This window comes from Pseudopontixanthobacter vadosimaris, assembly GCF_012979275.1.
In the GTDB taxonomy this organism is placed as follows: domain Bacteria; phylum Pseudomonadota; class Alphaproteobacteria; order Sphingomonadales; family Sphingomonadaceae; genus Pseudopontixanthobacter; species Pseudopontixanthobacter vadosimaris.
The window spans coordinates 1-56,534 of the sequence record NZ_JABASZ010000039.1; the positions used below are offsets into that span (position 1 = coordinate 1).

At 62.3% G+C, this 56,534-nt stretch carries 55 protein-coding genes and 1 pseudogene (1 of these 56 running past the window's edge); 23 read left to right on the plus strand and 33 right to left on the minus strand.

What is annotated here, in order from left to right; translation table 11 throughout:
• Window positions 1-124: 124 nt before the first annotated feature.
• The 4 genes from HG250_RS10055 to HG250_RS10070 form a co-directional block, all read right to left on the minus strand.
• On the minus strand, window positions 125-310 hold the full coding sequence (locus HG250_RS10055) for a hypothetical protein (RefSeq protein WP_170005198.1): 186 nt from the start codon (window positions 308-310) through the stop codon (window positions 125-127).
• A gap of 77 nt (window positions 311-387) precedes the next feature.
• Window positions 388-1,800, minus strand: coding sequence for a dihydrolipoyl dehydrogenase (lpdA, locus tag HG250_RS10060; RefSeq protein WP_170005199.1), 1,413 nt, complete (start codon window positions 1,798-1,800; stop codon window positions 388-390).
• A gap of 2 nt (window positions 1,801-1,802) precedes the next feature.
• Entirely contained in the window at window positions 1,803-2,162 is a 360-nt protein-coding gene (locus tag HG250_RS10065) for an acyl-CoA thioesterase (RefSeq protein ID WP_170005325.1), read from the minus strand.
• 41 nt (window positions 2,163-2,203) lie between these two features.
• The gene (locus tag HG250_RS10070; RefSeq protein WP_170005200.1) at window positions 2,204-3,568 is read right to left on the minus strand and encodes a pyruvate dehydrogenase complex dihydrolipoamide acetyltransferase; all 1,365 of its coding nucleotides are present in this window, start codon (window positions 3,566-3,568) and stop codon (window positions 2,204-2,206) included.
• A gap of 131 nt (window positions 3,569-3,699) precedes the next feature.
• On the opposite strand from HG250_RS10070, the gene HG250_RS10075 reads away from it, so the two are divergent.
• Window positions 3,700-4,152, plus strand: coding sequence for a universal stress protein (locus HG250_RS10075; RefSeq protein ID WP_170005201.1), 453 nt, complete (start codon window positions 3,700-3,702; stop codon window positions 4,150-4,152).
• Window positions 4,153-4,156: 4 nt separating this feature from the next.
• Here the strand turns inward: HG250_RS10075 and HG250_RS10080 are convergent, their stop codons facing one another.
• The 10 genes from HG250_RS10080 to radA form a co-directional block, all read right to left on the minus strand.
• A complete protein-coding gene (locus tag HG250_RS10080) occupies window positions 4,157-4,672 on the minus strand; it encodes a peroxiredoxin-like family protein (protein ID WP_170005202.1) in 516 nt (171 codons plus the stop codon).
• A gap of 56 nt (window positions 4,673-4,728) precedes the next feature.
• Window positions 4,729-7,050 carry a ribonuclease R gene (gene rnr, locus HG250_RS10085; protein WP_170005203.1) on the minus strand — a complete coding sequence of 774 codons (2,322 nt, stop codon included), beginning with the start codon at window positions 7,048-7,050 and terminating at the stop codon, window positions 4,729-4,731.
• A 68-nt stretch (window positions 7,051-7,118) separates the two neighbouring features.
• Entirely contained in the window at window positions 7,119-8,462 is a 1,344-nt protein-coding gene (locus HG250_RS10090; RefSeq protein ID WP_170005204.1) for a M28 family peptidase, read from the minus strand.
• 54 nt (window positions 8,463-8,516) lie between these two features.
• Window positions 8,517-10,058, minus strand: coding sequence for a proline--tRNA ligase (proS, locus tag HG250_RS10095; RefSeq protein ID WP_170005205.1), 1,542 nt, complete (start codon window positions 10,056-10,058; stop codon window positions 8,517-8,519).
• A 71-nt stretch (window positions 10,059-10,129) separates the two neighbouring features.
• A complete protein-coding gene (gene phaR, locus HG250_RS10100; RefSeq protein ID WP_170005206.1) occupies window positions 10,130-10,714 on the minus strand; it encodes a polyhydroxyalkanoate synthesis repressor PhaR in 585 nt (194 codons plus the stop codon).
• A gap of 73 nt (window positions 10,715-10,787) precedes the next feature.
• The gene (locus HG250_RS10105; protein WP_170005207.1) at window positions 10,788-11,828 is read right to left on the minus strand and encodes an alanine racemase; all 1,041 of its coding nucleotides are present in this window, start codon (window positions 11,826-11,828) and stop codon (window positions 10,788-10,790) included.
• Complete coding sequence (locus HG250_RS10110) at window positions 11,821-13,413, minus strand: MFS transporter (RefSeq protein ID WP_240957063.1); 1,593 nt, start codon at window positions 13,411-13,413, stop codon at window positions 11,821-11,823. The genes HG250_RS10105 and HG250_RS10110 overlap by 8 nt, the downstream gene beginning before the upstream one ends.
• A gap of 64 nt (window positions 13,414-13,477) precedes the next feature.
• Window positions 13,478-13,918 (minus strand): iron-sulfur cluster assembly scaffold protein, encoded by a 441-nt coding sequence (locus tag HG250_RS10115; RefSeq protein ID WP_338103904.1) that lies wholly within the window; start codon window positions 13,916-13,918, stop codon window positions 13,478-13,480.
• Window positions 13,915-14,448 carry a CvpA family protein gene (locus HG250_RS10120; protein ID WP_170005209.1) on the minus strand — a complete coding sequence of 178 codons (534 nt, stop codon included), beginning with the start codon at window positions 14,446-14,448 and terminating at the stop codon, window positions 13,915-13,917. Before HG250_RS10120 ends, HG250_RS10115 begins: the two co-directional genes overlap by 4 nt.
• Before the next feature lie 14 nt (window positions 14,449-14,462).
• Window positions 14,463-15,830, minus strand: coding sequence for a DNA repair protein RadA (radA, locus tag HG250_RS10125; protein WP_170005210.1), 1,368 nt, complete (start codon window positions 15,828-15,830; stop codon window positions 14,463-14,465).
• A gap of 71 nt (window positions 15,831-15,901) precedes the next feature.
• Between radA and HG250_RS10130 the strand changes: the two genes are divergently transcribed.
• On the plus strand, window positions 15,902-18,241 hold the full coding sequence (locus HG250_RS10130) for a patatin-like protein (protein WP_170005211.1): 2,340 nt from the start codon (window positions 15,902-15,904) through the stop codon (window positions 18,239-18,241).
• A gap of 4 nt (window positions 18,242-18,245) precedes the next feature.
• Here HG250_RS10130 and dnaJ read toward each other — a convergent pair whose 3' ends face one another.
• Window positions 18,246-19,361 (minus strand): molecular chaperone DnaJ, encoded by a 1,116-nt coding sequence (dnaJ, locus tag HG250_RS10135; protein ID WP_170005212.1) that lies wholly within the window; start codon window positions 19,359-19,361, stop codon window positions 18,246-18,248.
• Window positions 19,362-19,440: 79 nt separating this feature from the next.
• Entirely contained in the window at window positions 19,441-21,390 is a 1,950-nt protein-coding gene (gene dnaK / locus HG250_RS10140) for a molecular chaperone DnaK (protein ID WP_170005213.1), read from the minus strand.
• 192 nt (window positions 21,391-21,582) lie between these two features.
• Here dnaK and HG250_RS10145 point away from each other — a divergent pair, with 192 nt between their 5' ends.
• Together HG250_RS10145 and HG250_RS10150 are read left to right on the plus strand one after the other, a co-directional pair.
• The gene (locus HG250_RS10145; RefSeq protein ID WP_170005214.1) at window positions 21,583-22,065 is read left to right on the plus strand and encodes a copper chaperone PCu(A)C; all 483 of its coding nucleotides are present in this window, start codon (window positions 21,583-21,585) and stop codon (window positions 22,063-22,065) included.
• Window positions 22,066-22,235: 170 nt separating this feature from the next.
• Window positions 22,236-22,577, plus strand: coding sequence for a hypothetical protein (locus HG250_RS10150; protein WP_420821326.1), 342 nt, complete (start codon window positions 22,236-22,238; stop codon window positions 22,575-22,577).
• A 70-nt stretch (window positions 22,578-22,647) separates the two neighbouring features.
• Here HG250_RS10150 and HG250_RS10155 read toward each other — a convergent pair whose 3' ends face one another.
• From HG250_RS10155 to hrcA, 3 genes are all read right to left on the minus strand, one after another.
• Window positions 22,648-22,941 (minus strand): glycine zipper domain-containing protein, encoded by a 294-nt coding sequence (locus tag HG250_RS10155; protein WP_170005215.1) that lies wholly within the window; start codon window positions 22,939-22,941, stop codon window positions 22,648-22,650.
• Between the two features lie 77 nt (window positions 22,942-23,018).
• A complete protein-coding gene (locus HG250_RS10160; RefSeq protein ID WP_170005216.1) occupies window positions 23,019-23,621 on the minus strand; it encodes a nucleotide exchange factor GrpE in 603 nt (200 codons plus the stop codon).
• A gap of 10 nt (window positions 23,622-23,631) precedes the next feature.
• Window positions 23,632-24,690, minus strand: a complete 1,059-nt coding sequence (hrcA, locus tag HG250_RS10165; protein ID WP_170005217.1) for a heat-inducible transcriptional repressor HrcA — start codon at window positions 24,688-24,690, stop codon at window positions 23,632-23,634.
• 111 nt (window positions 24,691-24,801) lie between these two features.
• On the opposite strand from hrcA, the gene rph reads away from it, so the two are divergent.
• The 4 genes from rph (at window position 24,802) to HG250_RS10185 (ending at window position 28,272) form a co-directional block, all read left to right on the plus strand.
• Complete coding sequence (rph, locus tag HG250_RS10170; RefSeq protein WP_170005218.1) at window positions 24,802-25,527, plus strand: ribonuclease PH; 726 nt, start codon at window positions 24,802-24,804, stop codon at window positions 25,525-25,527.
• Entirely contained in the window at window positions 25,527-26,156 is a 630-nt protein-coding gene (rdgB, locus tag HG250_RS10175) for an RdgB/HAM1 family non-canonical purine NTP pyrophosphatase (RefSeq protein ID WP_170005219.1), read from the plus strand. Before rph ends, rdgB begins: the two co-directional genes overlap by 1 nt.
• A gap of 62 nt (window positions 26,157-26,218) precedes the next feature.
• The gene (hemW, locus tag HG250_RS10180; RefSeq protein ID WP_170005220.1) at window positions 26,219-27,370 is read left to right on the plus strand and encodes a radical SAM family heme chaperone HemW; all 1,152 of its coding nucleotides are present in this window, start codon (window positions 26,219-26,221) and stop codon (window positions 27,368-27,370) included.
• On the plus strand, window positions 27,367-28,272 hold the full coding sequence (locus tag HG250_RS10185; protein ID WP_170005221.1) for a tyrosine-type recombinase/integrase: 906 nt from the start codon (window positions 27,367-27,369) through the stop codon (window positions 28,270-28,272). Before hemW ends, HG250_RS10185 begins: the two co-directional genes overlap by 4 nt.
• On the opposite strand, the gene HG250_RS10190 is transcribed toward HG250_RS10185, so the two are convergent.
• Genes HG250_RS10190 through rsmI form a run of 4 tightly spaced genes read right to left on the minus strand, consistent with a single transcriptional unit; the run spans window position 28,269 to window position 31,049 of the window.
• Window positions 28,269-28,877, minus strand: a complete 609-nt coding sequence (locus HG250_RS10190) for a DedA family protein (RefSeq protein ID WP_170005222.1) — start codon at window positions 28,875-28,877, stop codon at window positions 28,269-28,271. The two genes, HG250_RS10185 and HG250_RS10190, sit on opposite strands and share 4 nt — an antisense overlap.
• A gap of 44 nt (window positions 28,878-28,921) precedes the next feature.
• Window positions 28,922-29,875, minus strand: coding sequence for a glutathione synthase (gene gshB / locus HG250_RS10195; RefSeq protein WP_170005223.1), 954 nt, complete (start codon window positions 29,873-29,875; stop codon window positions 28,922-28,924).
• Window positions 29,876-29,883: 8 nt separating this feature from the next.
• Complete coding sequence (locus HG250_RS10200; protein WP_240957064.1) at window positions 29,884-30,249, minus strand: YraN family protein; 366 nt, start codon at window positions 30,247-30,249, stop codon at window positions 29,884-29,886.
• The gene (gene rsmI, locus HG250_RS10205) at window positions 30,246-31,049 is read right to left on the minus strand and encodes a 16S rRNA (cytidine(1402)-2'-O)-methyltransferase (protein ID WP_420821330.1); all 804 of its coding nucleotides are present in this window, start codon (window positions 31,047-31,049) and stop codon (window positions 30,246-30,248) included. The genes HG250_RS10200 and rsmI overlap by 4 nt, the downstream gene beginning before the upstream one ends.
• Window positions 31,050-31,169: 120 nt before the next feature.
• Here rsmI and HG250_RS10210 point away from each other — a divergent pair, with 120 nt between their 5' ends.
• The 5 genes from HG250_RS10210 to cysK all read left to right on the plus strand — a co-directional run bounded on the left by HG250_RS10210 (window position 31,170) and on the right by cysK (window position 37,817).
• The gene (locus HG250_RS10210; RefSeq protein WP_170005225.1) at window positions 31,170-32,339 is read left to right on the plus strand and encodes a penicillin-binding protein activator; all 1,170 of its coding nucleotides are present in this window, start codon (window positions 31,170-31,172) and stop codon (window positions 32,337-32,339) included.
• A 77-nt stretch (window positions 32,340-32,416) separates the two neighbouring features.
• The gene (gene parE, locus HG250_RS10215; protein WP_170005226.1) at window positions 32,417-34,408 is read left to right on the plus strand and encodes a DNA topoisomerase IV subunit B; all 1,992 of its coding nucleotides are present in this window, start codon (window positions 32,417-32,419) and stop codon (window positions 34,406-34,408) included.
• Window positions 34,409-34,671: 263 nt separating this feature from the next.
• Window positions 34,672-35,520 (plus strand): AAA family ATPase, encoded by an 849-nt coding sequence (locus HG250_RS10220; protein ID WP_170005227.1) that lies wholly within the window; start codon window positions 34,672-34,674, stop codon window positions 35,518-35,520.
• A gap of 90 nt (window positions 35,521-35,610) precedes the next feature.
• Complete coding sequence (locus HG250_RS10225; RefSeq protein WP_170005228.1) at window positions 35,611-36,900, plus strand: MFS transporter; 1,290 nt, start codon at window positions 35,611-35,613, stop codon at window positions 36,898-36,900.
• Window positions 36,897-37,817: a cysteine synthase A gene (cysK, locus tag HG250_RS10230; protein ID WP_170005229.1), complete on the plus strand. Its 921-nt coding sequence runs from the start codon at window positions 36,897-36,899 to the stop codon at window positions 37,815-37,817. The genes HG250_RS10225 and cysK overlap by 4 nt, the downstream gene beginning before the upstream one ends.
• Window positions 37,818-37,893: 76 nt before the next feature.
• On the opposite strand, the gene HG250_RS10235 is transcribed toward cysK, so the two are convergent.
• The 5 genes and pseudogenes from HG250_RS10235 to HG250_RS12985 all read right to left on the minus strand — a co-directional run.
• Complete coding sequence (locus HG250_RS10235; RefSeq protein ID WP_170005230.1) at window positions 37,894-39,699, minus strand: acyl-CoA dehydrogenase C-terminal domain-containing protein; 1,806 nt, start codon at window positions 39,697-39,699, stop codon at window positions 37,894-37,896.
• Between the two features lie 57 nt (window positions 39,700-39,756).
• Complete coding sequence (locus HG250_RS10240; protein ID WP_170005231.1) at window positions 39,757-40,224, minus strand: MerR family transcriptional regulator; 468 nt, start codon at window positions 40,222-40,224, stop codon at window positions 39,757-39,759.
• A 32-nt stretch (window positions 40,225-40,256) separates the two neighbouring features.
• On the minus strand, window positions 40,257-40,625 hold the full coding sequence (hisI, locus tag HG250_RS10245) for a phosphoribosyl-AMP cyclohydrolase (RefSeq protein ID WP_170005329.1): 369 nt from the start codon (window positions 40,623-40,625) through the stop codon (window positions 40,257-40,259).
• Window positions 40,626-40,926: 301 nt separating this feature from the next.
• On the minus strand, window positions 40,927-41,400 hold the full coding sequence (locus HG250_RS12980) for a ComF family protein (RefSeq protein WP_240957077.1): 474 nt from the start codon (window positions 41,398-41,400) through the stop codon (window positions 40,927-40,929).
• Window positions 41,401-41,523: 123 nt separating this feature from the next.
• Window positions 41,524-41,757 (minus strand): annotated as a pseudogene (locus HG250_RS12985) (double zinc ribbon domain-containing protein); the annotation flags it as partial.
• 26 nt (window positions 41,758-41,783) lie between these two features.
• On the opposite strand from HG250_RS12985, the gene HG250_RS10255 reads away from it, so the two are divergent.
• A complete protein-coding gene (locus tag HG250_RS10255) occupies window positions 41,784-42,530 on the plus strand; it encodes a methyltransferase domain-containing protein (RefSeq protein ID WP_170005233.1) in 747 nt (248 codons plus the stop codon).
• On the opposite strand, the gene ppdK is transcribed toward HG250_RS10255, so the two are convergent.
• Genes ppdK through HG250_RS10270 form a run of 3 tightly spaced genes read right to left on the minus strand, consistent with a single transcriptional unit; the run spans window position 42,527 to window position 48,268 of the window.
• Entirely contained in the window at window positions 42,527-45,193 is a 2,667-nt protein-coding gene (gene ppdK / locus HG250_RS10260) for a pyruvate, phosphate dikinase (protein ID WP_170005234.1), read from the minus strand. The two genes, HG250_RS10255 and ppdK, sit on opposite strands and share 4 nt — an antisense overlap.
• A gap of 55 nt (window positions 45,194-45,248) precedes the next feature.
• Window positions 45,249-47,357 carry a glycine--tRNA ligase subunit beta gene (gene glyS, locus HG250_RS10265; RefSeq protein ID WP_170005235.1) on the minus strand — a complete coding sequence of 703 codons (2,109 nt, stop codon included), beginning with the start codon at window positions 47,355-47,357 and terminating at the stop codon, window positions 45,249-45,251.
• Window positions 47,354-48,268, minus strand: a complete 915-nt coding sequence (locus HG250_RS10270) for a glycine--tRNA ligase subunit alpha (RefSeq protein WP_170005236.1) — start codon at window positions 48,266-48,268, stop codon at window positions 47,354-47,356. Before HG250_RS10270 ends, glyS begins: the two co-directional genes overlap by 4 nt.
• 146 nt (window positions 48,269-48,414) lie before the next feature.
• Between HG250_RS10270 and HG250_RS10275 the strand changes: the two genes are divergently transcribed.
• From HG250_RS10275 to HG250_RS10305, 7 genes are all read left to right on the plus strand, one after another.
• On the plus strand, window positions 48,415-49,365 hold the full coding sequence (locus HG250_RS10275) for a TraB/GumN family protein (RefSeq protein WP_170005237.1): 951 nt from the start codon (window positions 48,415-48,417) through the stop codon (window positions 49,363-49,365).
• Between the two features lie 272 nt (window positions 49,366-49,637).
• Window positions 49,638-50,342 carry a 50S ribosomal protein L25/general stress protein Ctc gene (locus HG250_RS10280; RefSeq protein ID WP_170005238.1) on the plus strand — a complete coding sequence of 235 codons (705 nt, stop codon included), beginning with the start codon at window positions 49,638-49,640 and terminating at the stop codon, window positions 50,340-50,342.
• Between the two features lie 125 nt (window positions 50,343-50,467).
• A complete protein-coding gene (gene pth, locus HG250_RS10285) occupies window positions 50,468-51,043 on the plus strand; it encodes an aminoacyl-tRNA hydrolase (protein WP_170005239.1) in 576 nt (191 codons plus the stop codon).
• A 201-nt stretch (window positions 51,044-51,244) separates the two neighbouring features.
• Window positions 51,245-51,412: a PEP-CTERM sorting domain-containing protein gene (locus HG250_RS12990; protein ID WP_240957065.1), complete on the plus strand. Its 168-nt coding sequence runs from the start codon at window positions 51,245-51,247 to the stop codon at window positions 51,410-51,412.
• 152 nt (window positions 51,413-51,564) lie between these two features.
• Entirely contained in the window at window positions 51,565-52,665 is a 1,101-nt protein-coding gene (ychF, locus tag HG250_RS10295) for a redox-regulated ATPase YchF (protein ID WP_170005240.1), read from the plus strand.
• An 82-nt stretch (window positions 52,666-52,747) separates the two neighbouring features.
• Complete coding sequence (locus HG250_RS10300) at window positions 52,748-53,554, plus strand: DUF1206 domain-containing protein (protein WP_170005241.1); 807 nt, start codon at window positions 52,748-52,750, stop codon at window positions 53,552-53,554.
• 62 nt (window positions 53,555-53,616) lie between these two features.
• Complete coding sequence (locus HG250_RS10305) at window positions 53,617-54,075, plus strand: MaoC family dehydratase (protein WP_170005330.1); 459 nt, start codon at window positions 53,617-53,619, stop codon at window positions 54,073-54,075.
• A gap of 16 nt (window positions 54,076-54,091) precedes the next feature.
• On the opposite strand, the gene HG250_RS10310 is transcribed toward HG250_RS10305, so the two are convergent.
• Window positions 54,092-54,595 (minus strand): hypothetical protein, encoded by a 504-nt coding sequence (locus HG250_RS10310; protein WP_170005242.1) that lies wholly within the window; start codon window positions 54,593-54,595, stop codon window positions 54,092-54,094.
• Between the two features lie 186 nt (window positions 54,596-54,781).
• Between HG250_RS10310 and HG250_RS12840 the strand changes: the two genes are divergently transcribed.
• Together HG250_RS12840 and HG250_RS10320 are read left to right on the plus strand one after the other, a co-directional pair.
• Window positions 54,782-55,096, plus strand: coding sequence for a hypothetical protein (locus tag HG250_RS12840; RefSeq protein WP_205763605.1), 315 nt, complete (start codon window positions 54,782-54,784; stop codon window positions 55,094-55,096).
• A gap of 139 nt (window positions 55,097-55,235) precedes the next feature.
• Window positions 55,236-56,015 (plus strand): hypothetical protein, encoded by a 780-nt coding sequence (locus HG250_RS10320; RefSeq protein WP_170005243.1) that lies wholly within the window; start codon window positions 55,236-55,238, stop codon window positions 56,013-56,015.
• A gap of 169 nt (window positions 56,016-56,184) precedes the next feature.
• Here HG250_RS10320 and HG250_RS10325 read toward each other — a convergent pair whose 3' ends face one another.
• Window positions 56,185-56,534, minus strand: the 3' portion of a protein-coding gene (locus tag HG250_RS10325; protein ID WP_170005244.1) for a hypothetical protein. Its footprint extends 103 nt past the window's final position; only the last 350 of its 453 coding nucleotides appear in the window; the start codon falls outside the window, past its right edge; its stop codon occupies window positions 56,185-56,187.

Genomic DNA, 56,534 nt, shown 5'->3' on the forward strand with positions numbered 1-56,534 from the left:
GGTAGCAGTGGGCCGATCAAAGCCCACTCGTCACCCGACACACCAACCCGCTCACCCAATGCTGCCTCCAAAAGGTAGCCTTGAATCAGCGGTCGAGTCTCAGGTCAAGCTTTGTCCACGAAGCCTAACCCTTTTTCTTTGCCGCATTCACGAGCGATTGGTTGGCTCTTTCGGCAGCAGGATATTGCTCCGGTCGAATGGAAGACTGGTTTTTCAGAGCGCGATGATCTTTCGTAACTTCGCTATCGTCATCATAATCCGGGGTGTCTGGTTCACCGCCCTGCGGATCGTCGGAAATTTCGTATTCCATGGCATTCTCCTCTTCAGCGGATAAACCGCCGGAGGGAAGCACCTGTTCCGCAGCTTTGCGACAAGTTGCCCGCCGCTTCAGATATGGAGCGCGCGCCCGTGAGCGGACAAGACGCTTTCATGCATCATTTCGCTCAACGTCGGGTGCGGGAAGATTGTGTTCATCAGTTCCGCTTCGGTCGTTTCAAGCTCTTTCCCGATAGTGTAACCTTGGATGAGCTCAGTGACCTCCGCGCCGATCATGTGCGCGCCGAGCAGCTCTCCGGTGCTTGCGTCGAAAACGGTCTTGATGAAACCTTCCGCCTCACCAAGCGCAATCGCCTTGCCGTTGCCGATGAATGGAAAATTGCCGACATTCACATCGTGACCTGCATCTTTCGCCTTCGCCTCTGTCAGACCCACGCTGGCGATCTGCGGATGGCAATAGGTACAGGCAGGTATGGTATTGCGGTTCAGCGGATGAGGATGCACTTCTTCGTTGCCCAACTCGCGCGCTATCGATTCAGCGGCGGCAATGCCTTCATGGCTTGCCTTGTGCGCCAGCCACGGACCCGGAACGCAGTCGCCTATGGCCCAGAGGCCCTCCGCTCCCGTCCTGCCGAACTCGTCGATCTGGATGAAGCCGCGCTCCATCGTGATACCTTGCTCCTCAAGTCCGATCCCCTCGGTGTTCGGCTGAATACCGATGGCGACGATGGCATGGCTGAATTCATGCTCCGCAGCCTCGCCATCGGCAGGCTTGATGCTGGCGCGAAGCGTGTCTTCAGCCGTTTCGATGCTCTCGACACCTGCCCCGGTCAGGATCTCGATGCCCTGCTTTTCCAGTGACTTTTTCAGAAATGAGGATATTTCTGCATCTTCGACTGGTACGATACGGTCGAGCATTTCGACAACTGTCACATCGACACCCATGTCATTGTAAAAGCTGGCGAACTCGATGCCGATAGCACCCGAACCGATCACCAGCAGCTTCGACGGCATCTCGCGCGGCGTCATGGCATCACGATACGTCCAGATCCGTTCACCATCGGCAGGCGCAAACGGAAGGTCGCGCGCCCGTGCACCGGTGGCGATGATGATGTGTTTGCCCGTAATCTCCTGCGAGCCGTCCTGCCCGGATATCTGCAGCCTGCCGGAGCCCTGCAATTCGCCTTTACCCATGAAGACTGTGATGCCGTTCTTCTTCATCAGATGAGCGACCCCCTGATTCAGTTGCCTGGCGACGCCGCGGCTGCGCTTAACCACTGCATCGAGATCGGCCTCGATCCCCGATGCTTTCAACCCGTAATCGCCGGCGTTCTGCATATAGTGGAATATTTCGGCCGAGCGAAGCAGGGCCTTGGTCGGGATGCAGCCCCAGTTGAGGCAGATACCGCCCAGCAACTCGCGCTCGACGATGGCCGTTCTCAAGCCCAGCTGTGTAGCGCGAATGGCAGCGACATAGCCCCCCGGGCCGGAACCGAGGACGATGAGATCGAATTTATCAGCCATTTCTACTCCGAATCATTCGCGGACAGGGCCGCTTCGCCTACCGCTCGCGGGCGGTCGTCATCGCCAAGCAGCACGAATTTGAACGATCCGCTAGCCACGCGCGTCGACGCCTCGCTGTTCCGGTCTCTCGCGATCGCCTCCGCCTCTATAGTCAGCGACGTGTTGCCCGTCGCGGTCACGCTGCAATAGACCGACAATTCGTCACCCACGCGCATCGCTCCGGGAAATGCGAAGTCGGTGGCGGACACTACCACGGCCTTGCCCTGCCCGGTCCGCGAGGCGAGCGCTCCTGCGCCGAGCGCCATCTGGCTCATCAACCAGCCCCCGAACACACCGCCATAGGGGTTGGTATTGGCCGGCATCGCCGTGATGCGGATCATCGGTAGCCGGTCGACCGCGCCGGTCACGCGACCAGCCCCAGTGGGTTTTCGACCAGCGCCTTGAAGGCCCTCATCAGTTCGGCACCATCCGCACCGTCGATCGCGCGGTGATCAAAGCTGCCGGTGGCCGACATCACGGTCGCAATCTGGACGGCTTCATCGACAATATGCGGGCGCTTCTCCCCCGCACCGACGGCCATGATCATGGCTTGTGGGGGATTGATGACGGCGTCGAACTGCTTGATCCCGAACATGCCGAGGTTCGAAAGGCTGGCGGTTCCGCCCTGATATTCTTCCGGTTTCAGCTTCTGTTCGCGTGCCCTTGCGGCCAGATCCTTCATTTCCGTCGCGATCGTCGAAACCGGCTTGCTTCCGGCGTCGGTGATAATCGGCGTAATCAGTCCGGAAGGTGCCGCGACCGCTACCGAGATGTCAGCGCGGGAATAGCGGCGCAGCGCATCTCCGGCGAAGCTGACATTGCAGGCGGGCACCCGCAGCAGCGCCCTGGCGAGCGCCTTGATCAGCAGGTCGTTGACGGAAAGCTTGATTCCGTCCGCTTCCAGCGCCGCATTCAACTGGCCGCGAAGCTTCAGCAAGGCATCGAGCCGCACGTCCACGGTAAGGTAGATGTGCGGTATGGTCTGCTTGGCTTCGGTCAGGCGCCGCGCGATGATCTTGCGCACATTGTTGAGTTTCTCATCCTCATGCGGGATCCCGAAATCCGGGATGTTGGTGTCATTGTCGGGTGCAGGGGCATGTTCCGGCACGCGGGGATCTTTCGCCGCCTTGCCTTCCGCTTTCCGGTCGTCCGCCTCCCGGGTTGCCTGTTCAAGATCGGCCTTGACGATGCGTCCTCGCGGCCCGCTGCCTTCGATTACAGCGAGGTCGATGCCCCGCTGCCGGGCAAGGCGGCGAGCCAGCGGAGAAGCGATGATCCTCTCGCCTTCCGAGCGTGTTGCAGACAGATCGACGGCAGTTGCACCGTTCGTGCCGCTGGTAACATCCTTTTCATCGGCATCGTTGCGCTTGCTCTCGCCAGAAACCTTTTCTTCCCGAATCTGCGTCTCCTTCGCCTTGGCATTGCCGCCATCGCCTGCCGCGCCCGAGGAAGCGTTCGCGCCATCGGCAGCATCTTCCAGGCTTTCGCCATCGAGAGCCAGCGTGGCGATAACCGTGCCGACCGCCACCCCTTCGGTCCCGCCCTCGACAGCGATATGTGCGATGCGGCCTTCGTCCACGGCCTCGAATTCCATCGTCGCCTTGTCCGTCTCGATCTCGGCCATGATGTCGCCGGAGCGTACCTCGTCACCCTCTTTCACCAGCCACCTGGCGAGGGTTCCCTCCTCCATCGTGGGCGACAGGGCGGGCATTCTAATGGGGGTCGGCATAATTTATCGAAAGTCCTTACGGATTGCGGCGTTTCGGGCGAATGTATCCTTGGCCAATTTGACTGCGCCGGGCAAGGTTCTTGCGAAAATAGCCCGTGGCGGAGATAGGGGGGCTGACAGGGGAACGAATTATGCGCACCTTTCTGGTGGTGATGGACGAAACGGCGGAGGCGCGGCAGGCGCTTCGCTTTGCCGCGAAAAGAGCTGCAAAGACCGGGGCTTCGGTCCATATAATCGCCATCGTGCAGCCGCAGAATTTTAACGCGTTCGGCGCTGTTCAGGCCACGATCGAGCAGGAAGCGCGCGACCGTGCCGAGGTTATTGCCAACAGTGCCGCCGGTTCGCTGATAGGCGAAACCGGCAAACTGCCGACGATTACCGTCAAGGTCGGTGAAGGCCAGGCGATCATCCGCGAATATCTCGGTGCGAATGGCAATGTCGCCGCGCTAGTGCTCGGTGCCGCGACGGAGGGCGGACCTGGTCCGCTGGTATCGCACTTTGCGGCGAATGCGGGTAATCTCCCCTGCCCCCTTTATATCGTGCCCGGCAGCTTTACCGACGACGATATCGACAATCTGGCCTGATCCGTCAGGTCAGGTCGCCGCGTGCGGGATAGTTCTTGTCCTTTACGAAATCGATCCCGTCGAGCAGCTGGCCAAGCGGAGGCCGGGTAAAGGGCGCACTCTGCTTCTGGGCGAAGAACAGTTCCATATCCGGGCGGATCAGAAACAACCCGGGTTCGGAAAACCGTTCCGGTTCGTCGCTGCCTTCGCGGGCCGAGGATATATACAGGCCCCAGCTTCGCGCCGTTTCCTCATCCATCCCGTATGCCAGCGGGAGATTATGGGTGTCCCATTCCTCGTCGACGAGCATGGCCCGGTCCTGATCGTCCATGCAGACTGCGAACACGTTGACGCCGCGCTCCACGAAATCCTGCAGGCGTCCGCCGAGTTCTTCCAGATAGTTCTTGCAGATCGGGCAGTGGCTACCCCGATAGAATACGAGCATGGTAAAGGCATCAGGAGCCTGTTTTTCAAGTTCGAACCGCGTTCCGTTGGTTAGCGGCAGATCGAGATTGGGCACTTTGCGAGCGGGTGTCAGCATGCGATTCTCCTTCTACATAGGTGAATGCTCGACAGGTGCCGCTCGTTCCGCTCGCCTTATTTCCTGCGTCCCTGATGCCTGATATTCCCTGGCCGCCCGCGTTTGCCCTGCATAAATCCTGCGCCGCCCGACTTTTCCTTACCACCGGGCTTGCCCTTACCGCCGCCGGGCTTGCCCTTGCCGGATTTACGCCGCTCGCGTCTTTCGGGACGGCCACCACGCGGTTCGACCGGCTTGCCCGCGTCATCCAGAGTTTCGAATTTAAGCGCGCCCGTCAGCGCGTTGGCTTCGGCCAGCTTCAGCTTCAGCCGGTCGCCGACCGCATAGGTCGTGCCGCTGTCTTCACCGACCAGCGCTCTTGCCGCCTCGTCGAAACGGAAATATTCGCGGCCAAGAGTGCTGACCGGGACCAGGCCGTCACCACCGAGCTTTTCGATCGTAGCGAAGAAGCCGAAGCCCTGCACGCCCGTGATCCTCGTGTCGAATGTCTCGCCCACCCTGCCGGAAAGCCAGGCCGCGACATAGCGGTCGATGGTGTCGCGTTCGGCTTCCATCGCGCGACGCTCGGTCTTGCTGATGGCATCGCTGATGGCGCCGAGATCGGCACGATCCTTGTCCGAAAGCCCGGATTTCCGGGGCAGCCTGGCCGCTGGTGCAGGCTGCTCCAGCTTGAATGCATCTACCAGCGAACGATGCACCAGCAGGTCGGAATACCGCCGGATAGGCGATGTGAAATGCGCGTAGGATCCTAGCGCCAGTCCAAAATGTCCCGCATTGGCCGGACCATAATAGGCCTGCGTCTGGCTGCGCAGAACCGCTTCCATCACCTGCGCCTTTTCAGACTCGTCGGTAACATCCTTCATCATGCGGTTGAAAAGGCCGGGCGTTATCACCTGGCCCAAAGCCAGGCTGCGCCCGAATGTGTCGAGGTAATCCTTCAAGGCGACCAGCTTTTCGCGGCTGGGCTGTTCGTGCACGCGGTAGACGACAGGTGCCGGCTTACTCTCCAGTGCCTTTGCCGCTGCGACATTGGCGGAAATCATGAAGTCTTCGACAACCCGATGAGCATCGAGCCGTTCACGTATGGCGACCTCGGCGATCTTGCCCTGTTCGTCCAGCACTACGCGCCGTTCCGGCAGATCGAGGTCCAGCGGATCGCGGGCGGCCCGCGCTTTGGCCAGGCATTCCCATGCGGCCCAGAGATTGCGGAGATTCTCGTCCGCTGCGCCCTCGTCGATGCGGGTCTGCGCATCCTCATAAGCGATCACTTCCGCGATGCGGACGATAGCGCGCGTGAAGCGCCAGGCGGAGATCTTCCCTTCGCCGGTGATCGTCAGATGACAGACCATGGCGGCGCGGTCCTGCCCTTCGACCAGAGAACAGACTTCGGCGGAAAGGATTTCGGGAAGCATCGGCACGACCCGGTCGGGAAAATAGACCGAATTGCCTCGCGTGCGGGCTTCACGGTCCAGCGCACCGCCGGGACGGACATAATAGGATACATCGGCAATCGCGACGACGGCGTCGAAACCGCCATTGCCGTTCGGCTTCGCCCAGATAGCATCGTCGTGGTCTCGCGCATCGGCAGGGTCGATCGCGATGATCGGCAGATGCCGCAAATCCTCCCGGTCTTCTTGCGATACCGGCAAATCAGCCGCCAGTTGCGCTTCGTCCAGCGCCTCCTGCGGGAACACATTGGGAATGCCGTGCTTCGCAATCGCGATAAGGCTGAAACTGCGGGGCGCCAGCGGATCGCCCAGCACCTCCACCACGTTGACGCCGCTGCGTGCGCCCTTGCCTGCCGCTTCGACCATGACGAGCTGGCCTTCTTCGGCACCGCCCAGATCCTTTATCGGGCTCGAACTGCGGATTTTCTTGTCGACCGGGGCGAGCCACGGCTTCCCGCTGCCGTCGATCTCGACCACACCCATCATGCCGTCGACGCGCGGGGGCAGCTTCTTCATGACGTGGGCACGGTATCCCCTGCCCGCTTCTTCGGTGCGGGCGAGGATGCGGTCATCCACTTTCAGGGCGCCGCCCTTACGCTTGTCCTCGATAACACGTATGCGGGGCGGCGGCGAACCATCGTCGGGCGACCAGCCTTCCGGAATGGCGAAGGCTTCGCCATCCTCAACGGCCTTGATGGCGAGAGTCGTGACCTTCGGCACACCGCCCATGCGATTGAAGGCGGATTTGCTGCCATCGATCAGGCCTTCATCGCCCATATCTTTCAGTAACTTCTTGAGGGCGATCTTCTCCTGCCCCTTGATACCGAAAGCCTTGGCAATTTCCCGCTTGCCGGCGGGACGATCCGAGGTCTGGATGAAGTCGAGAATCTGCTCGCGGCTGGGCAAGCCGTTCATGGTACGTTTGGACATGCCGGACGTCTAACCCATCGCGCGCAGCGCGTCACTAGCGCCGGCGATGCGCCTTCACCCTCAAGCCTTCACTCCGCCGCGTCGGAACCGATCGGCGCGAATGCACCGCCGGGAACCGCGCTGGCCGCCGGCGATAATACACCGTCGGGCGAGCGACTGCTGATGCCGAAGATCCAGTCGTCACCGCGCACACCTTCCAGCCGGGCACTTGTGGCCGAGACATTGGCGATGACCGGCTGCTCTTCCCAATAGGGCTGATCGGGGCGCCGCTGCCAGATCGTGTAGCCGGTGGCACCTTCGACGGGAGTCCATTTCAGATCGGTGTAGGTCTGCACCGCAGCTTCCGCCGTCGCCGCGGGAGGCATTGCCGTACGCGCCAGCCGGTCCAGAGCGCGCACGTTCAACTGCGTCACTTTTGCAAGATAGGGGAAGTCCATCTCATCCACGGTGTCACCATAGGTTACGCCGTTCTCCACCCGCAGATCCTGATGCTGGTGATCGTAATCCTCGACCGCAACGGAAAAGCGGATCGCCGGATAGCCTTTTTCCAGGAAGGGTATCTGATCGCCGCCACGACCCATGCGATCGGTACGCCAGATCTGCCGTACATCCAGCCCGCCTTCGGCCTCATCGGCAAGATCGTCCAGCCAGCGGGAAAGGTTACGGCTGGGGCTGTCGTTCTCGCCGCCGTCGCGGCGCTGCGCCGCGCCGACAGCGTCGGTCAGATCGGCGCGCGGCCCTTCGGAAAAGACTCGGACATGCTCTGCATCGCAGAAACCGTCCGAGCCGCAGCTGTTGCCGACCACGTCATTATTCAGCACCGCCTTAACGGTCCATCCCTGCTCCTCGGCATGATCGGCCAGCAACTGCCCACCGTAGAGGCCCTGCTCCTCCCCCGACAGAAGCGCATAGACGATCGTGCCGGGATAGCTGTTCCCGCTCAATGCGCGGGCTGCCTCGATCACCAGCGCCGTGCCGCTGGCATCGTCATTGGCACCCGGTGCATCGCTGGTGAAATCGGCCACATCGGTCGCCCGGCTATCGATGTGCCCCTGCACGATCACCACCTCGTCCGGCCGTGCGGTGCCGCGCTGGATGGCGACGACATTGACGAGGCGGGTGGGCTGCGGGATGCGGCGGCCCTCCACGATCCGTTCCGGCGTCACGATCTCGAGGCAATCGCCGCAGCGAGCGGAAATCTGGCGGAACTGGGCTTCGCCCCATCGCCGCGCCGCACCGATTCCGCGCGTGTCGCTGTCCTGTTCCGACAGGGTGTGGCGAGTGCCGAAGGATACGAGTTTCTCGACATCGGAACGCAGACGTTCCGCCGACACATTCGTAGCGGGGTCGCTCTCCTGTGCGGCAACGGGTAAGGAAACGAGGGCGACGGTGGCGAGGAGAAGCTTTTTCATGTCACGCTTTTCACGCCATAATCCTGTAAATGCAAGGCCCTGCTACCGATGCGCTCAATAAGCGCGGGCGAGCAGGATCCGCTCCGTCGCTGGCGCGCCAGTGAAGATGCAGGCAGCATCCGCGGCGGCAGACTGGCTCGGAACATTGCGGATGGTCAGCTTCAGCGACTTCAATCGTTCGACAATCTTGTCCAGCTCCGCGCCCGTCGGTTTCGACCATTGCACCTCCACCCAGCCGGGATATTTTCCGTTGCTGGTAAAGAATTCTGCCACCGCGTCGAAGCTGTCCAGGCCGCGCGTGATATTGGCCTCGCGCCGTTCTTCTGCCTGCCGGAACAGTTCGGCCTGGATTTCTTCCAGCAGATGCGGAACGTCTTCTGCCGCTGCTTCGATAGCGGGAGCGGAAAAGTCCGGTTTGCCATTATCGGCCCAGAGGCGATCGCGCCGCAGAAAGCTGACGGTCCCGGCATCCATGTCCCGGCTGCCGACTTCGATGATGATCGGTGCGCCTTTCCGCACCCAGTCCCAACGTTTGGCCGCCGCCTTGCCGGGTTTCCGGTCCAGCAGCACGCGAACGGGTTCGCCCAGCGCCGATCTGCCGGCAAGTTTCGCGCGCAGGCCTTCGCAATATTCGAGCAGCGCGGCATCTTCCGGCTTGTCGCGCAGCATCGGCAGGATAATCACCTGCCAGGGGGCGATGCGCGGCGGCACGCGCAGGCCGTCATCGTCGCCATGCACCATGATGATGCCGCCGATCATCCGCGTCGACACGCCCCAGCTGGTGGTATGGCACAGCGCCTGCTGCCCTTCGCGGTCCTGATAATTGATGTTCGCCGCTTCGGAGAAATTGGTGCCGAGATAATGGCTGGTGCCGGCCTGCAGCGCCTTGCCGTCCTGCATCATCGCCTCGATTGACCAGGTCTCGACCGCGCCGGGAAAGCGCTCATTCTCCGGCTTCTCGCCGGCAATCACCGGCAGCGCGAGATCGTCCTCGGCGCAGGCGCGATAGACTTCGAGCATCCGCAGCGTATGTTCGCGCGCTTCCGCCTCATCGGCATGGGCGGTGTGCCCTTCCTGCCACAGGAATTCGGTCGTCCGCAGGAACATGCGGGTCCGCATTTCCCACCGCACCACATTCGCCCACTGGTTGGTCAGCAACGGCAGGTCGCGCCAGCTTTGCACCCAACGCGCCATCGCATCGCCGATGATGGTTTCGGACGTGGGGCGGACGACCAGCGGTTCTTCCAGCTTCGCTTCGGGATCGGGTATCAGCCCCCCTTCCCCGTCCGCGATCAGCCGGTGGTGGGTGACGACCGCCATTTCCTTGGCGAAACCTTCGACATGCTGCGCCTCCCGCTCGAAATTCGACAGCGGGATGAAGATCGGAAAATAGCAATTTTCATGGCCGGTCGCCTTGATCCGGTCGTCCAGCAGCCGCTGGATACGCTCCCAGATTCCGTAACCCCATGGCTTGATGACCATGCAGCCGCGCACGCCCGATTCCTCTGCAAGATCGGCAGCGGAGATTACCTCCTGATACCATTGCGCGAAATCGTCGGCACGGCGGGCGGTCAGGGCGTGGCGTATGTTTGACAAAGGGGTATTACTCGTTCTGGTCAATTGGCGGAAACTCGGCCCGGCACTGGTGAGCCGGGAGCGATGGAAGCTTAGCTGTCCATATCGTCCAGGCGCTTCTGCATGGCAGCCATCTGTTCGCGCAGGGCCTTCAGATCATCTTGCGCCGATGCATTCTTGCCCGACTGGTCGCCATCCCCACCGCCAACCGCCCCGTCGTCGTGTCCGCCGCGGGGCATGAAGGCTTCGGTCGCTGCCCGCATCATCGCCATGTTTGTTTCCGCCATGCGCGACAGCGGATTGCCGGTGCCGACGCCCGTCTGGAACGCCGACTGGAACTTCGCCTGGTTACGGCGAAAATTGGCCATGCTGGCTTCCAGGTAATGCGGCATCATGGCCTGCATCGAATTGCCATACATCGAGATCAGCTGCCGCAGAAAGCTGACGGGAAGCATATGTTCGCCGTTGGCTTCTTCCTCCATGATAATCTGGGTCAGGATGGAGTGGGTGATATCGTCGCCTGACTTGGCATCGACGACCTGAAAATCGACGCCTTCCCGCGTCATGCGCGCAAGATCGTCCAGCGTGATGTAGCTGGAGCAACTGGTGTTGTAGAGCCGCCGGTTGGCGTATTTCTTGATGATTACCGGGCCGTCGCCGGATTTAACCTTGGCCATCTTGCGCGTCCCTCTTGCATTGCATCACGAGGCATTTAGCACTTGCAGCATACACTAGGCAACTGCACTTGGATCATCGTAGGCGATGGCCGATGACGGTGAGCAGTTCATATTGCGACAGGCCGCAGCGCTGCGCGGCACCGGGCATATCGAAAGGGATGTCCAGCCAGTCGCCTTCGCGCAAATCCGGGGCATTCGTCAGATCCAGCACGATCATATCCATCGAAACCTTGCCGATCAGCGGCAGCACCCGGCCCTCATGCGTCAGGGCCTCCCCGCCCCTGCTGCGAAGAAATCCGTCGGCATAGCCGATGGAGACGATCCCCGATGGTAGGGCTCGATCCGCGATATAGGTTCCGTTGTAGCCGACCCTGTCGCCCGGTTCGAGATCGCGCCGCAGTAACAGGGCGGCCTGCGGATAGGCAACCTGCCGGATATCGTCCGTCAGTTCCGGCCGGGGAATACCGCCATACAGTGCCAGACCGGGCCGCGTGAGATCGAAGGTGTAGTCCGGCCCGAGCACGATCCCCGCGCTATTGGCCAGACTGTACCGCTTCGCCTTCACCATCGCCCGCGCTTCGCGAAACAGCTTCAGCTGGCGCCGATTGGACGGGCTTGCCTCGTCGGCCGACGCCAGATGCGACAAGAGAGTGACGACATCGAGCGTGGCGATCAGCGGATCGGAAAGATCCCGCATGGCAAGCCCCAGCCGGTTGATGCCGGTATCCACCATCACGTCACACGCACCGCCGCCGGCCTCCGCCCATAATTTCGCCTGATCCAGCGAATTGATGACCGGGCGGGCACCGACGGCTCGGGCATAATCCGTTTCGGTCCGGCTGATCAGGCCGTGCAGAACGGATATGTCTGATGCAGGAACATAGCGAACAACGTCCGCGACTTCGCTCCAGTGGGCGACGAAGAAATCGCGGGCACCCGCTCCGCGCAGCACCGGAACGCACCTGTCGACACCCAGGCCATAGCAATCCGCCTTCACCGCAGCGCCGGCCCGGCCGGGCGCCGACATCCTGTCGAGCTGGTGCCAATTTGCAGCAAGTGCGTCGCTGTCCAGATTGACCCGCAGAGTGGCCGGCGGAGGCGCGATGTCATTCATCGGCGGCAAAGTCGCGCGGCGGACCGCCGGGCAACCCCCAGATGGCAACCAGAAGCCCAAATGCCACGACCACCCAGGTGTACCACAGTCCGGAATAGGCATCGCCTGTCGTGGCGATGATATATCCGGCGATGAGCGGCAGAAACCCGCCGAGATAGCCTGCGCCGATGTGATAGGGGATCGACATCGAGCTGTAGCGGATCTTCGGCGGGAACATTTCCGCCAGCAAGGCGGCCACCGATCCATAGGTAAGCGCCGACAGGCCGCCGAGGCACAGGAGCAGCGCGATTATGCCGATGATGTTTGCAGGCGGTGGTACCTGCGTCGAAAAATCATAGCCTGCCTCTTCCAGCCAGTCGCGCAAATTCGCGCTGCGCTCCGTCTCGGCGAGCGCGCTATAGTCATGACTTTCCGCGCCGATGCTCAAGACCGGCGCCGGGCCTGGTGCGATGTCATAGGGTACGCCCAGAGCGGTAAGGTCGGACAGCAGGCGCCCGCAGGATGTCGCCTGTTCATCGGCGAAGGCATCGAACTCGCAACCGGCGCCCGCGATGGTGACGGGCGCATCGCGGGCATCGTCGCGCAGGCCCGGGTTCGCCAGCGCCCCGATCCCCCAGAAGATGGGGAACAGCAGCAGCAGGGTCAAAGCCGCCCCGATCACGATGGGTTTCTTGCGCCCCACGAAATCGGACCAGCGCCCGACAAGCAGGTAGAAGCCCATGGAGAGGAGGCCGGCAACGAGCATGATGATCTCGACCACCTGCTCCTCCACCCGCATCGGCCCGCGCAGGAAGCTCAGCCCGGAGAAGAAAGCCGTGTACCAGATGGTCGTGAGCACGCCCGTCACCCCGAACAGCACGACGAAAACGCGCTTCTTGTTTCCCGGATAGGTGAAACTTTCCACGAAGGGATTGGCCGCCGTTCCGCCTGCTGCCTTCATCGCCTGGAAGACCGGACTTTCACTCAGCTTCAGGCGCATCCACAAGGATATGCCGAGCAATATTATCGACAGGAGGAAAGGAATGCGCCACCCCCATTCCACGAAATCGTCGGCAGGGACGAGGAAACGGCAGGCTATGACGACGAGGATCGACAGGACGAAACCGCCAACCACGCTCGCCTGGATGAAAGCGGTGTAGTAGCCGCGCTTTTCCTTCGGCGCATGTTCCGCGACATAGATCGCCGCACCACCATATTCGCCGCCCAGCGCCAGGCCCTGGAGAATGCGCAGGAGGATAACGATAGCGGGCGCGGCAAGGCCGATGGTGGCGGCGCTCGGCACCAGTCCGACCCCTGCCGTTGCCACGCCCATCAGCGTCACGGTGACGAGGAAGGTGTATTTGCGGCCCAGTCGGTCGCCCAGGAACCCGAACAGGATCGCCCCGAGCGGCCGAAATCCGAAGCCGACGGCGAAGCCCGCCCAGACGAGCAGCAATTGCAGCGTCGAATTGTCGGATGGAAAGAATGCCGCACCGATCAGCGATGCCAGCGTTCCATAGATGAAGAAGTCGTACCATTCGAAAATGGTGCCGGCGGAACTTGCCGCGATCACGAGGCGGATTTCCTTTGCGCTGGGTTCGCGCATGGCTGGTGCCTTGTCCCCCGTCATCCCGATCATCCCCCGCCGGCTTTATTCTGGCTGAGAAGCCTTAGCTTTGCGGCTCGATGTTGCAAAGCGCCGCCGATGCGGCTTTCCACGGCAATGCGATGACCCCGTGACGGGCAGGATATTCGCGCGCTGCTTCCAGCACCGCAATGCCGGCCCATTCGGGCTGCGTTCCTGTTCCTGCAAGCCACTGTTCGATGTTGCTGGCAGCAGCATCGATATCAGCAGCATCGGAACCGATCGCGCCAGCAGCAAAGATCGCCGCTGCCGCCTGGCCGACCGCGCAGGCGCTCACCATCATCCCGAGCTTCCGTATACGGCCTGCGTCGTCGCAGTCGATCCCCATCGAGATCGTACTGCCGCAAGTGCGCGAGCGCGCTTCGGCATGGCGGTTCATGCCGCCGATCAGCGGGTAATCGCCGAGCGATACGGCAAGGCCGAGCAGTTCCGGTGTATAGAGGCGCGCTGCAGGCAAAGCGCTCACCGTTCCTCCCCGTCCACACCCGCTTCTTCACCTCGCAGTTCTTCGCGGCGTTGCTGGATCATCTGCACCAGGGCGTCGGCCCCGGCATTGACCGCGGAATAGCTTCGCGCCGAAGTGATCCACGTCGGCCGTCCGGCCACGCCCCACAGCGTGTCGTAGCCCAGCACCAGCAGGGAAAATGCCGCGACGACGATGATCGCCCCCTTTATCGCGCCGAAGCCGAAACCGAGAACCCTGTCGATCGGCCCAAGTATCGAGGCCCGGGAAGTGCTGCCCGCCCAGCTGGCAATCAGCTTCATCGCCGCATAAGGGATCAGCAGCAGCAACGCAAAGGCGAGGACAGCCGCGCCGGACGGCGTCCCGATGTTGGGCGAAAGCCAGTCGTACAGCGGCGTGTGCAGATAATGGATGGCAAACAGCGCCAGGATCCACGCCGCCAGCGAGAGAACCTCCTGCACGAACCCGCGCAGGAAACCACCGACGGCAGCCACGCCGACGATTATCAGAACGATGATATCGAAACCCGTCATTTCGCCTTTGCGGATTAGTCCTGCTTGACCACCCGGTCAACGAGGTTGGCGAGTTGCTTGACCTCCTGATAGTTAAGGTCCGGTGAATTTGCCTTTGCATCTGCGGGGCCGAAGCCCTTGGCAAACCCCAATTTCGCCGCCTCGCGCAGCCGCAAGGATGAATGCGCCACGGGCCGGACCTCTCCCGCCAGCGAAACTTCTCCGAACCAGACACTGTTTCTTGGCAGCGCCCTGTCGGACAGGGCGGACACGAGAGCCGCCGCAACTGCCAGATCGGCTGCGGGATCGGTCAGGCGGTATCCGCCCGCCACGTTCAGGTAGACTTCGGCCGAGCTGAAGTTCAGGCCGCATCGCGATTCGAGTACCGCCAGCAGCATCGCCAGCCGTCCGCCGTCCCACCCCACGACGGCGCGCCTCGGCGTGGCTCCGGACTGCAGGCGGACGATGAGAGCCTGCACTTCAATCAGAACCGGCCGTGTGCCCTCCAGTGCCGGAAATACGGCGCTGCCTGCCAGCGGTTCGTCTCGCCCGGACAGGAACAGCATGGACGGGTTGGCGACCTCTTCCAGCCCTGCCCCCGCCATCGCGAAGACGCCGATCTCGTCCACGGCACCGAAGCGATTCTTCAGGGCACGAAGGATGCGATATTGATGGCTGCGTTCACCCTCGAAGCTCATTACCACGTCGACCATGTGTTCGAGCACACGCGGCCCGGCAATGCTGCCATCCTTGGTGACATGGCCGACGAGGACCATGGCGACGCCGTTTTCCTTTGCGTAACGGATCAGTTCGAAAGCGCAGCCGCGAACCTGACTGACCGTTCCCGGCGCCCCTTCTATCGTGTCGGAATGCATTGTCTGGATTGAGTCGATGACCAGCAGGGCCGGCGGTTCCATGGTGCCAAGCGTCGTCAGAATGTCGCGCACCGATGTCGCGGCCGCCAGTTTCAGCGGCGCGTCGGCCAGGCCCAGCCGCGCCGCGCGCAAACGGACCTGCCCCGCAGCTTCCTCTCCGCTGACATAGACGGTTTCGCCGCCTGCCTTGGCGATCTTGGCTGCCGCCTGCAGCAGCAGGGTGGATTTGCCGATACCCGGATCGCCGCCCATCAATATGGCCGATCCCGGCACCAGCCCCCCGCCAAGCGCCCGATCGAATTCGGCAAGCCCGGTCGGGCGCCGCTTCAGTTCCTCTCCGGGCGCATCCAGCTTGACGAATTCTACCGGCCGCCCCCCGCTCGACAGATCGTGCTTCTGCGAGAAAACGGTGGCTGGTGCATCCTCCACCAGCGTGTTCCATTCGGCGCAATCGCCGCACTGGCCCTGCCAGCGATGGGCAACGCTGCCGCAGGCCTGACAGATATATCGACGCTTCGTTTTAGCCATGCCAGGGGAATTAGCAGAACATAGGTGGAACGCAATTGCCCTCGGCAGAAATCCCCGGCAAAAGAACCGGCATGCGGCAGAAGGAACTCAGGATCGCGCTGGTCTGCTATGGCGGCGTCAGTCTGGCGGTCTACATGCATGGTGTCACGAAGGAGGTCTGGAAACTGGCGCGCGCCAGTCGGTCGTTCCATGCCGGTGCTATCCGCCAGGACGGCTCGCAGGGCATCTACCGTGACCTGTTGCAGCACATGCAGGACCATCACGGCCTGCGCCTGCGCGTCATGCCCGATATTCTGACCGGTGCCAGCGCCGGCGGCATAAATGCCGTGTTCCTGGCGCAGGCGATCCATTCCGGCCAGTCGCTCGAACCGTTGACCGACATGTGGCTGGAAAATGCCGATGTCGGCAGGCTGACCGATCCCGGTGCACGGCCGGTATGGCGTTTCGCCAAGACATGGGCGCAGCCCATCGCATGGTGGCTGCTGAGGCGGCCCGGCAATGCCGTTTCGGACTCCGTCGCGCCGGAAACGCGGGAGGAGGTCCGCAACAAGGTTTCGCGCCTCATCAGGGGCCGCTGGTTCGCGCCGCCTTTTTCAGGTTCGGGCTTTACGCGCCTGTTGCACGATGCCTTGACGATGATGGCTTCGGGCGAGGCGGAGCATCCCTTGCTTCCGCCCGGCCATCCGGTCGACCTGTTCGTCACCGCGACCGATTTTCACGGCTATCGCGAAGTGCTGCGGCTCAACAGTCCCGGCCGGGTCGAGGAAAGCGAGCACCGGCTACCCATCGGTTTCCGGTCGAAGGTTCCCTCCCGCCCTGGCGAGGATCTGGCCGACCCCATGGAGCTGATATTCGCAGCAAGGGCCACCGCCAGCTTCCCCGGCGCGTTCCCCCCGCTGCGCCTGTCGGAGATTGACGAACTCTCCGCTGCCATCGGAAACGAATGGGCGGGGCGCGATGAATTTCTTGAACGGATCATGCCCGCCCATGTCCGTCAGGGATCTGTGGACAATGTCTCGCTGATCGATGGATCGGTGCTGGTGAACGCTCCTTTCTCAGGCGCCATGGCGGCATTGCAGGGGCGGCCCGCTCAACGCGAGGTGGATCGCCGCTTCGTCTATATCGACCCGCGGCCGGACCGTCTGGGCTCCTCGACACCCGAAGCGCGCGAACCGGTCGGCTTCTTTGCCGCTATCTTCGGTTCGCTTTCCACGATCCCGCGCGAACAGCCAATCAGGGACAATCTCGAGGTTCTGGCCGATCAGTCGCAGGAAGCGCGGCGGCTCCGGCAGATCATCACGGTGCTTCGCCCCGAGGTGGAGCAGGTGGTCGAAAAATTGTTCGGCCGCACCCTGTTCCTGGATCGCCCGACGCCGAAACGGCTGAAAATCTGGCGGGCAAAGGCGCAGCAGGCCGCCGCCGAGACCGCCGGTTATGCCTATCATTCCTACGCACAGGCGAAATTCGCCGGCATCCTCGATGGCCTGGCTCGCTCTGTGCTGCAGGCCGCGCCGGGCCTTGCCCCGCTCGATCCGGTTGCTCTGGCGGCGGTATTCCGGCAGACCTTGCAGAACGACGGCCTGCCAACCCTGTCCGCCAGCGGCGGAGGCGCGAACCCGGCTGCCATCGCCTTCTTCCGGGCGCATGACACGGCATTTCGCGTGAGGCGGCTTCGCTTCATGTTGCGGCGGCTGGCCCGCGACTGGGAGGCGGATCCGGACATCCCGGACCCCGCACTCGAAGATGCCCGTGCCAAGGTATTCACGATCCTGGCCTTGTATTTTTCGAAGGACAGCGCCGGCGATACAGGTGACGAGTTCGCGGCGCGGGCGAAAGATGCGATGTCGAACCCTGCAGCCGTTCTGGAGTATGTGGCCGGGCGGCAGCTTTTGCCCGAAATCGATGCAAACGCGGAGCAGATGCTGGCAGATGCGCTCGAAAAGATGCCCCGTGCGCTGCGGCGGCGCATGCTTCTCGCTTATCTCGGATTTCCCTTCTACGATGTCGCTACCCTTCCCTTGTTGAGGAACGAGGGCCTGACCGAATTCGATCCGGTGAAAGTAGACCGGATTTCGCCCGACGATGCCTTGTCGATCCGCAATGGCGGCACGGCAGCGACCCTGCGCGGGACGGAATTCTATAATTTCGGCGCGTTCTTCAGCCGCGCCTACCGCGAAAACGACTATCTCTGGGGCCGCTTGCACGGCGCCGAACGCATGATCGATCTGGTCTATTCCACCGCCGGAAATCCGGCACCGGGCGAGGCGCTGCCGGGCACATGGACCGAAGAGGTCAAACGGTTCAAGCGATCCGCCTTCCTGGCCATTCTTGACGAGGAAGACGGCATCGGTCGGCTGAACGCCAACTTGATATCAGGCCTGCGTGCCGAAGTGCACGCCAGGATGGGATGACGGTTCAGGTTCCGAAAGCCTTTTTCAACTTGTCGAAAAATCCGCGGCTGTTCGGGCATTCGTCACCCGTTTCCGTCTCCTGGAACTCGTGCAGCAGTTCCTTCTGCCGTGCCGACAGTTTCGTCGGCGTTTCAACGGCGACCTCCACAACCAGATCGCCCCGGCCTCGGCCCTGCAGCACAGGCATACCGCCACCGCGCACACGCAATTGCCTGCCGGACTGGATGCCTGCCGGAATGGTCACCTCGTTGGTGTTGCCATCAAGATCCGGAATGGAGACCTTCCCGCCCAGCGCAGCGGTCGTGAAGCTGACGGGCAGATGCGCCACCAGCACTGTGCCTTCGCGCTGGAAAACCGGATGCGGGCGAATGTGGATGAAGATGTAGAGATCGCCGGCCGGAGCGCCATAGGGACCAGCCTCGCCCTTGCCCGTCAGGCGGATGCGGGTGCCGGTATCGACACCGGGCGGAATATCGACGGAAATGGATTGCGGCAGATCGACACGGCCTTCGCCGCGGCAGTCGCGGCAGGGCGTTTCGATGACTTCGCCGCGTCCCTGGCAGTTAGGGCACGCCCGCTCGACTACGAAGAACCCCTGCTTGGCGCGGACCTTGCCAATTCCGTGGCACAGGTCGCACTGGCGCTTGCCGGTTCCCGGCTTTGCACCATCCCCGTCGCAGGTGTCGCAAACCTGCGAAACCTCGATCTCGATTTCCTGCGTATCGCCGTGAAAGGCCTGCTCCAGCCCGATTTCCATGTCGTAACGGAGGTCGGCGCCGCGCCGGGCCTGCTGACGTCCGCCGGCATTCGCAAACCCACCGCCGAAGATCGTTTCGAAAATATCGCCGATATCCGAGAAATCCTGATGGCCGCCACCCCCGCCGCCCTGCTGGAACGCGGCATGGCCGTAGCGATCGTAAGCGGATCGCTTCTGCGGGTCCTTCAAGCAGTCGTAAGCCTGACTGATGTTCTTGAACTTCGCTTCGCATTCTGCATCGCCGGGGTTCCGGTCGGGATGATATTTCATGGCGAGCTTGCGGTAGGACGATTTGATCGTCGCGGCATCAGCGTCGCGCGATACCTGAAGCAATTCGTAATAATCGATTTCAGTGGCTGGCATTATTTCGCGTTCCCTCCGTCACAAACGACCACCACCGGTGCGCCGGGCACCGGTGGCGGCTTCGGTCTGCATCGGAATGTCAGCCCTTGTTCTGATCGGCAGTGGCATCGGCGTCAGCGCCGTCGTCGACTTCGGAAAACTCCGCATCGACGACATCGTCGTCAGCCCCGCCCTCGCCGGAACCGGCATCTGGCCCGGAACCGGCACTTGCCTGTTCCTTCTCATAGATCTGCTGACCCATCTTCATTGCCAAGTCCGTGAGCGCCTGCGACTTGGCGTTGATCGCGTCGTTATCGTCGCCTTCAAGAGCCGTCTTCGTTTCCGCCAATGCAGTCTCGACTTCGGACTTGAGACCGGCGTCGATCTTGTCGCCATGCTCGTCCAGCTGCTTCTGCGTCGCATGCACCAGGCTGTCGGCCTGGTTGCGCGCTTCGGCTCCTTCGCGGCGCTTCTTGTCTTCCTCGGCGAACTTCTCCGCGTCCTGCACCATCTGATCGATATCGCTGTCGGTCAGGCCGCCAGAGGCCTGGATACGGATCTGCTGTTCCTTGCCCGTGCCCTTGTCCTTGGCAGACACGTTCACGATGCCATTCGCGTCGATATCGAAGGTCACCTCGATCTGCGGAACACCGCGCGGTGCGGAAGGGATGCCAACCAGATCGAACTGGCCCAGCATCTTGTTGTCCGCCGCCATTTCGCGTTCGCCCTGGAACACGCGGATGGTGACGGCCTGCTGATTGTCCTCGGCCGTGGAGTAGGTCTGAGTCTTCTTCGTGGGGATCGTCGTGTTGCGATCGATCATCCGGGTGAACACGCCGCCCAGCGTCTCGATACCGAGCGACAAGGGCGTGACGTCGAGCAGCAGCACGTCCTTGACGTCGCCCTGCAGAACGCCAGCCTGGATGGCGGCACCCATGGCGACGACTTCGTCCGGGTTGACGCCGGTGTGCGGTTCCTTGCCGAAGAAATCCTTCACGGCTTCGCGCACCTTGGGCATGCGGGTCATACCGCCGACGAGCACGACTTCGTCGATCTCCTTGGCAGTGACGCCGGCATCGGCCAGAGCCTTCTTCATCGGCTCCTTGGTGCGTTCGATCAGCTTGGAAACCAGCTTCTCGAGGTCGGAACGGGTGATCGTCTCGACAAGGTGAAGCGGCGTGGTCGATCCGCCTTCCATCCGCGCGGTGATGAAGGGCAGATTGACTTCCGTCGTCTGCGCGCTCGAGAGTTCGATTTTCGCCTTTTCAGCGGCTTCCTTCAACCGTTGCAGCGCCAGCTTGTCGGTGCGGAGATCCATGTTCTCCTTCTTCTTGAACTGGTCGGCCAGATATTCGACAATGGCGCTGTCGAAATCCTCACCGCCGAGGAAAGTGTCACCATTGGTCGACTTCACCTCGAACACGCCATCGCCGATCTCGAGGATCGACACGTCGAAGGTGCCGCCGCCAAGGTCATACACGGCGATGGTCTTACCGTCGTCCTTGTCGAGGCCATAGGCAAGCGCCGCGGCCGTGGGTTCATTGATGATGCGCAGCACTTCGAGGCCTGCGATCTGGCCGGCATCCTTGGTCGCCTGGCGCTGCGCGTCGTTGAAATAGGCTGGCACGGTGATGACGGCCTGCGTCACTGTTTCACCGAGATAGCTTTCCGCCGTCTCCTTCATCTTCTGCAGGATAAAGGCCGAAATCTGGCTGGGGCTGTAATCTTCGCCGCCCGCCTGCACCCAGGCGTCGCCATTCTTGCCCTTCACGATGTCATAAGGAACCAGTTCGGTATCCTTCTTCGTGACCGGATCGTCGAACCGGCGGCCGATCAGGCGCTTGACCGCAAAGATCGTGTTGTCGCCATTGGTCACTGCCTGGCGCTTCGCCGGCTGGCCGATCAGGCGCTCGTTATCCTTGGTGAATGCGACGATCGAGGGCGTGGTACGCGCGCCTTCGGAATTCTCGACGACCTTGGGCTTGCCCCCATCCATGACGGCAACGCAGCTGTTGGTGGTGCCGAGGTCGATACCGATTACTTTTGCCATGGTTTCCCCATCTTTACTGAAACTATGCGACCGCAGCCGTCTCCGCGTGCCTTGCGGGCTTCCCGTCACGGCGAAGCGGATCGGCGGCTGTGTTACGCAGGGCGATATAGGAGCGGTTTTTCTTGGCACAAGGGAACAGGCAGAGTAGTTGCCTTGCATCGAATTACAGGAAGAAACCGGGGGGAATTCACGATGAGAAATACATTATTCGCTGCAGCCACGCTGGCCGTTTCCAGTTTTGGACTGGCATCGTGCGGCACGGAAACTGCGACGGAAATTCCCGACGCGGTCGACGGCATCGACGGTGTCGAAATTTCTAATGCACGGATCGTACTCGGCCCCGTCGCAGGCAATCCTGCGGCCGTCTACTTCGATGTGACCTATGGCGGCGATCGCGCGCTCACCATTCGTGCCGCAGACGTCGAAGGCGCCGGTTCTTCCGCCATGCATCAATATGGAGAATGGGACGGCCAAACGCAGATGATGGAAGCATTGCCAGTCGCACTGGCTTCGGGCAGCAATGTCAGCTTCGAACCGGGCGGGCTGCATGTCATGGCCATGGACCCGCCTGCCGCATGGCAGCCCGGCGGCACTGCCGAAGTGACACTGACCGTTTCTGGCGGAGACAAGGTCAGCTTCCCGGCAGAAATTCGCGCCGCCGGCGAAGAACGCTGACGGCAGAACCGGCCGGCGCGGCAGCGGCCTCATGCCCGATCGGCGGCGAAAGGCCGCTTACGGCAGGCGAGATCACGCTGGCGCGGACCATCTTCGGTGACGCGGTCGATTACGGCCGCGTCACCATCCGCCGCCGCAAATGGTTTCCGTTTCAGCCGCGCAACGTGACGATGGCCCCGCGTGGACATATCCATTTTCACCCGCGCGGCAGCACCTATTGCGAAGATTTCTCCGCTGTTTCACCTTTACGTGCAGGGCTGTTCATCCATGAGATGACGCATGTTTGGCAAGCGCAGCGCAATGGAGAATGGTGGCTGGTGGTTCACCGCCACCCATGGTGCAGATATCATTACAGCCTGAAGCCGGGATGGCCGCTGCACCGCTACGGTATCGAACAGCAGGCGGAAATCGTGCGTCATGCCTTCCTGCTGCGAAACGGCGTGAAGCTGGCAGGTGTGAGCGACAAGGCTGCTTACGATCTGCTGGTGCGCTTCCCCGGCGCAGACCGCTAATCGCAAAAGCAAGAAGGGCGCCACCGCAGTGACACCCCTCTCGTAACGCTCGTAAGATGAAAATGTCAGCTCAGTAGCGCGGATCGACTGGATAGCCGCGGGTGCCGAAGCAGTCATCGTCGAGGTAGCGGTTGTTGTTGTAACCATCGCAATCATCGTCCTTGTCGACGAAATAGCCTGCGAGGCCACCGGCCGCTGCCCCGGCAAGAGCGTAGGATGCGATGTCGCCGCCGGTGACCGCCGCTGCCGCAGCACCAAGAGCACCACCGCCAAGCGCACCTTCCGCCGAATAATTTTCAGCGCAAGCGCCGAGCGAAAGCGTGGACAGCGCCAGTGCGGAGGCGGCAAACATACGGTTCTTCATGATCTATTCTCCCGGAACAATGTCCGCCCTATACGGATGAGGCACGAATGGGTTCCAGAACCTGCAAACCCACCTGGTCAGTCTGGCTTTTTGGCAACACCGACCATTGCGGGCCGCAGCAGCCGGTCCTTGATCATATAGCCCGCCTGCATTTCCTGTACGACCGTTCCCGCTTCGTGATCGGGTGATGGCACCTCGAGCATGGCCTGATGCTGATTGGGGTCGAGTGGAAGGCCAACGGCAGCGATGCGCGTGATGCCATGCGCCGCGAACACCTTGTCCAATTCGCGCTGCGTGGCCTGAATACCGGTAACCAGACCCTTGAACTTGCTGTCTTCGCGAAGATCTTCGGGAACGGCTTCGATCGCGCGGGCCAGATTGTCGGCCACGCTGAGAATGTCGCGCGCGAAACCCGTGGCAGCATAGGCCCGTGCGTCGGCGACATCCTTTTCCATGCGGCGACGAACATTCTGCGTATCCGCGCGGGCATAGAGCACGTCCTGCTTCGCGGTTTCGAGATCGGCACGCAAAGATGCCAGCGCCCCGTTCAGGTCGCCTCCTTCCTCGCCTTCGCCGTCCTCGCCTCCATCGCGGAACTGCTGCGGCACACCTTCCAGTTCGCGTTCCACTTCGCTGTCCTGCACGGAACCGTCCTGCAAATTCTTGTCGTCGTCGATCATTATATCCATTTCATCCGATGAGCCTGCCCAGGGATCGGGCCGTGAAATCAACCATGGGGACGACCCTGGCGTAATTCAACCGCGTCGGGCCGATGACCCCCAGCACACCCACGACCTTGCCTTCGCGGTCGTGATAGGGGGACGCGATGATACTGGAGCCCGACAATGCAAACAGCCGGTTTTCCGACCCGATGAAGATGCGCGTGGCATTCGCCTCCCGCGCGCTGGCAAGCAGTTCGGACACGGATTGCTTGTTTTCCAGATCGTCGAGCAGCGAACGCACCCGTTCGAGATCGGACATGGCCGCCTCGTCAAGCAGATTGGCCTGTCCGCGCACGATCAGGACGGGGCGTTCGGCGGCATCCTGCGTCCAGGTGGCCAGCCCCCGCTCCACAAGATCGCGGCTTGCTTCATCCAGGGCGCTCCTGCCGGAAGCGATCTCGGCCCGCATGGCGCCGGCCGCTTCTGCAAGCGTCCGCCCCGAAAGATGCGCCGTGATGTAGTTGCTCGCCATTTCCAGTGCCGGCGGACCGAACTCGCCTTCCAGCTCGAGCAGCCGATTTTCAATAGCGCCATCCTGTCCCACCAGCACGGCCAGCGTACGGCCCGGCCCGAGCTGCACCAGGCTGATCTGCGACAGGCGCGGTTCGCGGCGCGGAACCAGCACCATGCCCGCAGCGCCTGACAGGTCGGACAGCAAGCTGCTCGTGGTTTCCAGCGCCTGTTCGATCGGGCCGGGCTGCGCCAGCCGCCGTTCGATGGCGGCGCGTTCGTCGGCACTGGGTTCGGCAACCTGCATCATCCCATCGACGAACAGGCGCAGACCGGTCGTGGTCGGCACCCGGCCTGCGCTGACATGGGGAGCGGCAAGGAAGCCGGCGGATTCAAGATCGGCGAGAACGGACCGGATAGAGGCAGGCGACAAATTCACCCCGCCTTCGTTCGACAGGGATCTGGAGCCTACCGGATGTCCGCTTTCGAGATACCCTTCCACGACTAGGCGGAAGATTTCCTGCGCGCGGGCGGACATTTCCCTGATCGCCAGTTTTGCATCGTCCTGCTCGGCCATGGCACCCATTTAATCGCTGGTCTTGCAGGCTCAACCCCTGTGCGCCTATCGCGCGTGCAACACGCCCCCGACTCGACGCCCGTGAGGGCCATGCAATATCAAGGACAGTTCATGCGACCTTCCGGCAGAGCGCCCGACCAGATGCGCGACATCACCATCGACAACGGCTTTGCCAAACATGCCGAAGGGTCCTGCCTGATCGCTTTCGGCGATACGCGGGTGCTATGCACCGCCAGCGTAGAGGAACGGATTCCGCCGTGGCTTCGCGGCAAGAACGAAGGCTGGGTGACGGGCGAATATTCGATGCTGCCCCGCGCCACGCACACGCGCGGCCAGCGCGAAGCGGCGAAGGGCCGGCAGAGCGGACGGACGCAGGAGATCCAGCGGCTGATCGGCCGGTCCCTGCGCGCAGTGGTCGATCTGAAAAAGCTGGGCGAACGGCAGATCACGCTCGATTGCGACGTTCTCCAGGCTGATGGCGGTACGCGCACGGCGGCGATTTCGGGCGCTTGGGTCGCCCTGCGCCTCGCCGTGAACAGCCTGATGAAGCAGGGGCTGATCCTGCATGACCCGATCAGCGCCAAGGTGGCCGCGATTTCCTGCGGCATCTACAAGGGCACGCCGGTTCTCGACCTCGATTACCCCGAAGACAGCAAGGCCGATGCCGATGCGAATTTCGTGCTGATCGAAGGAGGCCGCATCGCCGAGGTGCAGGCGACCGCCGAGGGCGAGACCTATGACGAGGAAGCGCTGCTGCGCCTGCTCAGGCTCGCCAATATCGGTTGCGGCAAAATCTTTGCCGCGCAGGAAAGGGCGGTCACGGGCGCCGCGTCCTGATGGTCCGCCGGATCGGGCCTGGATCGCTGGTGATCGCCACGCATAATACGGGGAAGCTGAAAGAGATCGGCGATCTCCTTGCGCCACATGGCGTCAACTGCATTTCGGCAGGGTCGCTCGGCCTGCCCGAACCTGCCGAAACCGGCACGACTTTCGTGCAGAACGCGATGATCAAGGCCCGCGCCGCTGCGGAAGCGTCGGGCATCGTGGCGCTGGCAGATGACAGCGGTCTGTCCGTCGCCGCGCTGGACGGGCGGCCCGGCGTCTATACCGCCGACTGGGCCGAACGGCAGTGGTTCGAAGGTGAGCCGGGCCGCGACTGGTATATGGCGATGGGCAAGGTGGAAGGCATGCTTGCCGCCAGGGGGCCGGACGCTACGCGGGATGCATGGTTCAACTGCGTCCTCGCGATTGCCTGGCCCGATGGCGAACATGCAGTTTATGAAGGTCGGGTCGATGGTCGCATCACCTGGCCACCCCGTGGCGATCTGGGTTTCGGATACGATCCGGTCTTCATTCCGGAGGGACACGACCGGACTTTCGCGGAGCTGGACCCCGAATACAAGCACACGATAAGCCACCGCGCCGATGCTTTTGCAAAGTTGAAGGCGGAGCAGTTCTCCGCCTGAAGCGGCGAATGCTGAAGCAACGTCCGGCTTCACAAACCCGCCGGGAAATGGGATAGCGAGGCGTGGCACGCGCTCTATACATCCATTGGCCTTTCTGCCTGAAGAAGTGCCCCTATTGCGATTTCAACAGTCATGTCCGCGCGGATGTGGAGATGGCGGAGTGGCAGGCCGGCCTGATTGCCGATATGCGCCGCGAGGCGGAAGTGGCGGCAGATGAAACCCTGCAATCGATCTTTTTTGGTGGGGGAACGCCATCGCTGATGCCGCCGGCCCTCGTCTCGGCATTGCTGTGCGAGGCGGAAAGCCTGTGGAGCTTCGATCCAGAGATTGAAATCACGCTGGAGGCAAACCCTTCTTCGGTCGAGGCTGCCCGCTTTGCCGATCTCGCTTCCGCCGGGGTCAACAGGGTATCGCTGGGCCTGCAATCCTTCGATGATGACGCATTGCAGATGCTGGGACGGTTGCATTCGGCGCAGGAGGGGCTTGCGGCGCTCGGCGTCGCACAGGACCATTTCGACCGGGTGAGCTTCGATCTGATCTACGCCTTGCCCGGCCAAAGCGAGGATGCATGGTCCGCGATGCTGAACCGCGCTCTGGCGCTGGGCACCGATCACCTCTCGCTGTATCAGCTGACCATCGAACCCGGTACGAGGTTCGCTACCGATGTGCGGCGGGGCGCCTTGCACCCGCTGGACGACGACAGCGCCGCAGACCTGTTTGCAATCACGCGCGAACTGACCGGCGCTGCCGGAATGCCCGCCTATGAGATCAGCAATCACGCACGAACGGGGCAGCAGAGCCGCCACAATCTGACCTATTGGCGCTACCGCGACTATTGCGGCATCGGTCCCGGGGCGCATGGCCGGCGCGGCGGTGCGGCGACCTTGCGTCACAGGAAACCCGAAAACTGGCTTGCCGCCATTGAACGGCAGGGCGACGGCATTTCCGAAATCCGTGCGCTGCATGCGCGTGAACAGGCATCGGAAGCCCTGCTGATGGGCCTGCGCCTTGCAGAAGGCGTGGATCTTGCCGCATTGTCGCGGCGGACCGGGATTGATCGCGAGCGCCTTGTCGATGAAGGTCGTTTCGCCTTCTTCTGCGATCTCGGTCTCGCTTGGTCGGCTGACGACCTGATCGGCATCACTCCGGGCGGCATGCCAGTCCTCGACGGTCTGCTCGCGGAGATCGTTTCGTCGGAACTGGTCGCGGCGTGAGCAGGGAAAGTATTCTGCAGGATTGGCGTGACCATCTGGCGCAGGAACGCAGGCGATCCCCCCACACCGTGCGCGCCTATCTGGCCGCCGCGACCCGTCTGCTGGATCGCACGGGGATGAGCGACTGGGCTGCGCTCGCCAGGGCTGACACCCCGCTCCTGCGTCAGCATCTGGCGCAGCGCCGTGCAGAAGGGCTGGGAAATGCGTCCGCAGCGCGAGAGCTTTCGGCGCTCAAGGCCCTCATTCGCCATGCCCGGTCCTGCACCGGAAGCGACGATGCCGCGCCACGGATGAAAGGCCCGCGGCTTAGGCAAGGCCTGCCCCGGCCTGTCACGCCGGACGATGTCACGAACATTGTCGACCTGGTGGCTGCCGATGCGGCGCAGGACTGGGTCGGAATGCGCGACAGGGCCGTGCTGCTGCTGCTGTATGGTGCCGGGCTGCGGATCGCCGAGGCCCTGACGCTCACCGCGGCGCAACATCCATTCGGCACCACGATCGTCGTGCAGGGGAAAGGGAACAAGGAGCGTGTCGTTCCGATCCTGCCTGTGGTGCGGGAGGCGGTGGCGGAATACGTCCGCCTGTGCCCGTGGTCCCTGTCGCCGGACGCAGCCCTGTTTCGCGGGGAAAAGGGTGGTCCGCTCAACCAGGGAATGGTCCAGAAATCCGTTGCCCGCGCGCGGAAGGCGCTGGGCCTGCCCGCCACCGCAACGCCGCACGCGCTGCGCCACAGCTTTGCCACCCACCTGCTGGGCGCAGGTGCCGATCTGCGAAGCCTTCAGGAATTGCTGGGCCATGCGAGCCTCTCCAGCACGCAGATCTACACTCGTGTCGACGCGGCGACCATGCTGGAAGCCTATCGCGGCGCTCACCCGCGCGCAGATCGCGGCAGCGGCAGCTAGTCGCCCCGGCTTCGCGGAGTCCAGGTCAGGACGCGGTACACATAGCCTGCGATCGTCAACCCGATCAGCCCAAGGATGATCCAGCCGATCACGGCTTTATATTCTTCGAGATACTGGCCCAGCCACTGTCCGCCAAGCACAAGCAATATGTTCCACAAGGCCGATCCGAGGAAAGTGAAGATCAGGAACCGCCAGACCGGCATATGCGCCAGCCCCGCAGGCAGCGAGATCATCGTCCGCAGGAAGGGCGAGAAGCGAAGGAAAAACACCATCCATTCACCCCGCCGCCGGAAAAAAGCGCTCGCCGATTCCACATGCTGCCAGTCGAGCGTAAGCCAGCGGCCCCACCGGTCGATAAACGGGCCGAGGCGTTCGTATCCCCATTTGTCCCCGACCCAGAACCAGACGTAATTACCCGCCGTCGATCCTAGCGTACCGGCCACCAGCAGCGGCCAGAACTCCATCGTGCCGCGCGCAACGGCGAGACCGCCGATCCCCATGATGATTTCGGAAGGTATCGGCGGAAAGACGTTCTCGATCGCCATCAACAGCGCAATCCCGATATAACCGCCGCGCTCGATGGCCTGGATGATGAAATCATGCATATGTAAGCAACAGCCTGCAGGACAAATTGTTCAATTTTGCGCGCTCAGGCTTCGGCCAGTCGGCGGTCGATGGCATCCCAGATGCGGGCAGCACTGTCCGTGCCGTTGAACTTGTCGATGGCGGCGATGCCGGTTGGCGAGGTCACGTTGATCTCGGTCAGCCATTCGCCGCCGATCACGTCGATGCCGACGAAGACGAGGCCCCGCCGCTTGAGTTCCGGGCCCATGGCGGCGCAGATTTCCTCTTCCCTCGCCGTCAGTTCGGCGGCTTCGGCATAGCCGCCTTGCGCCAGGTTCGATCGGAATTCGCCCTCACCCGGCTTGCGATTGATCGCGCCGGCATATTCCCCGTCGATCAGCACGATGCGTTTGTCGCCTTTCGCCACATCGGGAAGAAACGGTTGCACCATATGCGGTTCGGGCCAGGTCTGGTTGAACAGCTCGAACAGCGCGGAAAGGTTCGTCGCGTCCTCCTCGATGCGGAAGATCGCCTTGCCGCCATTGCCATGCAGCGGCTTGACCACGATTGCGCCATGTTTTCGCTGGAAGGCCTGAACATCCTCGATCCGCCGGGCAATTAGCGTCGGCGGCATGAAGCGGGCATAGTCCAGAACGAACATCTTCTCCGGCGCGTTCACCACCTCGCGCGGGTCGTTCACCACCAGGGTTTCACCGCGCAACCTGTCGAGCAGGAAAGCGGCGCTGATATAGCCGAGATCGAAGGGAGGATCCTGCCGCATCAGGACCACGTCGATGTCCTTCGCCAGATCGATCTTGCCCAGCGCCCCTGCGGTAAAATGATCGCCCTGCACAGGCTGCACCGTCACGGGCTGCGCCCAAGCGGTGACGCGGGAATTTTCCCAGGCCAGCGTCCGCACGTCGTAATGCCACAAGCTATGGCCCCGCTGCTGCGCCGAGAGCATCAGGGCGAAGCTCGAGTCAGCGGCGATATTGATCGTTTCGAGCGGGTCCATCTGGACCGCGACGCGCAGGGACATGCATACTCCTAAGGTTGCCAGGCATTCACGATGTGACGCGGGATCTGTCCGGGTGCAACCAGCATCACGTCAATCCGGTAATCGTCGCCCGGCAAGACGTAATCATGGGCGCAGGCCTCCACTGCGGCGGCGACCCGGCGCAGGCGGTGCAGATCGATGGCATGGTCGAGCTGTCCCGCATCCCTTCGCCATTTGACCTCGATGAACGCCACGACATTGCCGCGCCGCATGACGAGATCGACTTCACCGCGAGCGTTGCGGACGCGGCGGGCCAGAGTTCGCCAGCCGCGCAGGGCAAGCCAGATCTGTGCAAACCGCTCCCCCTTGCGGCCGCGACTTTCGGCCTGCCGGCGCATGGTTCCGGTCCGCTTCATGAAGATCGCAACTCCAGCGCCCGTGCATACAGGGTTTTCCGGTCCTTGCCGCTGGCTTTGGCCACCAGCCCCGCTGCCTGCGAGGGCTTCATTTCTGTCAGCGCTTCCCGCAGCATGGCATCCGTGTCCACATCTTCCGTCAGCGTTCCGGTAGGCGGCGCAATCAGGAGGACAATTTCGCCCTTGGGCGGATGGGCGGCGTAATGCTCGATCAGCGCGCCGGGCGAACCTGTGCGGCATTCCTCGTGCAGCTTGGTCAGTTCCCGCGCGATCGCGACGGAACGCTTCGGCAGGACGGTCGCGACTGCCTCCAGCGAACGGATCAGGCGCGGCGCGGTTTCGTAGAAGACGAGCGTGGCATCGACCGCCGCCAGGTCGCCCAGCGCGTCGTGCCGGCCCTTTTCCTTCGCCGGCAGAAATCCGGCGAACAGGAATCGGTCGTTCGGCAGCCCTGACAGGGTGAGGCCGGCAATCGCCGCGCAAGGCCCCGGCAGACTTGTGACCATGACCCCGGCCGCGCGCGCGTCCGCCACCAGACGATAGCCGGGGTCGGACACCAGCGGTGTTCCGGCATCGCTGACTAGCACGACTGCGCGTGTGGCCATGGATTCCACCAGCCGCTTGCGATCCTTCGTATCGCTGTGATCATTATATCGCCATAGCGGCTTTGAAATGTTCAGATGCTTCAGCAGCTTGCCGGTGACGCGGGTATCCTCGCAGGCGACGCCGTCGCAGGCTTCCAGTACCCTGATACTGCGTAAGGTTATATCGCCGAGATTGCCAATCGGGGTCGCCACGATATACAGACCCGGTTCGAGAGACCTGGCAGCAAGTTCCTGATCAGGCGTATGAACAGGCAAGGTTTGGCGTTGCGGTTCCACGCGACGTGCAATGGACCATAAAGACGGGATGCGGCAAGCATGAAGCGGATGAAGTTCGACAGGCGCAAAGTTCTGATGGCCGGCGCGACGGTGCTTCTCGCCGGGTGCCAGATCATACCCGGCGGAAGCGCAAGCCGCACCCCTGCCCCGCCTCCGCCGCCCACCACGACCACGCCGGTGCCAAGCCCCACCCCGTCGGCCCTGCCGCAGGACGAGGAACGGCACCGCGTGGCCTTGCTGGTGCCGATGTCGGGGGCCAATGGCGATGTCGGAGAATCCATCGCAAATGCGACGACCATGGCGCTGCTGGATGCCAATGCCGACAATCTCCGCATCACCACCTATGACACGGCAACGGGCGCGGCCAGTGCCGCCGCGAGGGCGATCGCGGATGGCAACGCCCTGATCCTGGGGCCATTGCTGGCGGAAAACGTCTCCGCCGTACGGGCCGTGGCGCGGCCGGCAGACGTGCCGCTGATCGCATTTTCCAACGATGCTTCCGTAGCGGGGCCGGATGCTTACGTCATCGGGCATATTCCCGAACAATCGATCGAACGCACCGTGCGCTATGCCGGTGAACAAGGATCTCGGAATTTCGCCGCCATCGTGCCGGATGGCGAATATGGACGCCGCGCGGAAGCGGCACTTACCGACTCGATCCGCACCTTCGGCGGGCGTCTCGTGGGTGTGGAACGCTACACGCGGGGCAACAGCTCCATCACCAGCGCAGCGCAGCGGCTGCGGGCGCGGGGCGGATACGATACGGTCCTGATCGCCGATGGCACGCGTCTCGCCGCACAGGCGGCGGCAGAGTTCCGGCAAGGCGGCACGCAGATCCTCGGCACCGAGTTGTGGAGCGGAGAAGCCGACGTTTTCCGCAGCCCGTCGCTGCGCGGCGCCTGGTTCTCCGCAGTGTCGGACGCCCGGTTCAGACGCTTTTCGGAGACTTACGAGGATCGCTTCGGCAGCAAGCCCTATCGCATCGCCACCCTTGGCTATGACGCGGTTCTCCTCGCCCTCAATGTGGCGCAGGACTGGCGGGTCGGACGGGACTTCCCGGCAGGAGCCTTGCAGAGCGAGGACGGCTTCCTCGGCCTCGATGGACCTTTCCGCTTCCAGCGTAACGGCGTCGTGTACAGGGCCATGGAAGTGCGCGAGGTTCAGGCCGATGAGGTGACCATCGTCGACGCTGCGCCCGCCCGTTTCTGATGCGGAGCTCTGTAGCCGGGTGACAATCTGCGCCGCCCGGCTTGTAATCGTGCGAATCAGCGCCCTATAGCAGCGCCATGGCCGAAGATCTGTTTGCGAATACGCCGACCTCGAGCGGCGATTACGATGCCTCTTCCATCGAGGTGCTGGAAGGGCTCGAACCCGTCCGGCGCCGCCCCGGCATGTATATCGGCGGAACGGACGAGCGCGCGCTGCACCATCTGGCGGCCGAGGTCATCGACAATGCGATGGACGAGGCCGTGGCGGGCCATGCCACCCGGATCGAGGTCTCGCTCGAGGAATGCAACCGGCTGAGCGTTGCCGACAATGGCCGGGGCATTCCCACGGCCGAACATCCCAAGTTCCCCGGCAAGTCGACGCTTGAAGTCATCCTGTCGACGCTGCATTCGGGCGGAAAGTTTTCGGGTAAGGCCTATGCCACCAGCGGTGGTCTGCATGGTGTCGGCGTCAGCGTCGTCAACGCGCTGAGTTCCCATACACGGGTCGAGGTCGCCCGCGAGAAGCAGCTGTATGCGCAGGAATTCGCGCGAGGCGAGACGCTCGGTCCGCTGGAGCAGCTTGGCCCTACGCCGAACCGGCGCGGCACCACGGTCAGCTTCACGCCTGACACAGGAATCTTCGGTGACCGCCAGTTCAAACCGGCGCGGCTGTTCCGTCTGGCGCGGTCCAAGGCCTATCTGTTTGCCGGCGTCGAAATCCGCTGGAAATGCGCCGAAAGTCTGGTCAGCGGCGATGTTCCCGCCGAGGCGGTTTTCAAGTTTCCGGGCGGGCTTGCCGATCATCTTGCCGAACAGGTGGCGGATCGTGAGTGCGTGACGACGCAGCCCTTCGCCGGCAGCCAGGAGTTCGCCGGGAGCGAGGACGGCCAGACGCAGGGCCGCGTCGAGTGGGCGATTGCCTGGCCGCTTTATTCCGACGGTTCGACGAGCTGGTACTGCAACACCGTTCCCACGCCCGATGGCGGCACGCATGAACAGGGCCTGCGGGCGGCTCTGGCCAAGGGACTGCGTGCGTTCGGCGAATTGGTGGGGCAGAAGAAGGCCAAGGACATCAGCGCCGATGATGTGATGAACGGCGCGGAGGTCATGCTGTCCGTCTTCATCCGCGAACCCCAGTTCCAGAGCCAGACGAAGGACCGCCTGACCAGCCCAGAAGCCGTGCGCCTGGTGGAGAATGCCGTCCGCGACCATTTCGACCATTTCCTGTCCGACAACATGGACCGCGGCAAGGCGCTGCTGGGCGAGGTGATGGAGCGGATGGACGAACGCCTGCGCCGCAAGGCGGAACGAGAGGTCAAGCGCAAGACGGCCACCAACGCCAAGAAGCTCCGCCTGCCCGGCAAGCTGACCGACTGCACCGGCGAAGGAGATGGCGAAACCGAGCTGTTCATCGTCGAAGGCGACAGCGCCGGCGGCAGCGCGAAACAGGCGCGGGACCGAAAGACGCAGGCCATCCTGCCCATCCGCGGCAAGATCCTGAACGTCGCCAGCGCCACGCCTGAAAAGATTCGCGCCAATAGCGAGATTGCCGACCTCACGCTCGCCATGGGCTGCGGCACCCGCAAGGATTGCGACGCTTCGAACCTGCGATACGACCGCATTGTCATCATGACCGATGCCGATGTCGACGGTGCGCATATCGCCACCCTGCTGATGACCTTCTTCTTCCAGGAAATGCCCGATATCGTCCGCGAGGGGCACCTTTTCCTGGCGCAGCCACCACTCTACCGGCTGACAGCGGGAAAGGAGAGCCGCTACGCGCGAGACGATGAACATCGCGCCGAACTGGAAGCCACGGTGTTCAAGGGCAAGAAGGTGGAAGTCGGGCGCTTCAAGGGTCTGGGCGAGATGAATCCCGGACAATTACGCGAAACGACGATGGCACCGGAAAGCCGCAGCCTCATACGCATCACCCTGCCGCCCGAATTCGAACAGCGCGCCGCCGTGCGCGAACTCGTCGACCAATTGATGGGCCGCAATCCGGAACATCGTTTCAACTTCATCCAGAACCGTGCAGGCGAGCTGGACAAGGACATGATCGATGCGTGAAACCGGCACTAGCGAACCGGTGGGCATTTCGGGTGACCTGCCGACATATGCCGGGGATTGGCGGTGCCGTTGACGGTATCGGTCGGCATCCATTTTCCTTGCGCCATAAGCAAGGACCGCTCGCAAGGCTGTCCGCCAGCCTGGCGCTTCCACCGCATCAGGGCAGAATAATTCATGCATTCCACGGAGGCACTCGCCTTGCGCAGCCCGGCGGCGCCCTATAACCAGCATGTCGAAAGTAACATACTTGGCAGGATGCATAGATGAAGCAGCGTTTCGAAGGCACGAAGGATTACATCGCTACCGAAGATCTGAAGGTGGCGGTAAATGCGGCGGTGATGCTGCGCCGTCCGCTTCTGGTCAAAGGCGAGCCCGGCACCGGGAAAACCGTGCTCGCCCATGAAATCGCGCGCGCCATCGACGCACCGCTGATCGAATGGAACGTGAAATCCACGACCAAGGCGCAGCAGGGTCTGTACGAATATGATGCGGTCGCCAGATTGCGCGACGGACAGCTCGGTGACGAGCGGGTCCACGACATTTCCAACTACATAAAGAAGGGTAAGCTGTGGGAGGCGTTCACCGCGCCGGAGCTGCCGGTCCTGCTGATCGACGAGGTGGACAAGGCCGATATCGAATTCCCGAACGATCTGCTTCAGGAACTCGACCGAATGAGCTTCGACGTCTACGAGACCCAGCAGCGCATCACCGCTGCCGAACGTCCGATCGTGGTGATCACGTCCAACAATGAAAAGGAATTGCCCGACGCTTTCCTGCGCCGCTGCTTCTTCCATTACATCAAGTTCCCCGACCGTGAGACGATGCGCGACATTATCGACGTGCATTTTCCCAATATCCAGAAGACGCTGGTTACGAAGGCGATGGATATTTTCTACGAGGTCCGCGATGTGCCCGGCCTGAAGAAAAAGCCGAGCACTTCCGAACTGCTCGACTGGCTGAAGCTGCTGCTGAACGAGGATATGCCGCTGGAGGTTCTGCAGGACCGCGACCCGACCAAGGCAATCCCGCCGATGCATGGCGCATTGCTGAAGAACGAACAGGACGTCATGCTGTTCGAACGGCTCGCCTTCATGTCGCGCCGCAACGCCTGAAATCTTCGTGTCCCGCTTCCGCCTGCCTGAAAGACGGCGGCGGGGGCATGACAGCTTCCCAATCGCCAAGCGCGCTGCAAAGGACGGCTTGTGAAACTACCGGCCCCCTTCCGTATCGCCAATTTCCGCGCCTTTTGGATATCGCGCCTGTCGATGACGCTGGCGCAATATGCCATGCTGCTGATTATCGGATGGCAGACCTACAACATCGCGCGCGATGACGGGATGGATGTGGCCGCAGCGTCGGGGCAGCTGGCGCTGATCGGCCTGCTGCAATTCGTGCCGCTGTTCTTTTTGACGCCGTTTTCCGGCCTGGTCGCAGACCGGCTCAACCGCCGCAATGTCGCGCGGCTTACCGTGCTGCTGCAGATGGCGAGCGCGGGCGTGCTCGCCTGGCTGTCCTACAATGATGCGATCAGCCTGACGGGCCTGTTCACCATCGCCGTCATGCTCGGGATTGCACGGGCATTTGCGGGGCCGGCATTGTCGGCCCTTGCGCCGAATCTCGTGCCGAAAGAAATATTGCCGAACGCCATCGCACTGTCGTCCATAGCCTGGCAGGTCGGGATGATCGTCGGGCCGGCGATCGGCGGTTATTTCTACGTAATCGCGCCTGCCCTGCCCTATGCCATTGCCGCCGGGCTGTTCGCGATTTCCTTCCTTGCGCTTGGCTTCATTGACCATGTCCCCCGGTCCGCGATACTCGGGGCGCAGCGGCCCATTGGCCAGATGGTGGACGGGCTGCGCTATGTCGTGCGGAACAAGATGGTGCTCGGCGCCATCACGCTCGACCTGTTCGCCGTGTTCCTCGCCGGGGCCACTGCGCTGTTCCCGGTCTATGCCCGCGATATCCTGGAGGTAGGCGAAACGGGCCTTGCGAACCTCGCCATGGCACCGGCCGTGGGTGCTGCGCTGACCGCCTTGTGGTTCTCCTTCTTTCCGCTCAAGACCAACGTGGGGCCGAAGATGCTGTCGGCCGTGGCGATATTCGGCGTCGCGACCGTGGTATTCGGTCTGTCCAAAGCCATGCCGCTATCGCTAACCATGCTGTTCATCGTCGGGGCTGCCGACATGTTCTCCGTCTACATCCGCCAGTCGCTCATCCAGTTGCACACGCCCGACGACAAACGTGGACGCGTATCCTCCGTTTCCCTGCTGACCATCTCGGCATCGAACGAATTCGGCGACTTCTTTTCCGGTACGCTGGCGTGGATCATCGGGCCAGTCCTTGCGGTCGTGACCGGGGGCGTCGGAGCGATCCTGACGGTCGCCCTGTGGTCGCGCGTCTTCCCCGTGCTGCGAACCACCCGGACCTTCGATGCGCCCGGAGCGTTGGATGAACCAGACGAAGAACACATTGCACGCAAGGAGGCCTCATGAAAGCCGACAATATCCTCGCCACCATTGGCAACACCCCGCACATCCGCCTGTCGCGCCTGTTCCCCGACCACGAGGTCTGGGTGAAATCCGAAAGGTCCAATCCCGGCGGCTCGATCAAGGACCGCATCGCTCTCGCCATGGTCGAGGATGCCGAGAAATCCGGCGAGTTGAAGCCCGGTGGCACCATTATCGAACCGACCAGCGGCAATACCGGAGTCGGCCTCGCCATGGTAGCGGCGGTGAAGGGATACAGCTTGGTGCTCGTCATGCCCGAAAGCATGTCGCTGGAGCGCCGCCGATTGATGCTGGCCTATGGCGCCAAGTTCGATCTGACGCCGAAGGAAGGCGGCATGAAAGCGGCGATCGACCGCGCGAAAGAGCTTGTGGAACAGACCGATCATGCCTGGATGCCGCAGCAATTCGAAAATGCAGCGAATTTTGAAGTACATACCAAAACCACGGCCATGGAAATCCTCGCCGACTTCGCCGATGCACCGATAGACGTGATGATCACGGGCGTCGGCACGGGTGGCCATATCAGCGGTTGCGCTTCGGTGCTGAAAGAGAAATGGCCGGGCTTCAAGGCCTATGCGGTCGAACCGGAAGGCTCACCCGTGATCTCCGGCGGGCAGCCCGGGCCGCATCCAATCCAAGGCATCGGCGCTGGCTTTATCCCTGGCAATCTGCACACGTCCTCCATAGATGGCGCGATCACCGTCGATCCCGAGAAGGCGAAGGAAATGGCTCGTCGCGCAGCGTCCGAGGAGGGAATGCTGGTCGGGATTTCCAGCGGCGCGACCCTGGCCGCCATCGCCAAGAAGCTGCCGGAACTGAATAGCGGCGCCCGTATTCTCGGCTTCAATTACGACACGGGCGAGCGATATCTGTCGGTACCGGATTTCCTGCCCGAACAGTAGGACTGCCGTCCGGCAGAATGGAAAAAAGGGGCGGCTCTCCGGAAGGAGTGCCGCCCCTTTTCGGGAGTGTCAGATCTTACGCGGCGGTCGCGAATGCCTCTTCAGGCAAGGCCATCATGCTGCCGCTGCCGGCTTCCAGCTTGCGGCGCAGCGCCCCGACATCGGGCAGGAACCGCTCCGCGAAATAAGCGGCGGTGGTCAGCTTTGCTTCGTAGAAAGCCTTGTCTTCAGGGCTGCCTGACAGCTTCTGCTGTGCCACCTTCGCCATCCGCAGCCACATCAGACCCAGCGTGACAATGCCCATGATGTGCATGTAATGATGCGCGCCGGCGCCCAGATCGTTGGGGTTCTTCATGGCGTTCTGCATGAACCACATGGTCGCAGCCTTCTGCTCGCCCAGCGCCTTTTCCAGCCTCTTGGCAATGTCACCCAGCGTTTCGTCCGCCCTGGCTTCGGCAATCTCGTCATCGACGGTCTTGAAGAACGCCTGGATGGCCTTGCCGCCATCGCGGGCCAGCTTGCGGCCGCAAAGATCCATCGCCTGAACGCCGTTCGTACCTTCGTAGATCATGGCGATGCGAGAATCGCGCACGAACTGCTCCATGCCCCATTCCTGGATGTAGCCGTGGCCGCCGAATACCTGCTGCATATTCGTGGCAATGTCATAGCCCTTGTCGGTGCCATAGCCCTTGATGACAGGGGTGAGCAGGCTGATGATCAGATCGGCTTCCTCACGCTCTTCCTGCGTCTGCGCCTTGTGCGTCAGATCCACCTGCAACGCGCCCCACAAGGCCAGCGCCCGCATGCCTTCGGTAAATGCCTTGGCGTCCATCAGCATCCGCCGGACATCGGGGTGGACGAAGATCGGATCGGCCGCCGCCTCTGGCTCCGCAGGGCCGGTCAGCGCCCTCCCCTGCCGCCTGTCGAGCGCATAGGCCACGGCATTCTGATAAGACACTTCTGCCTGGGCAAGACCCTGTATGCCGACGCCGAGACGTGCGGCATTCATCATCACGAACATGGCCGCAAGACCGCGATTTTCCTCCCCGACGAGAAAGCCTTTCGCTCCGTCATAATTGAGAACGCAGGTAGAATTGCCGTGGATGCCCATCTTTTCCTCGATGGACCCGCAGGTCACGCCGTTCCGGTCGCCCAGCGATCCATCGTCATTCACCATCACCTTGGGCACGATGAACAGGGATATGCCCTTGGAACTGTCGGGGGCGCCCGGCGTCTTCGCCAGCACGAGGTGGATGATGTTTTCCGTCAAATCATGCTCGCCCGCCGAGATGAAGATCTTCGTGCCCGTGATGGCATAGCTGCCATCAGCCTGCGGCTCCGCCTTGGTGCGGATGAGGCCGAGGTCGGTGCCGCAATGCGGTTCCGTCAGGTTCATGGTGCCGAGCCATTCATTGGCGATCATCTTCGGAAGGTACTTCTCCTTCTGCTCCTGCGATCCGGCCGCGATGATTGCGGATACTGCGCCGTTCGTCAGGCCGGGATACATGGCGAAAGCCTGGTTCGCGGTGCCCATATATTCCTCTATGGCAAAACCGAGGACGTGCGGCATGCCCTGGCCGCCGAATTCCTCCGGCTGGGCAATCGTACCCCAGCCCGATTCCACATATTGCCCGAAGGCTTCCTTGAAACCGTCGGGCGTAGTGACCGATCCGTCCTCATGCCGCGTGCAGCCCTGCCTGTCGCCAACGGCGTTGATGGGCTGCAGGACTTCGGCGCAGAACTTGCCGGCTTCATCGATGACCGTGTCGATGATGTCGGGCGTGGCGCTCTCGAAGCCCGGCAGATTGCCATAGCTTGCAAGGTCCAGCACTTCGTTGACGATGAAACGGGTATCGCGCGTAGGGGCAGTATAAGTCGGCATACGATTGATCCTTGGGTAAACGGGTGGATTGTCGACGGTAACAGGAACAGCCAGCGATCAGCCGGTCTGCGCCTCCACCTGCCGGATGAAAGCGGAAAGTTCCTTGATCGATGAGTCGATATCGGCGCGCTGCTGTTTCAGCTTAGCAACATGCGCGCGGCAGCGTTCGACGGTGACGCGGCGCTGCTCGACACGTCCATCGTCCAGATCGTAGAGATCGATCATCTCCTTGATCTCGGTCAGGCTGAAACCGACATTCTTGGCGCGCATGATCCAGGCGAGCCGTGCACGGTCCCGCTTGGAATAGACGCGCGCAAGACCCACCCGCGCAGGAGCGACAAGCCCCTCATCTTCATAGAAGCGCAAGGCGCGTGCGGTGCAGTCGAATTCTTCCGTCAGATCGGAAATACTGTAATTCTCGCGGCCGAACTTGTCCGGGCGGTCGATATGCGCGCCCTTGTGCCGTTCAGCCGAAGCGCCGCCTTCAGTAAGGGCATGTTCTTTCGCGAGAGTGGTTCGTGGCATGAAGCGGCTTTAACATACCCTTTACGTAAAGGTCAAGGTGCAATAAAGTGCAGTTCTCCGCTCTCGACCCGGCGGTAGAAGCAGCTGTTGGCACCGGTGTGGCACGTCGGTCCTGCGGGATTAACTTTCAGGACAAGGGCGTCCTGATCGCAATCGGTGAGCACCTCCAGCACCTTCAGCACATTTCCGGATTCCTCGCCCTTCTTCCAGAGCCGGTTACGGGAACGGGAATGAAAGTGCGCAAATCCCGTCCTGACGGTCGCATCAATCGCTTCCCGATCCATGAAGGCGACCATTAGAATATCGCCCGTGACGGCGTGCTGCACGACTGCACTGACGAGACCTTTCTCGTCGAATTTAGGCAGCCATTCACATGTCTTGTCCCGTTCCTGCAAGATCATCTCGCTTTCATCTTGATCGCGCCAGTTCTGGTCGCCAGGTGCATGTTGCATTATGACAACATCCTGTCGAGATTTACAGTAATTTGCCCGATACTGCTTTGATGCGGCGTGGTTCGGTGAGAAAAGCAGCACATCGAACTTGGCGTTGCAAGTCGCCAGGGTTCAGGGAGGCCGGATGCGCAGGCCGCTTCGGCACGCATTCGAGCTGTTGATGAGGACAGGACAGCGGCGGCAATCTGGGGGGAAAGCCACCGACGCTTGAGAAGCGGTCTCATGTCTGTCGTCACGTGGCGCCCGGGGCTCAGGCCTCGGGCGTTTCTCGTGGTGCAAATTGCCATCCCGCTTGCTGAAGCGTCGGCAAGCCATCCTGCGTCACGACACGGGCGAAGCAGCCCACGATCACGCGCCGGGCACCAGCTTTCTTCAACATGGTCACACATGCATTGCTGGTCGCCCCGCTGGTGAGGACATCATCGATAAGCAAGATATTGCGATCATCTATCTTGGCAGCCTGTGACGACGTGACCGCTATGGCCCCGGCAAGCGTTTTCCGGCGCTGCTCTCGGCCCATTCCGCCGAGCGACGGCGTTCGTCTGGTGCGCTGCAGCAGGACCGGTTCGTAACGAAACTTCCGCAATCGAGCAATTTCGGTTGCGATCAGCGCAGCCTGATTATAGCCCCGCCGCCACAATCGCCAGCGATGCAAGGGAACCGGCGCCACCAGCCATTCGCCCTCCATTGGCGGCAAACGTGCCGCGATCAACCGGGCCATCATCGCTGCCAAACCGATCCTGCCACCATATTTTAGGTCCAGGACAAGCTGACGCGTTTGCTGATTGTAGAGAGTACCGGCCGCGATTCCGTCATGTATCGGTGGCTGTAGTATGCAGGGCGCGCATATCGCGCCGTCAGTCACGGCAGTATGGTCCAGCGGAACCTGGCAGAGTTGGCAGCATGGCTGCCCCGGCAGTTCCAGCGTCCCCCAGCATGCTGCACACAGTCCATTCTGCTGCGCCACGGCGTCACCGCACAACGGGCAACGCGGAGGGTAGATGATATCGACGACGGGCATGAGAGCCTGCCGCAAGGGAGTCAGATACCGCATCGTCGCCCCCTGCCCCGCTTGCACCATACGTTCAAGACCGCCATTCCGATGTCATGACACCAGCCAACATCCCCCGGATCTTTTCCCAACGTCGCCGCAAGGCTGCCCTGCAGCGCCTGCCAGACCATCAGGAGCCTCCCTTCCTGCTCAAGGATATGGCCGAGGACATCATCGACCGGCTGGATTTCATGCAGTTTTCACCCGCATCGGCAATGGTTTCAGGCGATTACTCAAGAGAGTTAACGGGGCTTCTGAGGGACAGAGGAGCGCAGGTGGACACTCTGGATCCGCTTTTGGTCGATGAAGAGCAGCCCTTGCCCTTCAGGGATTTCGATCTCGTGGTCAGCATGGGCCTGCTCGACACCTTGAACGATCTACCCGGAGCATTGCTGCATCTGCGGAACGCTGTCGCACCTGCCGGACTGGCTTTTATCACATTTGCAGGGGCAGGAAGCCTGCCGGTTCTGCGGGCGAGCATTCTTGCAGCAGAGGCAGAGCGGCCGGCCGCTCGCCTGCATCCCATGGTCGACACGCGCGCCGCCGCCGAACTGATGCAGCGCGCCGGTTTCGCCCGCCAGGTGGTCGATAGCCGATCGGTCAAGGTGCGCTACTCCTCGCTCGATCGGCTGGTCGGCGACTTGCGCCGGAATGGAATGACGAACCGCCTCGCTTCAGTGCCACCCCCGATGACGCGAACGATGCTCACCCGATTGCGCGAGTGCTTCCATTCCCATGCCGATGATGACGGGCGGGTCACCGAAAACTTCGAGATCCTTACGTTAACCGGCTGGAAATCCTAGCGAAGCGACGCCTGAGCGGCAGCCAGACGGGCAATCGGCACCCGGTAAGGCGATGCACTCACATAATCGAGGCCGATCTCGTTACAGAAGGCGATCGAAGCTGGATCGCCGCCATGCTCGCCGCAGATTCCCAGCTTGATGTCGGGCCGGGTCGCGCGCCCCCGCTCGGCGGCGATGCGAACCAACTGCCCGACACCGTCGATATCGAGGCTGACGAAGGGATCGCGATCGTAGATGCCCTGTTCGACATAGGGGCCGAGGAACCGGGCGGCATCGTCCCGTGAAACGCCAAGCGTGGTCTGCGTCAGATCGTTGGTGCCAAAGGAGAAGAACAGCGCATCCTTCGCGATTTCGTCCGCCATCAGGCAGGCGCGCGGCAGTTCGATCATCGTTCCGATCAGATATTCGACCTCGCGCCCTTTTTCCGCGAATACCTCGGCAGCGACCCGCTCGACCGTTTCGCGCAGGATCGCCAGTTCGCGGCGGGTGCCGACCAGCGGGATCATGATCTCGGGCAGCGGCACCTGGTCGCTCGATGCAGCAACATCGCAGACCGCTTCGAACAGCGCCCGCGCCTGCATCTCGTAGATTTCAGGGTAGGTGATGCCGAGGCGGCAACCGCGATGGCCCAGCATCGGGTTGAATTCGTGAAGATCGGCAGCGCGGCGACGCAGATGGTCGATCCCGAAACCGGTGGCGTCCGCAAGCTCGGCAAAATCATCTTCGGCCGTGGGCAGGAATTCGTGCAGGGGCGGGTCGAGCAGGCGGATCGTGCACGGTAATCCCGCCATGACTTCGAAGATTTCGTGAAAATCCTTCCTCTGTTCGGGAAGCAGTTTCGCCAATGCCTTCCGGCGACCCGCCTCGTCCTCGGCCAGGATCATCTGGCGCACCGCGCTGATCCGCCCCGCATCGAAGAACATGTGTTCCGTGCGGCAGAGGCCGATGCCTTCGGCGCCGAATTGCCGCGCCATCCGGCAATCCTCCGGCGTTTCGGCGTTGGTCCGCACCTTCATGCGGCGGTGGCGGTCCGCCCATTCCATCAGCGTCGCGAAATCACCGGCGAGTTCCGGCTCGACCGTCGGCACATCGCCTGCCATCACCTGCCCGTTACCGCCATCCAGCGTCAGCATGTCGCCTTCCGCCAGTTCGCGCGTGCCGATCCGCAGGGTGCGCGCCTTCATGTCGATCGACAGTTCCGAAGCGCCCGATACGCAGGGGCGCCCCATCCCGCGAGCGACCACGGCGGCATGGCTGGTCATACCGCCCCGCGCCGTCAGAATGCCCTTGGCGGCATGCATGCCGTGAATATCCTCCGGGCTGGTTTCGAGCCGGACGAGAATGACATTCTCACCCCGCTGGGCGTGCTGTTCTGCGGTGTCCGCATCCAGCACGATGCGCCCCGCCGCTGCACCGGGAGAGGCCGGTAAACCGCGGGTGAGGACATCGCGCCGCGCATCGGGGTCGAGCGTCGGGTGGAGCAACTGGTCGAGCGCCATCGGATCGACGCGCAGGATCGCCGTCTTCTCGTCGATCAGCCCTTCGCCGACCATGTCGACGGCCATTTTCAGCGCCGCCTTGGCCGTGCGTTTGCCATTGCGGGTCTGCAGCATCCAGAGCTTGCCCTGCTGCACCGTGAATTCGATATCCTGCATATCGCGGTAGTGGCGCTCGAGCAGGTCGAAGGTCTGCGCCAGCTCGGCGAAGGCGTCCGGCATCGCCTCTTCCATGCTGGCCGGTTTCGCCCCGGCATCCTCGCGCGCTTTCCGGGTCAGATATTGCGGCGTGCGGATGCCGGCGACGACATCCTCGCCCTGGGCATTCACCAGCCATTCGCCGTAGAAGGCCTTTTCACCCGTCGAAGGATCGCGCGTGAAGGCCACGCCGGTTGCGCTGGTATCGCCCATGTTGCCGAAGACCATCGCCTGCACATTGACAGCAGTGCCCATGTCGGAAGGAATGTCGTTGAGCCGGCGATAGATTTTCGCCCGGTCTGCGTCCCAACTGTCGAACACGGCAGCGATCGCGCCCCAGAGCTGTGCCTGCACGTCCTGCGGGAAGGCGTTACCCGTCTCCTGCTCGCAGATCGCCTTGTACTGCGCGACGATGCCTTCCCAGTCTTCAGACTCCATCTCCGTATCGGAGAGGAAACCCTTGTCTTCCTTGGCGATTTCGAGCGCCTCCTCGAACAAGCCGTGGTCGACGCCGAGCACCACATCGGAATACATCTGGATGAAGCGGCGGTAGGAATCCCAGGCGAAGCGAGGGTCGCCTGAAACCTTTGCCAGCCCCTGAACAGTCTCGTCATTCAGGCCGAGGTTCAGGACCGTATCCATCATGCCCGGCATGGACACCGCCGCGCCGGAGCGAACCGATACCAGAAGCGGATCGTCGTTACTTCCGAAGGACTTGCCGACCGTCCTTTCGATATGCTCGAGAGCGGAAGCCACGTCCTGACGCAGCGCGGCGCTGAAATCCGCGCCTTCCTTGAGGTAGCGCACACATTCTTCGGTAGTGACCGTGAAACCCGGCGGGACCGGCAGGCCGATGCTGGCCATCTCTGCCAAATTGGCACCCTTGCCGCCGGCGATCTTCTTGTCTTTCTGGCGCGGATCGTCGTGGGGGGCGTCGCCGCCGAAGATGTAAACGCTATCGTTGCTCATCAGGGCAAATCCTGTTGCATGGAACACATGGAACACGGTCCATGCTGAAAAGACATCATCCTTCGATGCGGCTGAAATCGGCGACCGCATCCACGGCGGCGCGGAAGCGAGCGAGCAGGTCCAGGCGCTGCGCGCGCTTGTCCTGATCGTCCGCATTCACGGTCACCTCGTCAAAGAACCGGTCGATCGGCGCGCGCAGGGTGGCAAGCGCAGACATTGCGCCGGAGAAGTCCTCCGCTGCCACCGCTGCTTCCGCTTTCGGCCCTGCCTGGTCCAGCGCATCCATCAGCGCCTTCTCGGCCGGTTCGGGCGTGTAGGAAAGGGGGCTTTCATGGCGCTGCGCCATCTTGGCATCGACCACCGCCTTCAGATCGGGATCGTCGACGAGGGCGAGCGGGTCTTCCTCACCGGTGCGGGGGATCTCGCCCGCCAGCCCGTGCCAGCCTTCCTTCTTCAATATATTGGCCGCGCGCTTGTAGGCGGCGAGGAGATTGGTGCCGTCTTCCGAGGCGATGAAGGATTGCAGCGCGTTCACACGGGAAAGAAGCCGCACGAGGTCATCTTCGTTCCCGAGAGCGAAAACAGCATCAATAAGATCGTGGCGAACGCCCGCCTCGCGTTGCTGGACCTTGAGGCGGTCGGCGAAGAATTCCAGGAGTTCGCCATCGGCCACGGCGAAGCGCAGACCGTTTTCCTGAATAATCCGCAAGACACCGAGAGCCGCGCGGCGAAGCGCGAACGGATCCTTCGAGCCAGTCGGTTTTTCGCCCATGGCGAAGAAGCTGCGAAGTGTGTCCAGCTTGTCCGCCAGGCTCACTGCCACCGTCACAGGCGCGGTCGGCACTTCATCGCCCTGGCCCACAGGCTTGTAATGGTCGCGAATGGCTTCGGCGACTGCATCGTCCAGACCTTCGGCGCGGGCGTAATATCCGCCGATAAGCCCCTGTAATTCCGGGAACTCCCCGACCATCTCGGTGACGAGGTCCGCCTTCGCCAGACGTGCGGCCTGTTCGGCAAGGCCCGGATCGGCGCCGGGAACGATGCCCTCTTCCGCCAGCCAGCGTGCCAGCTTCGCCACCCGCTTTACCTTGTCGGCCACGGTGCCGAGCTTTTCGTGGAAGGTGATCCGCTCCAGACCCTTCGCGTGCTCGGCCAGTGTTTTCCTGCGGTCCTGCTCCCAAAAGAAGCGCGCGTCGGCCAGCCTTGCCGCGAGCACCTTGCGGTTGCCGTCCACGATCGCCGCACCCCCGTCGCGGCCCTCGATATTGGCCGTGCAGATGAAGGCATCGGCCAGCTTGCCACCTTTTTCGCAGACGAAATATTTCTGATTGGTGCGCGCGGTCAGCTGGATCACCTCCGGCGGGAGGGCCAGAAAATCCTTGTCGAAACGGCCGAGCAGCGGGATCGGCCATTCGGTCAGCCCGGCATTTTCGATAACCAGGCCCTCATCCTCGACCAGATCGAGGCCCGTCTGTGCCGCGATATCCTGCGCCCCCTTGCGGATCAGCGCCTCCCGTTCCGCGTGATCGACGATGACATGGGCGGCGCGCAGCTTCACGGCGTAATCATCCGCCCCGCCGATGGTGATGTCGCCCGAATGGTGGAAGCGGTGGCCCAGCGTCACCGCGCCGCTGGTGACGCCATGCACTTCGCAGGGCACGATTTCGCCATCCAGCAAGGCCACAATGCCGGCAAGCGGGCGCACCCAGCGCAGGCTCTCGGTGCTGAGCGACGCTTCGCCCCAGCGCATGCTTTTCGGCCAGGGAAAGGCGCGGATGATGGCGGGGATCGCCTCGGCGAGCACGCCCTGCACCGCCCTGCCCGGAACATGGGTGACGGCGAAAAGCGTGGGCGTGCCCTTCACGTCGCGGATTTCAAGCTGGTCGCGCCTCAGGCCGGTGGAGCGCAGGAACCCGTCGATCGCCTTGTCCGGCGCATCGGCCTTCGGCCCCTTGCGCTCCTCGCTCACCTCTTCCGTGCGTTCGGGCAGGTCGCGGGCGATCAGCGCGAGGCGGCGGGGGGTGCTGAACACCTGCGGTGCGGCAATCTCGATGCCCGCCGCCGCCATCTGTTCGGTGAACAGCAGCGCCAGATCCTGCCGCGCGCCTTTCTGCATCCGGGCGGGGATTTCTTCGGAGCGCAGTTCGAGGAGGAAATCGCTCATGCCGACCACTCCGGATAGTCGCGGGCCCAGCGGTCCTGCTCCCGCTCCATATAGGCTTCGCATGAACCACGCGCGAGGTCGCGCACCTGCGCCATGTAGCTGGCGCGTTCCTGCACCCCGATCACGCCGCGCGCCTGCAGCAGATTGAAGATGTGACTGGCCTCGATCGCCTGTTCATAGGCCGGGATGGGCAATTTCGCGTCCAGGGCATTGCGGCATTCGGCGGCGGCCTTGCGGAACAGGTCGAACAGCGCGTCCGTGTCCGCGACTTCGAAATTCCAGGCGCTCATCTGCTTTTCGTTCTCTAGGAACACCTCGCCATAGGAGACGCCGGGCCGCCCCGCTGCCGGGGCGGAAAAGGCGAGATCGTAGACGTTATCGACGCCCTGGATATACATGGCGAGCCGTTCGAGCCCATAGGTGAGTTCGCCGGCGACGGGTTTGCAATCATAGCCGCCCATCTGCTGGAAATAGGTGAATTGCGTCACCTCCATCCCGTCGCACCAGACCTCCCAGCCAAGCCCCCATGCGCCCAGCGTCGGGCTTTCCCAATCATCCTCGACGAAGCGGATATCGTGCTTCAGCGGATCGATGCCGATGGCCGACAGGCTGTCGAGATACAATTGCTGCAGATTGGTCGGGCTGGGCTTCAGGATCACCTGATACTGGTAGTAGTGCTGCAACCGGTTCGGGTTTTCGCCATAGCGCCCGTCGGTCGGGCGGCGGCAGGGCTGGACGAAGGCCGCGTTCCACGGCTCCGGCCCCAGAGCGCGCAGGGTCGTCGCGGTATGGAAGGTGCCTGCGCCCATCCGCATGTCGTAGGGCTGAAGGATCAGGCAGCCCTGCGCACTCCAGTAATCGTGGAGCGTGAGGATCATGTCCTGGAAGCTGTTTGCAGGGTCGCGTACCATGGAGCGGGGCTTTGGCGGATGGCGGTTTGAGCGTCAATGCCGTGCTGCACGGCAGTTTGCCGGCGCGTTTTTCGGAAAGGCTTGTCACTGCCGCGATCGACGGGCATTCACCATCCGTGAAGAACTTATATGCGACGAAGGCCGTAATGAACCCGATTTTGCGCAGGATTGCCGGGCTACTCTCCGGCGCGGCCATGCTGGCGACCTTGCCCGCCTGCGCTCGGCAGAACCTGCCCGACCATACCTTGCCTGCCCCGGTGCCGGACACCCGCGTATCCGTTGCCAATGTCGAACTGGACGGCCCGGCCCTGTGGCGCGTGGCGGATGAGGATACGACGATCTACCTGTTCGGAACGGTTCATGCCCTGCCCGAAGGGATGGACTGGTACCGCGGCACCATATCCGACGCGCTGGCATCGTCCGACGTGCTGGTGACCGAGATCCTTGCCGACAAGAGCATGGCTGCCACGATGCAGCAGCTGGTTGCGGAAAAGGCGATGCTGCCGGAAGGGCAGACGCTGCGCTCCCTGCTCGATGAAGACCAGCGCGCATCCTATGAAAAGGCGGTTGGCAGTGTGGGCCTCCCTGTCGCGGCGTTCGACCGGTTCGAGCCGTGGTACGCGGCGATGATGTTGTCGCTGCTGCCGCTGATGCAGCAAGGCTATACGCCCGATCAGGGGGTGGAAAAGGTCTTGGAAGGCCGCGCCCGCGAAGGCCTCGGTCGCGGGCAGCTCGAAACCGTCGATTACCAGATCGCCTTGTTCGACCAGCTGCCGATGGCATCGCAGATCAGGTTCCTTGTCGAAACATCCGCCAATGTCGGCAGGATGAAGCCGATGATCGACGCGATGGTCGCCGAATGGCTGGAGGGCGATGCCGATGGCTTGGCCGCATTGATGAATGACAGCATGACAGACCCGGTGCTCGCCGAATGGCTGCTGAATAATCGCAACCGCAACTGGGCGGAATGGATCGATACGCGGCTGGATGAACCCGGCATAGTGTTCATTGCCGTTGGCGCAGGCCACCTGGCGGGCGAGAAATCGGTGCAGGACGCCCTTGCCGATCGCGGCATCCGGACGGAGCGTGTGCAATGATGTACCGGGTTCTGATTACGTTATGTGCAGCAGCGGCCCTGGCCGGATGCGGCAGCGGCAAGCCGGACGACGAACGCTCCGATCCTGCGCCCATCCTGTGGGAGCTGGCGTAGCTCACCTGAAACACGGGGACCGGGCCGGACGGCGACCGGCGGCTATTTTCTTGCTATTGCTGCCATGCGCCTCTAGGGCGCAGGCTTTCCGGCCATGGTCATCCCTGGAGGCGTGGCGGAAAGATCTTTGAATCAACGCAAAATCGAAAGGCACGTGACATGAGCGAAGCTCTCAACCTGCCGGCCGAGACGCGCGAAGGGGTTGGCAAGGGAGCCTCCCGTTCACTGCGTCGTGAAGGTCGGATACCTGCGGTCATCTATGGCGGCAAGGAAGAACCCACCCCGATCCATGTGGAGGAGAAGGAACTGGTCCGTCAGCTGATGACCGGCCATTTCATGAACTCCATCGTGATGATCGAGCTTGGCGGAAAGAGCGTTCGTGCGCTGCCGAAAGACGTCGCGCTCCACCCGGTCACCGACCGTCCGGTCCATGCCGATTTCCTGCGCCTGTCGAAGGATTCCAAGATCGAAGTCGCCGTTCCGGTGGTTTTCGTGAACGAGGAAGCCAGCCCCGGCCTGAAGAAGGGCGGCGTTCTGAACGTGGTGCGCCACGAACTCGACCTGATCTGCGAATCCGACAAGATCCCTGACGAGATCACCATAGACGTGACCGGCAAGGAAGTGGGCGATTCGATCCACATCAGCGCGATCCAGCTGCCTGCCGGTTCGGAAAGTGCCATCACCGACCGCGATTTCACCATCGCGACGCTGGTCGCTCCGTCTGCCCTGAAGCGTGCCGAAGGCACTGCCGAAGAAGGTGAAGACGAGCAGACGGGCGCTGGCATGGAAGCGGGCGGCACCGCTGCGACCGAGCAGGGACCGGATGCCGACGCTGCCGTGGAACAGGAGGAAAAGAGCGAATAGGCTCTTTTCTCTTCGAAGCTACACGAAGGCCGGCTCAGCAGCGATGCTTTGCCGGCCTTTGCTTTGGCGATTCACGCTTGCTGCGGCAGGGTTGCCCTCTGCGGTAAAGAAGCTATCGGGGCGGGATGCAGATTTGGACAGGCCTCGGCAATCCCGGACCGCAATACGCGCTGCACCGGCACAACATCGGCTTCATGGCGGTCGACGTGATTGCCGAATTTCATGATTTTGCAGCCGTTCAGAAGAAGTTTTCCGGCTGGACACAGGAAGGGCGCATCGGCGGCGAGAAGGTGCTGCTGCTGAAACCCGCCACCTTCATGAACAAGAGCGGCCAGTCGGTCGCCGAAGCGATGCGTTTCTACAAGCTCGATAGCGATGCGCTGACGGTGTTCCATGACGAACTGGATCTTGCTCCCTTCAAGGTGAAGGTGAAACAGGGCGGCGGCCATGCCGGGCATAACGGCCTGCGATCGATCGACCAGCATCTCGGGCCGGACTTTCGCCGGGTGCGCCTTGGCATCGGCCATCCGGGGCACAAGGATCGGGTGAACGGCCATGTTCTCGGCAATTACAGCAAGGCGGAGCAGGATCCTCTCGCCGCGATGCTCGGCGCGATCGGTGCCGAATGTCCGTGGCTGGCCCAGGGCGATGCACCGCGCTTCATGAGCGATGTCGCCTTGCGTCAGCAGGCGGAGGAATGATGTCGGTAAAGTTTACAACAACGCAGCATCGCTGCAAAGATTAACCATCGTGAGCGGTGGTAATCCGCAAGTGGCATGCGCCTTGCTTGTGATATGAAGCATACCTTTAACCTTCGAAACTTGTTTGGAGCAAACATGAAAACTTCAATGCGTGCGATTATTCTTGCAACCGGCCTTCTTATTGCCGCGCCGTTGATGGCCATGACCTCTCCGCCGAGCGGCGATCAGCCCGCCCACCCCGGAAAGGGCGGCTCCAGTGGCGGTTCAAGTGGCGGGGCAACGCAGGTTCCAGAACCCGGCACGCTCGGCCTCATGGGCCTGGGCCTTGCCGGTCTCGCCTTTGCCGGAACCCGCAAGCGCCGCCGCTGACGGCCGATCTTCCGATATGAGCGCGGCCGCCGTGAGTGAGGCCGATACAAGCAAGGCCGATGCAGGCTAGGTAACACCCTGCGACGGGGCGCTGGCGTTCGCGTCGCGCGGTCGCTATGGCCCGCGCATATACATCATATCGGAGTTACATCATGGGTTTCCGTTGCGGAATCGTCGGTCTGCCCAATGTCGGCAAATCGACCCTGTTCAACGCCCTCACCGAAACACAGGCGGCGCAGGCGGCGAATTACCCCTTTTGCACCATCGAACCCAATGTCGGGCAGGTCGCGGTGCCGGATGCGCGGCTCGATCACATTGCCCGCATCGCGAAATCCGCCAAGGTGGTGCCCACGCAACTGGCGTTCGTGGACATCGCAGGCCTGGTCAAGGGCGCCTCCAAGGGTGAAGGCCTCGGCAACCAGTTCCTCGGCAATATTCGTGAGGTCGACGCCATCGTTCACGTGCTGCGCTGCTTCGAGGATGACGACATCCAGCACGTGTCGAACAGGGTCGACCCCATCGCCGATGCCGAGGTGGTCGAGACCGAGTTGATGCTGGCCGACCTCGAAAGCCTGGAAAAGCGCGTGCCTGCCGCCCAGAAGAAGGCGGCTTCGGGCGACAAGGAAGCCAGGGTCATGGCCTCCGTGCTTGGCCAGGCGCTGGACCTGCTGCGTGACGGGCGCCCGGCCAGGCTTACCGAGCCTGCCGATACGGAGGAAGAACGCGTTTTCGCCCAGGCGCAATTGCTGACGGCGAAACCCGTGCTCTATGTCTGCAACGTGGCGGAAGAAGACGCGGCCGAGGGCAATAGGCTGTCGGCGCAGGTATTCGAAAAGGCGCAGCGCGAAGGCGCTCAGGCCGTCGTCGTCTCCGCGGCGATCGAGGCCGAACTGGTCGGCATGGACGAAGCCGAGCGGACCGAGTTCCTGGCCGAGATGGGCCTTGCGGAAACCGGGCTGGCACGAGTCATCCGCGCCGGTTACGAATTGCTGGGCCTGCAGACGTTCTTCACGGCCGGGCCGAAGGAAGCGCGTGCGTGGACCTTCCCCGCAGGCGCGCGCGCGCCGCAGGCGGCAGGCGAGATCCACAGCGATTTCGAACGCGGCTTCATCCGGGCCGAAACCATCGCCTATGACGATTTCGTGAGCCTCGGCGGCGAAGGCCCGGCGCGCGAGGCGGGCAAGCTGCGGCAGGAAGGCAAGGAATATCTTGTGCAGGACGGGGATGTCCTGCTGTTCAAGTTCAACGTATAGGCTAAGGTGCGCGCCAGGCGGTGACGGGGTCGGATTGAGGGCGGCAGTTAAAAGCCGCAGATTACATGGGGGAATCGCGCGGATGGTCGACAAATCGGAACAATTCAACTGGCTGGTCAGGGTCGGCTATTTCAGCCGGGCCATCTTCTATTCGGTCCTGGGGTTCATCGCGCTGACCAGCGCGGGTAAGATTGCCCAGGGCACGAATGGCGTGTTTCAGGCGATCGACGACTTTCCTGCCGGAACCGTCATCCTTTGGATCCTCGTGATTGGCCTCACCGCCTATGCGCTGTTCCGTTTCGCTTCGCTGTTCTTCGATATAGAGAACAACGGGTCGGACAAGAAGGGTTGGGCCAAGCGGCTGGGGCATGGCGGCAGCGGCATCGGTCACCTTGCCCTTGCGTACAGCGCGTATAAATTCGCAAGTTCTGCGGGCACACCCGCAGGATCGGGCGACGGCGCGCAGGAAGCGGCATCGGGCATCCTGTCGGTATCGCTCGGCGGCGTCGTGCTCGGCCTGCTCGGCATCGCCTTCCTGGTCACCGGCATCTTCCAGTTCAAGAAGGCCTATACCGGCGAATTCATGCACCGCATCAGCAGCCGGGCTCCCGATGCATCGCGCTGGCTGGGCAGTGCCGGCTTCGCCGCTCGCGGCGTCGTCTACCTCGTGATCGGCTGGTCCCTCTTCCAGGCCGGCTTCATGTCGCAGGGCTCGGACGAGGTGAAGACTCTCGGCGATGCGGTCGCCTCCTTGGCCGGCACCGGTTTCATCTTTACCCTGGTTGCATTCGGGCTGCTGCTGTTCGGCATCTTCAGCCTGGTCCTGGCGCGCTATCGCATCATCCCGGAAATGAGCAGCAGCGGCAAGGTGCCCAGTTTCCGCGCCTGATCCTTACCGGGGAGGCACGGTGCCTCCCCGCCTGGCGAGCCCTCAGGAAAGTGCATATGGCGATGATTCATTACGAAGACCTGCAGGTCGGCCAGCGGCAGAGCTTCGGCCGCTATGAAGTCACCCGTGAAGAAGTGACCGAATTCGCTTCACGCTACGATCCGCAAGGCTTCCATCTCAGCGACGATGCAGCGGCCCAGACGCATTTCGGCAGGCTTTCCGCCAGCGGCTGGCATACCTGTGCCATGACGATGCGGATGCTGGTCGACAATATGGCCGACGTGCAGCAGGCCGGACTCGGTTCGCCCGGGATCGACAATCTGCGCTGGATCAAGCCGGTCTATCCGGGGGACGTGCTGCGGGTCGAAACGGAATTGCTGGAAAAGCGCCGCAGCAAGTCGAAGCCCAATCTCGGCCTGTTCAAATCACGTAGCCGCACCATCAATCAGCATGATGAGATCGTGATGGAAATGGTCAGCAACGGCCTGATCCGCGTTCGCAATCCCGACATCGCCTGCTGAGCCTGGTCAGGCTGCGTTACGAAGCGCACGCCAGCTTCTCATCCGCTTCGAAGATGATGCGTTCGCGTTCATCTTTCACGACCAGCAGTGCATCGCCGCCGCGCATCATGTCGCTTGCGCCCGGTGCCTCGCCTGAACTGTCCACGGCCAGTTGCAGGGACCGGGCCTTGCCGACATATTTCGTCCAGCCATCCAGCGGCAGCCGCGCGCTTCCCTTGTCGGCTGCAAAACGGACCATCTGGTCGCCAAGCCGCATATAGGCCAGATCGGGCCGCGTCACCAGGACCGGCCCGGAAAGGCCTTTCGCAGGTGTAAAGGCGCACCCTGCTCCGCCGATATTTTCCCGCATCAGCAGATCGGAACCGATCGGCTGCGGTGCGAGTTCTTCGGCAGGCACGATCTGCGCCGCTTCCACCGCTGCGATCTTGGCATCGCTGATCGCCTCGCGCTCCGCCGCGGTCGGTTCGTCGCTACAGGATGCGGCGGCCAGAGCGATGATGCAGAGAGCGGATCGTTTCAAGAACATCGTCCAACGTGACTGGAGAGAGGAGCCCGCCAGGTCAAGACGCCGCAGGCCGGGGCACCATAGACGGTTGGCGGGTCCATTCCAGCATGTTCTTCAAGCATCGACGGCATCCGGCGCGAGAGGCGCGAAGTTGCCAAAAAGTTCACCAAAGGATAAGATCTGCGCCGAAGGAGAGGAGCATTGCGTTATTCCCATACAATCCCGGTCTCGGTGGCGCTGATCGCAGCGGCAATGGCTGTTGCGCCGGCGCTCGCCCAATCGGGCGGCAGTCAAAAGGGGCAAGCTGCACCTGCGGAAAAGCAGCCGGAAATTGTCGCGCCGCATGATGACAAAAAGCTCATCTGCCGCAAATTGCGGGTGACGGGAACGCGGGTACCGCACCGGGTCTGCCGGACCAGGGCGGAATGGGCAGCAGTCGAAGCTGCCGCGCGTGAGAGCGCCGACAATCTGAAAGATGCCGGTGCGATCAACACCGCGCCCACACCGGGCGGCTGAATCTTTAGATCGAGGACGATCGCCGCCGGTTTGCAGCGCTGAAGATTCCGCGCGCGATGCATATTGGCAAGCGTGGCGGAAACTTGCACAAGCAGGCGCAGCGGTCTGAAACTTGTCAGCGCAATCGGGGGGAACAGCAATGCACCGGCTTCGTCATCATCAGGCATATCGCACAGGCGCATGCATCGTCGCGGCACTGGCGCTGGGACTGGGCGCCTGCGTCTATCGTCCGGTCGTCGTCGATGATTACAGCGAGGCCAGCAGCTATACGGATCTGCTGGCAGGCATCGATGACGATGCGCGGCTGGCAGAGGCAATCGACCGGAACGTGGAACGGGTGTTCCGCCCCGGTGATCAAATTGCCGGCTGGAGCGAAAACGGGATCTATCTTGAGGATGTGTTAGCGACAAAACCCGGCGGCACGATGGACAATGTCGTTCTGTCCGAACGTGCAGGTGACATCGCCATTTCATCCGAACGTGATTTTGCCGATCTGTTCGGGCCGGAATATGTGGTTTACGCGGTATCGGGCACGAATGCGGACTTCGCACCGGGCCGGGATGACCGCTCCTTCGGGTTGGTCCGGATCGGTGACGGCGTGTGGATGGAGACATCTTCATTGGAGGAGAAAATGGGCAAGGCAAGCTGCTCGCAAGTCAATTCGGCGGCGGCAAGGCTCTACACCAGACGCGAATTTGCCGATCTGAACAAGCTGGAGAAAAGCATGCTGGCTGCCTATGCCGCAGGGGCGCAGCGAAATGGCGGCAAGGTCTGCACCGTCAGCGAAGCCGATGGCGAAGGCCGCTGGCGGACGCGCTACTTCCTGCCTGACGGGCGCCGCCTGCCGGTGTTCGACCGGGAAGGCTCGCGCACGAAGATTATCCCGCGCACCGAGGTCACGCGGCTGATTGCAGGGTAAGCGGCTATAAGGAAGGATCATGGCTGCCGTTAAACCAGCAGCAATGATCCGCTGGATGTACAGGGGCGCTGACCCCAGATGGTTCTGGCGGGCGTCGCTGATAACCTGCCTGTCCGCTTTAGGGCGCTGCCGATGCAGACAAGGAAGTCCTGATATGGGTGGGAAGCGGTCATTGCGGAGGGATCGTGAGCAAGCCCTTTTCCAAAAGGGTGGCCCGCCGTTTTTCCATGTAACCGTCAAATCCATCGTCAATCAGCCACGGCGACGTTTGCGTAAGCTGTTCGGGACGAAGCACTACCTCGCCATCCTTGTAGGACAAACGCCCCCTCACCTTGAATTCGGCAACTGCTAGGTGGCCAGACCAGTCTTCGGAAGCGGAGTAGAGGTTCGGATTGGTGTCAGGATCGAGTTCGATGTTTACGCCACACCTGTAATCAGTGAAATAGATTCCACCCCCGTGTGGAGGGGCCATCACGTCGATGACCTCGCCGCTCCATGCCACCTCTACTCCCTGCCAGA

Excerpts from the sequence above, each read along its gene's own strand:
- HG250_RS12980 (WP_240957077.1), bottom strand. The coding sequence starts at position 41,400 with ATGATGGCCCGGTTGATCGCGGCACGTTTGCCGCCAATGGAGGGCGAA.
- HG250_RS10280 (WP_170005238.1), top strand. The coding sequence starts at position 49,638 with ATGAGCGAAGCTCTCAACCTGCCGGCCGAGACGCGCGAAGGGGTTGGC.
- HG250_RS10130 (WP_170005211.1), top strand. The coding sequence starts at position 15,902 with ATGCGGCAGAAGGAACTCAGGATCGCGCTGGTCTGCTATGGCGGCGTC.
- HG250_RS10200 (WP_240957064.1), bottom strand. The coding sequence starts at position 30,249 with ATGAAGCGGACCGGAACCATGCGCCGGCAGGCCGAAAGTCGCGGCCGC.
- HG250_RS10090 (WP_170005204.1), bottom strand. The coding sequence starts at position 8,462 with ATGAAAAAGCTTCTCCTCGCCACCGTCGCCCTCGTTTCCTTACCCGTT.
- ychF (WP_170005240.1), top strand. The coding sequence starts at position 51,565 with ATGGGTTTCCGTTGCGGAATCGTCGGTCTGCCCAATGTCGGCAAATCG.
- hisI (WP_170005329.1), bottom strand. The coding sequence starts at position 40,625 with ATGATCTTGCAGGAACGGGACAAGACATGTGAATGGCTGCCTAAATTC.
- gshB (WP_170005223.1), bottom strand. The coding sequence starts at position 29,875 with ATGTCCCTGCGCGTCGCGGTCCAGATGGACCCGCTCGAAACGATCAAT.
- HG250_RS10160 (WP_170005216.1), bottom strand. The coding sequence starts at position 23,621 with ATGATCGACGACGACAAGAATTTGCAGGACGGTTCCGTGCAGGACAGC.
- hrcA (WP_170005217.1), bottom strand. The coding sequence starts at position 24,690 with ATGGCCGAGCAGGACGATGCAAAACTGGCGATCAGGGAAATGTCCGCC.
- rdgB (WP_170005219.1), top strand. The coding sequence starts at position 25,527 with ATGGTCCGCCGGATCGGGCCTGGATCGCTGGTGATCGCCACGCATAAT.
- HG250_RS10145 (WP_170005214.1), top strand. The coding sequence starts at position 21,583 with ATGAGAAATACATTATTCGCTGCAGCCACGCTGGCCGTTTCCAGTTTT.
- HG250_RS10320 (WP_170005243.1), top strand. The coding sequence starts at position 55,236 with ATGCACCGGCTTCGTCATCATCAGGCATATCGCACAGGCGCATGCATC.
- HG250_RS10240 (WP_170005231.1), bottom strand. The coding sequence starts at position 40,224 with ATGCCACGAACCACTCTCGCGAAAGAACATGCCCTTACTGAAGGCGGC.
- HG250_RS10105 (WP_170005207.1), bottom strand. The coding sequence starts at position 11,828 with ATGAATGACATCGCGCCTCCGCCGGCCACTCTGCGGGTCAATCTGGAC.
- HG250_RS10300 (WP_170005241.1), top strand. The coding sequence starts at position 52,748 with ATGGTCGACAAATCGGAACAATTCAACTGGCTGGTCAGGGTCGGCTAT.
- phaR (WP_170005206.1), bottom strand. The coding sequence starts at position 10,714 with ATGGCCAAGGTTAAATCCGGCGACGGCCCGGTAATCATCAAGAAATAC.
- HG250_RS10270 (WP_170005236.1), bottom strand. The coding sequence starts at position 48,268 with ATGGTACGCGACCCTGCAAACAGCTTCCAGGACATGATCCTCACGCTC.
- HG250_RS10210 (WP_170005225.1), top strand. The coding sequence starts at position 31,170 with ATGAAGCGGATGAAGTTCGACAGGCGCAAAGTTCTGATGGCCGGCGCG.
- glyS (WP_170005235.1), bottom strand. The coding sequence starts at position 47,357 with ATGAGCGATTTCCTCCTCGAACTGCGCTCCGAAGAAATCCCCGCCCGG.
- lpdA (WP_170005199.1), bottom strand. The coding sequence starts at position 1,800 with ATGGCTGATAAATTCGATCTCATCGTCCTCGGTTCCGGCCCGGGGGGC.
- HG250_RS10070 (WP_170005200.1), bottom strand. The coding sequence starts at position 3,568 with ATGCCGACCCCCATTAGAATGCCCGCCCTGTCGCCCACGATGGAGGAG.
- HG250_RS10220 (WP_170005227.1), top strand. The coding sequence starts at position 34,672 with ATGAAGCAGCGTTTCGAAGGCACGAAGGATTACATCGCTACCGAAGAT.
- dnaJ (WP_170005212.1), bottom strand. The coding sequence starts at position 19,361 with ATGCCAGCCACTGAAATCGATTATTACGAATTGCTTCAGGTATCGCGC.
- pth (WP_170005239.1), top strand. The coding sequence starts at position 50,468 with ATGCAGATTTGGACAGGCCTCGGCAATCCCGGACCGCAATACGCGCTG.
- HG250_RS10305 (WP_170005330.1), top strand. The coding sequence starts at position 53,617 with ATGATTCATTACGAAGACCTGCAGGTCGGCCAGCGGCAGAGCTTCGGC.
- HG250_RS10065 (WP_170005325.1), bottom strand. The coding sequence starts at position 2,162 with ATGCCGGCCAATACCAACCCCTATGGCGGTGTGTTCGGGGGCTGGTTG.
- rph (WP_170005218.1), top strand. The coding sequence starts at position 24,802 with ATGCGACCTTCCGGCAGAGCGCCCGACCAGATGCGCGACATCACCATC.
- HG250_RS10190 (WP_170005222.1), bottom strand. The coding sequence starts at position 28,877 with ATGCATGATTTCATCATCCAGGCCATCGAGCGCGGCGGTTATATCGGG.
- HG250_RS10275 (WP_170005237.1), top strand. The coding sequence starts at position 48,415 with ATGAACCCGATTTTGCGCAGGATTGCCGGGCTACTCTCCGGCGCGGCC.
- HG250_RS10080 (WP_170005202.1), bottom strand. The coding sequence starts at position 4,672 with ATGCTGACACCCGCTCGCAAAGTGCCCAATCTCGATCTGCCGCTAACC.
- cysK (WP_170005229.1), top strand. The coding sequence starts at position 36,897 with ATGAAAGCCGACAATATCCTCGCCACCATTGGCAACACCCCGCACATC.
- HG250_RS10155 (WP_170005215.1), bottom strand. The coding sequence starts at position 22,941 with ATGAAGAACCGTATGTTTGCCGCCTCCGCACTGGCGCTGTCCACGCTT.
- ppdK (WP_170005234.1), bottom strand. The coding sequence starts at position 45,193 with ATGAGCAACGATAGCGTTTACATCTTCGGCGGCGACGCCCCCCACGAC.
- HG250_RS10120 (WP_170005209.1), bottom strand. The coding sequence starts at position 14,448 with ATGACGGGTTTCGATATCATCGTTCTGATAATCGTCGGCGTGGCTGCC.
- radA (WP_170005210.1), bottom strand. The coding sequence starts at position 15,830 with ATGGCTAAAACGAAGCGTCGATATATCTGTCAGGCCTGCGGCAGCGTT.
- HG250_RS10110 (WP_240957063.1), bottom strand. The coding sequence starts at position 13,413 with ATGCGCGAACCCAGCGCAAAGGAAATCCGCCTCGTGATCGCGGCAAGT.
- dnaK (WP_170005213.1), bottom strand. The coding sequence starts at position 21,390 with ATGGCAAAAGTAATCGGTATCGACCTCGGCACCACCAACAGCTGCGTT.
- HG250_RS10075 (WP_170005201.1), top strand. The coding sequence starts at position 3,700 with ATGCGCACCTTTCTGGTGGTGATGGACGAAACGGCGGAGGCGCGGCAG.
- HG250_RS10055 (WP_170005198.1), bottom strand. The coding sequence starts at position 310 with ATGGAATACGAAATTTCCGACGATCCGCAGGGCGGTGAACCAGACACC.
- parE (WP_170005226.1), top strand. The coding sequence starts at position 32,417 with ATGGCCGAAGATCTGTTTGCGAATACGCCGACCTCGAGCGGCGATTAC.
- HG250_RS10255 (WP_170005233.1), top strand. The coding sequence starts at position 41,784 with ATGACACCAGCCAACATCCCCCGGATCTTTTCCCAACGTCGCCGCAAG.
- rnr (WP_170005203.1), bottom strand. The coding sequence starts at position 7,050 with ATGTCCAAACGTACCATGAACGGCTTGCCCAGCCGCGAGCAGATTCTC.
- HG250_RS10235 (WP_170005230.1), bottom strand. The coding sequence starts at position 39,699 with ATGCCGACTTATACTGCCCCTACGCGCGATACCCGTTTCATCGTCAAC.
- HG250_RS10150 (WP_420821326.1), top strand. The coding sequence starts at position 22,236 with ATGGCCCCGCGTGGACATATCCATTTTCACCCGCGCGGCAGCACCTAT.
- HG250_RS12990 (WP_240957065.1), top strand. The coding sequence starts at position 51,245 with ATGACCTCTCCGCCGAGCGGCGATCAGCCCGCCCACCCCGGAAAGGGC.